This window comes from Flavobacterium sp. KH_035, from assembly GCF_057839565.1.
Map to the genome: position 1 here is coordinate 3,689,761 of NZ_CM174492.1, position 57,671 is coordinate 3,747,431.

At 36.0% G+C, this 57,671-nt stretch carries 43 protein-coding genes (2 of these 43 only partly in view); 24 read left to right on the forward strand and 19 right to left on the reverse strand.

The features are described 5' to 3' along the window. The 6 genes from AC3IS6_RS15195 to AC3IS6_RS15220 all read right to left on the reverse strand — a co-directional run. Positions 1-406 carry the start of an Atu2307/SP_0267 family LLM class monooxygenase gene (locus tag AC3IS6_RS15195; RefSeq protein WP_489160558.1) on the reverse strand. The gene continues 617 nt to the left of window position 1, outside the view, so 406 of the gene's 1,023 nt are visible here — the first part of the coding sequence; the start codon lies at positions 404-406; its stop codon lies off the left edge, out of view. 238 nt (positions 407-644) lie between these two features. Further along, a complete protein-coding gene (locus AC3IS6_RS15200) occupies positions 645-1,034 on the reverse strand; it encodes a DUF1634 domain-containing protein (protein WP_246253146.1) in 390 nt (129 codons plus the stop codon). A 4-nt stretch (positions 1,035-1,038) separates the two neighbouring features. After that, complete coding sequence (locus AC3IS6_RS15205; protein WP_489160560.1) at positions 1,039-1,875, reverse strand: sulfite exporter TauE/SafE family protein; 837 nt, start codon at positions 1,873-1,875, stop codon at positions 1,039-1,041. 189 nt (positions 1,876-2,064) lie between these two features. Beyond that, a complete protein-coding gene (locus tag AC3IS6_RS15210; protein ID WP_489160562.1) occupies positions 2,065-2,307 on the reverse strand; it encodes a hypothetical protein in 243 nt (80 codons plus the stop codon). Between the two features lie 304 nt (positions 2,308-2,611). Then, positions 2,612-3,049, reverse strand: coding sequence for a DoxX family protein (locus tag AC3IS6_RS15215; protein ID WP_489160564.1), 438 nt, complete (start codon positions 3,047-3,049; stop codon positions 2,612-2,614). Between the two features lie 71 nt (positions 3,050-3,120). Beyond that, the gene (locus AC3IS6_RS15220) at positions 3,121-3,489 is read right to left on the reverse strand and encodes a winged helix-turn-helix transcriptional regulator (RefSeq protein ID WP_489160566.1); all 369 of its coding nucleotides are present in this window, start codon (positions 3,487-3,489) and stop codon (positions 3,121-3,123) included. A gap of 81 nt (positions 3,490-3,570) precedes the next feature. Here AC3IS6_RS15220 and AC3IS6_RS15225 point away from each other — a divergent pair, with 81 nt between their 5' ends. Beyond that, the gene (locus AC3IS6_RS15225) at positions 3,571-4,449 is read left to right on the forward strand and encodes an NmrA family NAD(P)-binding protein (RefSeq protein ID WP_489160568.1); all 879 of its coding nucleotides are present in this window, start codon (positions 3,571-3,573) and stop codon (positions 4,447-4,449) included. Between the two features lie 170 nt (positions 4,450-4,619). Then, entirely contained in the window at positions 4,620-5,633 is a 1,014-nt protein-coding gene (locus AC3IS6_RS15230) for a zinc-binding alcohol dehydrogenase family protein (RefSeq protein ID WP_489160570.1), read from the forward strand. A gap of 21 nt (positions 5,634-5,654) precedes the next feature. Here the strand turns inward: AC3IS6_RS15230 and AC3IS6_RS15235 are convergent, their stop codons facing one another. Beyond that, the gene (locus tag AC3IS6_RS15235; RefSeq protein ID WP_489160571.1) at positions 5,655-6,359 is read right to left on the reverse strand and encodes a LytR/AlgR family response regulator transcription factor; all 705 of its coding nucleotides are present in this window, start codon (positions 6,357-6,359) and stop codon (positions 5,655-5,657) included. A 10-nt stretch (positions 6,360-6,369) separates the two neighbouring features. Next, a complete protein-coding gene (locus AC3IS6_RS15240; protein ID WP_489160573.1) occupies positions 6,370-7,455 on the reverse strand; it encodes a sensor histidine kinase in 1,086 nt (361 codons plus the stop codon). Between the two features lie 210 nt (positions 7,456-7,665). Here AC3IS6_RS15240 and AC3IS6_RS15245 point away from each other — a divergent pair, with 210 nt between their 5' ends. The 17 genes from AC3IS6_RS15245 to AC3IS6_RS15325 all read left to right on the forward strand — a co-directional run bounded on the left by AC3IS6_RS15245 (position 7,666) and on the right by AC3IS6_RS15325 (position 34,179). Continuing rightward, complete coding sequence (locus AC3IS6_RS15245) at positions 7,666-10,017, forward strand: TonB-dependent receptor (RefSeq protein ID WP_489160575.1); 2,352 nt, start codon at positions 7,666-7,668, stop codon at positions 10,015-10,017. 478 nt (positions 10,018-10,495) lie between these two features. Continuing rightward, positions 10,496-12,160, forward strand: coding sequence for a T9SS type A sorting domain-containing protein (locus AC3IS6_RS15250; protein ID WP_489160577.1), 1,665 nt, complete (start codon positions 10,496-10,498; stop codon positions 12,158-12,160). A 9-nt stretch (positions 12,161-12,169) separates the two neighbouring features. Further along, positions 12,170-17,335 carry a DUF5977 domain-containing protein gene (locus tag AC3IS6_RS15255; RefSeq protein ID WP_489160579.1) on the forward strand — a complete coding sequence of 1,722 codons (5,166 nt, stop codon included), beginning with the start codon at positions 12,170-12,172 and terminating at the stop codon, positions 17,333-17,335. A gap of 46 nt (positions 17,336-17,381) precedes the next feature. Next, a complete protein-coding gene (locus AC3IS6_RS15260) occupies positions 17,382-20,990 on the forward strand; it encodes a DUF6443 domain-containing protein (RefSeq protein WP_489160580.1) in 3,609 nt (1,202 codons plus the stop codon). Positions 20,991-20,993: 3 nt separating this feature from the next. Next, positions 20,994-21,494, forward strand: a complete 501-nt coding sequence (locus AC3IS6_RS15265) for a hypothetical protein (protein ID WP_489160582.1) — start codon at positions 20,994-20,996, stop codon at positions 21,492-21,494. Positions 21,495-21,599: 105 nt separating this feature from the next. Then, positions 21,600-22,394, forward strand: coding sequence for an RHS repeat-associated core domain-containing protein (locus AC3IS6_RS15270; RefSeq protein ID WP_489160583.1), 795 nt, complete (start codon positions 21,600-21,602; stop codon positions 22,392-22,394). A gap of 180 nt (positions 22,395-22,574) precedes the next feature. After that, positions 22,575-24,326, forward strand: coding sequence for an RHS repeat-associated core domain-containing protein (locus AC3IS6_RS15275; RefSeq protein WP_489160585.1), 1,752 nt, complete (start codon positions 22,575-22,577; stop codon positions 24,324-24,326). Then, positions 24,304-24,885 carry a hypothetical protein gene (locus AC3IS6_RS15280; RefSeq protein ID WP_489160587.1) on the forward strand — a complete coding sequence of 194 codons (582 nt, stop codon included), beginning with the start codon at positions 24,304-24,306 and terminating at the stop codon, positions 24,883-24,885. Before AC3IS6_RS15275 ends, AC3IS6_RS15280 begins: the two co-directional genes overlap by 23 nt. A gap of 203 nt (positions 24,886-25,088) precedes the next feature. Next, the gene (locus AC3IS6_RS15285; RefSeq protein WP_489160588.1) at positions 25,089-26,903 is read left to right on the forward strand and encodes an RHS repeat domain-containing protein; all 1,815 of its coding nucleotides are present in this window, start codon (positions 25,089-25,091) and stop codon (positions 26,901-26,903) included. 2 nt (positions 26,904-26,905) lie between these two features. Beyond that, on the forward strand, positions 26,906-27,247 hold the full coding sequence (locus tag AC3IS6_RS15290; RefSeq protein WP_489160590.1) for a hypothetical protein: 342 nt from the start codon (positions 26,906-26,908) through the stop codon (positions 27,245-27,247). Positions 27,248-27,416: 169 nt separating this feature from the next. After that, complete coding sequence (locus tag AC3IS6_RS15295) at positions 27,417-28,115, forward strand: IS1 family transposase (RefSeq protein ID WP_489160592.1); 699 nt, start codon at positions 27,417-27,419, stop codon at positions 28,113-28,115. A 356-nt stretch (positions 28,116-28,471) separates the two neighbouring features. Continuing rightward, entirely contained in the window at positions 28,472-28,849 is a 378-nt protein-coding gene (locus AC3IS6_RS15300; RefSeq protein ID WP_489160593.1) for a hypothetical protein, read from the forward strand. 615 nt (positions 28,850-29,464) lie between these two features. Then, positions 29,465-30,082, forward strand: coding sequence for a hypothetical protein (locus AC3IS6_RS15305; RefSeq protein WP_489160595.1), 618 nt, complete (start codon positions 29,465-29,467; stop codon positions 30,080-30,082). A gap of 303 nt (positions 30,083-30,385) precedes the next feature. Beyond that, positions 30,386-30,775: a hypothetical protein gene (locus AC3IS6_RS15310; RefSeq protein WP_489160596.1), complete on the forward strand. Its 390-nt coding sequence runs from the start codon at positions 30,386-30,388 to the stop codon at positions 30,773-30,775. Between the two features lie 311 nt (positions 30,776-31,086). Further along, a complete protein-coding gene (locus AC3IS6_RS15315; RefSeq protein WP_489160598.1) occupies positions 31,087-31,623 on the forward strand; it encodes a hypothetical protein in 537 nt (178 codons plus the stop codon). Between the two features lie 521 nt (positions 31,624-32,144). Continuing rightward, entirely contained in the window at positions 32,145-33,119 is a 975-nt protein-coding gene (lhpI, locus tag AC3IS6_RS15320; protein WP_489160599.1) for a bifunctional Delta(1)-pyrroline-2-carboxylate/Delta(1)-piperideine-2-carboxylate reductase, read from the forward strand. After that, complete coding sequence (locus AC3IS6_RS15325) at positions 33,112-34,179, forward strand: proline racemase family protein (RefSeq protein ID WP_489160600.1); 1,068 nt, start codon at positions 33,112-33,114, stop codon at positions 34,177-34,179. The genes lhpI and AC3IS6_RS15325 overlap by 8 nt, the downstream gene beginning before the upstream one ends. 135 nt (positions 34,180-34,314) lie before the next feature. Here AC3IS6_RS15325 and AC3IS6_RS15330 read toward each other — a convergent pair whose 3' ends face one another. Further along, positions 34,315-34,869, reverse strand: a complete 555-nt coding sequence (locus AC3IS6_RS15330) for a GNAT family N-acetyltransferase (protein WP_489160602.1) — start codon at positions 34,867-34,869, stop codon at positions 34,315-34,317. A gap of 602 nt (positions 34,870-35,471) precedes the next feature. On the opposite strand from AC3IS6_RS15330, the gene AC3IS6_RS15335 reads away from it, so the two are divergent. After that, entirely contained in the window at positions 35,472-36,446 is a 975-nt protein-coding gene (locus AC3IS6_RS15335; protein WP_173964204.1) for a ribonucleotide-diphosphate reductase subunit beta, read from the forward strand. Positions 36,447-36,462: 16 nt separating this feature from the next. Further along, complete coding sequence (locus tag AC3IS6_RS15340) at positions 36,463-38,160, forward strand: ribonucleoside-diphosphate reductase subunit alpha (protein ID WP_489160604.1); 1,698 nt, start codon at positions 36,463-36,465, stop codon at positions 38,158-38,160. Positions 38,161-38,586: 426 nt separating this feature from the next. On the opposite strand, the gene AC3IS6_RS15345 is transcribed toward AC3IS6_RS15340, so the two are convergent. The 9 genes from AC3IS6_RS15345 to ribB all read right to left on the reverse strand — a co-directional run bounded on the left by AC3IS6_RS15345 (position 38,587) and on the right by ribB (position 47,177). Further along, positions 38,587-39,801 (reverse strand): hypothetical protein, encoded by a 1,215-nt coding sequence (locus AC3IS6_RS15345; protein WP_489160606.1) that lies wholly within the window; start codon positions 39,799-39,801, stop codon positions 38,587-38,589. A 25-nt stretch (positions 39,802-39,826) separates the two neighbouring features. Next, a complete protein-coding gene (locus AC3IS6_RS15350; protein WP_489160608.1) occupies positions 39,827-40,729 on the reverse strand; it encodes a DUF4625 domain-containing protein in 903 nt (300 codons plus the stop codon). Positions 40,730-40,766: 37 nt separating this feature from the next. Next, positions 40,767-43,199, reverse strand: a complete 2,433-nt coding sequence (locus AC3IS6_RS15355) for a TonB-dependent receptor (protein WP_489160609.1) — start codon at positions 43,197-43,199, stop codon at positions 40,767-40,769. A 10-nt stretch (positions 43,200-43,209) separates the two neighbouring features. Then, entirely contained in the window at positions 43,210-43,683 is a 474-nt protein-coding gene (locus tag AC3IS6_RS15360; RefSeq protein ID WP_281925490.1) for a DUF4625 domain-containing protein, read from the reverse strand. Positions 43,684-44,148: 465 nt separating this feature from the next. Further along, a complete protein-coding gene (locus AC3IS6_RS15365; protein ID WP_489160611.1) occupies positions 44,149-44,496 on the reverse strand; it encodes a hypothetical protein in 348 nt (115 codons plus the stop codon). 252 nt (positions 44,497-44,748) lie between these two features. Further along, positions 44,749-45,075, reverse strand: a complete 327-nt coding sequence (locus tag AC3IS6_RS15370) for a DMT family transporter (protein ID WP_264523778.1) — start codon at positions 45,073-45,075, stop codon at positions 44,749-44,751. 74 nt (positions 45,076-45,149) lie between these two features. Then, positions 45,150-45,713: a Crp/Fnr family transcriptional regulator gene (locus tag AC3IS6_RS15375; protein ID WP_489160613.1), complete on the reverse strand. Its 564-nt coding sequence runs from the start codon at positions 45,711-45,713 to the stop codon at positions 45,150-45,152. A 51-nt stretch (positions 45,714-45,764) separates the two neighbouring features. Further along, positions 45,765-46,343, reverse strand: coding sequence for a Crp/Fnr family transcriptional regulator (locus tag AC3IS6_RS15380; RefSeq protein WP_489160615.1), 579 nt, complete (start codon positions 46,341-46,343; stop codon positions 45,765-45,767). A 171-nt stretch (positions 46,344-46,514) separates the two neighbouring features. After that, complete coding sequence (ribB, locus tag AC3IS6_RS15385; RefSeq protein WP_489160617.1) at positions 46,515-47,177, reverse strand: 3,4-dihydroxy-2-butanone-4-phosphate synthase; 663 nt, start codon at positions 47,175-47,177, stop codon at positions 46,515-46,517. 560 nt (positions 47,178-47,737) lie between these two features. Here ribB and AC3IS6_RS15390 point away from each other — a divergent pair. Together AC3IS6_RS15390 and AC3IS6_RS15395 are read left to right on the forward strand one after the other, a co-directional pair. Next, a complete protein-coding gene (locus AC3IS6_RS15390; protein ID WP_489160618.1) occupies positions 47,738-54,682 on the forward strand; it encodes an Ig-like domain-containing protein in 6,945 nt (2,314 codons plus the stop codon). A gap of 834 nt (positions 54,683-55,516) precedes the next feature. Beyond that, on the forward strand, positions 55,517-56,287 hold the full coding sequence (locus tag AC3IS6_RS15395) for a methyltransferase domain-containing protein (protein ID WP_489160620.1): 771 nt from the start codon (positions 55,517-55,519) through the stop codon (positions 56,285-56,287). 53 nt (positions 56,288-56,340) lie between these two features. Here the strand turns inward: AC3IS6_RS15395 and AC3IS6_RS15400 are convergent, their stop codons facing one another. Further along, the gene (locus tag AC3IS6_RS15400; protein ID WP_489160621.1) at positions 56,341-56,934 is read right to left on the reverse strand and encodes a hypothetical protein; all 594 of its coding nucleotides are present in this window, start codon (positions 56,932-56,934) and stop codon (positions 56,341-56,343) included. Positions 56,935-57,399: 465 nt separating this feature from the next. Between AC3IS6_RS15400 and AC3IS6_RS15405 the strand changes: the two genes are divergently transcribed. Next, a protein-coding gene (locus AC3IS6_RS15405; RefSeq protein WP_489160623.1) for an OsmC family protein crosses the window boundary here: on the forward strand, positions 57,400-57,671 show its 5' portion. The gene runs 148 nt beyond the window's last position; the window shows 272 of its 420 coding nt (coding positions 1-272); the start codon lies at positions 57,400-57,402; the stop codon falls past the right edge of the window.

Below are 57,671 nucleotides of genomic sequence, written 5' to 3' on the forward strand. Positions count from 1 at the left end.
CTAATTTTTCTTTAAAAAGCTCGTCGTAGTCATTCAGATTAAATCCGAAAAGAGGGTAAGCTTCGATTGAAGAGCCACGACCTACTACAATTTCGGCTCTTCCTTTTGAAATTAAGTCAAGGGTTGCAAAACTTTGATAGACTCTTACCGGGTCGGAAGCACTTAAAACCGAAACAGCACTTGACAATCGAATGCGTTTTGTTCGCGCCGCGGCAGCACTTAAGATTACTGCGGTAGCCGAATCTAAAAACTCTTTTTTATGATGTTCACCAATTCCAAAAACGTCAAGTCCAGCCTGATCTGCCAGCTCGATTCTTTGGAGTAATTGTTCCATTGCATCAACACTGCTTAAGGTATTCTGGTCTCCGTACATCGCCGAAGCGAAACTGTCAATTCCTATTTCCATTTTTTTTAGCATTAGGCTTTAAGCCTTAAGCAATATGCTTTTTCAGAAAGCCTACAGCCTAATACTTATCGCAGTTATTTTTTTAGCCATAGGCTTTAGGCTTTAGGTAATATGCTTTTTCGGTAGGCCTGCAGCCCTAAACCCGACAGGTTTTTAAATCTGTGAGGCTTGGTTGTTATTAAGTAATATGTTTTTTCAAAAAGCCCAAAGCCTATAGCTTTAAGCTTACAGCCCACAATCAATGAGAAAAACCAAAGGAAACACTGATCAGAATAATCACAATAACAATTAAGGTGATCCCTACATACAAATAATCCTTTTCCAGTAAAAAAGAAAATAGTGACAATAAAACGCGTAAAACCGGGGTTAGAAAAAGCAGGATGATCCCAAAAAAGATCAACGATTCGCCATTTCCCTGAATTACGCCCTGATATATTGCCGAAATTACTTCAAAAATATTGCGATCATTTTCATGAAAGACCGAGTAATCTTCAATATCTGTGCTGTGCGCCATCAAATAAACAATTCCGCCAATAAAAGCGACCGATAGGGAAATCCAAACGCCATAACGCAATAAATTCCCAATAATGGTTTGAAAATCTTTTTCTCCAAATTTTTCGTGTTGCATAATCTTAGATTTTTCCATTAATTCCGTTATAGATCATATTTACCGCAAGTACAAATATCAGACAGGCAAAGAATATACGTAGTTTTTTAGGATTTGTTTTAACCAAAACTTTAGCGCCTGCCATAGCACCAAACAGTACACCAATTACTACGGGCATACAAATTCCGGGTTCGATGTATCCTTTTTGAATATAAATAACAGAACTCGCCATTGCCGTAACGCCCATCATAAAATTACTGGTTGTAGTAGAAACTTTAAACGGAATTCTCATAATATTGTCCATGGCAATGACTTTAAAAGCACCGGAACCTATTCCTAATAAACCCGACATCATTCCGGCAATTCCCATCATACCAAAACCGCCCACGACGTTTTTGGTTCCGTAACGAATTATTTCTCCATGATGCGACGGATAAGTCCCCTCTAATCTCAGTTTTTTAGCCAAAGGACTGGATTCTAAAACGATATGTTCTTCTTTTTTTCGAAGAGAATTGATAGCTGAGAAGATTAAAGTAAGTCCGAATAAAATGGCAATAAAGGAAGTAGGAGCGATGGTTGAAAGTAGGGCTCCGCAAACGGCCCCAATTGTGGTAGCAATTTCGAGAAAGATCCCCAGTCGCATGTTGGTGATTCCCTCTCTGACATAAGCGGCAGCAGAACCCGAGGAAGTGGCAATTACCGAAACCAGTGCCGCACCAATTGCATAATGAATGTCAACGCCAAGAATGACTGTTAAAAGCGGAATTATGATAATCCCGCCACCTAAACCTGATAATGAACCAATAAAACCTGCTAAAAAAGCACCAAGAATCATAATCAGGGTAAACGTAAGTACTGTCATTCGAATCAATTTTGTTACCGCTAATTTACGAATTGATATCGGGCAGAGAAATGTTTTATTTCATAATTAAAAACTAAAACAGCTTAATTTTAATATTTAAATGGTGAAAAAAAACACAAAAAAGGACTTAACTGGTTGATTATAGGGTAAAAACCAGAGTTTAAGAATGAAACGTTAAAAAAGAGGAACTTACAGGTTGTCGTCTATTATTTTTTGTACACTGCTGATAAAAGTCTCCGTATTTTTGACATCTTGCTTGATGTACAAATCGTATTCGTTTAATTTATACTGATCAATCATGTCTTTTTTTAAATACTTTATGATGGATTCAAGAGTCCGTGTATCCTCCTCATTCAGTTTTTTTAATTCCCGCTGTTTGCTTTTGAGATAATCTAAACTCTTTTTTAATCTCTGAACCGTTAATTTTTCCAATCTCTTCCTTCGTTTAAAAATTATTAAAACAAACGATAATCCGGAAGATTTTAAGCTCAATATGCCCCAAAAACCATTTCCATTTGAACTTAATTCCTCCAGAGTATCGTATTCCCTTACATACGTTCAAATTGGGAATTTAGATTTAAGAAATGTTATAAAATTTTCAAAGCGAATTATAAAATTTGCACGCTAAGCAGTCAGGTATTTGAAAACCTGTTATTTAGGTGTTTTGTAGGTTGAAGAATACAAAAAAGCAGTAGATGATTCTGCGGATTTTTAGGGTGTAAGGATTTTAAAAATCTTATTTTGACTGATTGTCTAAAGCAAGATAAGTTCTGTCTATGGTCGAAAGCAGTAAAGCAGCTGCAGCACTTGTTAGAACCGAGTAATCAAAAGGAGCTTTTACCGAAACTGAAACCGCCATTGAAAGGGCAAAAAGTAGCATTAATGCGGAAGTTCCCAAAGCAACTTGACGGGTTTTAAATCCTAGGATTAAAAATAAGCCAAAGACAATTTCGAAAAAAGTAGCCAAAGCTCCCAATACTTCTGCTAAGGATTTACTGGCAAAGGAGTTTAAGGTTTGGGTGTAAAGAATAAAATTGTCCCAGTTTCCCCACGCAACTCCGGGAGCGCCGGGTGCACCCCAAAGACCAAAACGGTCGGCAACGGCAGAGAGCATCGTAATTCCTAAAACAATTCTTAAAAGGAAACCTGCTTGTGTTGTACCTATTTTTCTCATTTGGGTCTTTTTATGTAAAGGTAACAAGATGTTGGGCTACTTTGGATGATTATTTTTGAGACCGTATTATTTTAAGAATTCTTAAATCCATCTTCTTTATCCTTGAAGGCCCATGTCGCCATAGCTTCGATAACAGGCATTAAACCTTTTCCCGAAGGACTTAAGCTATAGGTCACAAAAGGAGGTACAACCGGTTTAGCTTCTCTAATGATAAGATGGTCGGCTTCGAGCTGTTTTAAATGTTGTATCAGCATCTTTTCGGTAACTGCAGGGATAGCCCTTTTTAGTTCGCTGTAACGTTTGCTTCCGCCTGAAAGATGGTAAATGATAATGGGTTTCCAATAGCCTCCAATTTTTTCCATAACATAAGTTACGGGACATTTGTCTAAAGCGTATTGTTTGTTTTCCTGAATAGTCGATGATTCTTTGATTGCGGTCATAGTGCATACTTTAGGGTAAGTACTTGTATAAAAGTAAGTGCAAATATACCTTTGTTGCACAACATAAAAAAATAAACAGAGATGAAAATTACAATTTCAGGATCATTAGGAAACATAGGTAAACCATTGACACAAAAACTTATTGCCTCAGGACATGAGGTAACAGTAATCAGTAGCAGTACAGACCGGGTAAAAGAGATTGAAGCAGCAGGAGCCAAAGCAGCGATAGGTTCTGTAAGTGATGCCGCTTTTTTGCAAAGCGCATTTGAAGGAGCTGATGCTGTATTTGCAATGACTCCGCCTAATATGGGAGGAGTTAATATCATTACCAATACTACGGACGCCGGTAAAGCACTTGCAAAAGCCATAGCAGCTGCCGGAGTAAAACGTGTTGTAATGCTGAGTAGTATTGGTGCAGATTTACCGGGAGGAAATGGTCCAATTGCCGGACTTCATAATATCGAGAAATTGTATGAGTCATTAGAGAACGTATCGGTTACGTATCTTCGTGCGGGTTTTTTCTACACGAATTTGTACCATGATGTTCCAATGATTAAGGGAGCGGGAATTATTGGAGCAAATTATCCTTCTAATACTACGATTCCTTTTGTACATCCTGAAGATATTGCAACAGCAGTTTCTGAAGAATTACTAAAGATCATAGCGGGAAAGAACATTCGTTATATTGTAAGTGATGTGCGAACTCCAAATGAAGTAGCCAAAACTTTAGGCTTAGTCATTGGAAAACCGGATTTACCATGGGTAGAATTTACCGATGTACAATCTCTTGATGGAATGAAACAAGCGGGACTGCCGGAAGAAATTGCTGAATTGTATACTGAAATGGGATCAGGTATTAGAAGTGGTAAAATCGCAACACATTTTTTAAGCGATTATAGTTCTGTTGAGGGACAAATTAAACTGGAAGATTTTGCAAAAGAATTTGCAGCTAAATTTTAAATAGTAAAAGTAAGAAGCTGGTTTTAGGATCAGCTTTTTTTGTATTTGTGAATTCGAAAGTGCTATTGACTTTTGATAAGAATATACTGATTTAGTATAAAATTATACCGTTTGTAAGATTCGGACTGTATTTATCTTTGTAGTACTAATACAACTTAAAAAGTATAAAGATGAAAGCCATAGGATTTAAAACATCGTTACCAATTGCTGAAGAAGAGAGTTTTATAGCATTTGAAACTCCAAAGCCAGTTCCCGGAGAACGTGATTTAGTAGTAAAAATAAGTGCAGTATCCGTTAATCCGGTTGATTTTAAAATTCGTCAGGGCAGTGCGAAAGATACGGTTTTAGAAATACCAAAAATTATAGGCTGGGATGCTGTGGGTATTGTGGAAGCAGTAGGAGAGAAGGTGACTTTGTTTAAGGTAGGCGATGAAGTGTTTTATGCCGGAGATATTACCAAACCAGGCAGTAATGCCGAATACCAAAGTATTGATGAACGAATTGTAGGCAGAAAACCGAAGTCCTTAAGCCTTGAAGAATCGGCTGTGATACCGCTGACTGGTTTAACCGCCTGGGAAATTCTTTTTGATCGCATTCGAATCAATCCTGAAAAAGACAAAGGCAAATCAATTTTGATTATTGGAGGTGCAGGAGGAGTAGGTTCGATCGCCATTCAACTGGCTAAGAAAATTGCGGATTTAACCGTTATTGCAACAGCATCGCGTCCCGAAACTATCGCTTGGTGCAAAAAGCAGGGCGCAGACTTCGTGGTCGATCACAAAAACCTGATTGCTTCGGTTCGGGAAGCAGGGTTTCAACAGGTCGATTTTATTTTAGATTTTGTCGACACTAATTCTTATTGGGATATTATGGCAGAATTAATTAAACCCCAAGGTCATATTGCGTCTATCACCGGAAACAGTGATCCGGTTGCGTTGAACAAACTCAAAAATAAAAGTGCTTCCTTCTCCTGGGAACTGATGTACACACGATCTATGTTTGAAACCGATGATATGCAGGAGCAACACGTTATTCTGAATCAATTAGCTGATCTTTTGGATAAAGGAATCCTAAAATCGACACTCAATGTAACGCTTGATGGTTTAACGGCAGGGAACTTTAAAAAAGCACATGAGCTTTTAGAGTCAGGTAAGACTATTGGTAAGATTGCTATCAAATTTTAAAGCTAAAAAGAGAGTAAGCCACTAAGAGTTTTTCAATATTTTAAAAACATATTCTTTATAACTTGCTCCAATAGGGATTTCGATAGCTCCAATTTCAACATCATAGGCGGTAAAGGCAGTAATGTTTTTTAAGTTAATAATATAAGAGCGGTGTACCCGAAGGAAATCTTTTCCCTGAAGTTCCATTTCGATATCACCGATCTTGTATTTTGCGGTAAGTTTTACCCCTTCTTTTTGATGAACCACAATGTAATCTTTCACGCTTTCTATAAATAAAACACTATCAGTATTTATTTTATGAAACTTAGATCCGTTTCTTATGTAAATAAAATTCTCCAGAGGCGGAGTTATAATCTTATTGTTAGTAGGGCCACTGATGCGTAAATAACGATCGGTGGCTTTAAAAAAACGATCAAAAGTAATAGGTTTGAGTAAATAATCTATAATATCAAGTTCATAACTCTCCAGCGCATATTCGCGATAGGCCGTTGTAAAAATTATGGAAGGAGGATTTTTTAGTGTTTTTAAGAAATCAATTCCGGTTATCTGCGGCATTTTAATGTCTAAAAACATAAGATCAACAGTCGTTGTTCTTAATACTTCAGCGGCTTTTAAAGCGTTTGGACATGTGCCTACAATCTCAAAATAATCCAACTTACTGATGTGGTTTTGCAGGAGGTTTATGGCCAAAGGCTCATCATCGACTAATAAACATCGTATCTTCATCTTTCTTCGCTTAGTGTTGATCGTTTTGCAGGTTGACTTCTAAATGAGCCGTAAAATGGGTATCACTCTTTATTACCTTAAAAGTATAATTTTTCGGATAAATTTTGTCCAGTTGCTGAACGATATTGTTCAGACCAATCTTGTCGTTTTCAGACTCAGTTTCACTTTTTCCAATTGTGTTTTTCACCGTAAAGATAAAACGATTGTTTACTACTTTTAGGTCTATAGCAATGATAGGTGAGTTTCCAGTGTCTTCGCCAGCGCCATGTTTAAAGGCATTTTCGACTAACGAAAGTAAAATTAAAGGGGCTATAACACCATTATGGTCTATATCGGTGGTAAAAATCACGCTAAGCCTTTCATCATATCTCAATTTTTCGAGTGCAATATAATTGTTAAGCAGTGTGACCTCTTGTGAAATGGGTACGTACGTACTGCTGCAGCGATACAAAATGCAATCTAATATCTCGGATAAAACAGCAATGGATTGCGAGGTAATAGGAGAATTACTCAGCGAAAGCGAATAGATATTGTTTAGCGTATTAAATAAAAAATGAGGATTTAACTGGGCTTTCAGAATCTTTAACTCCGTTTCGGCTTTTTGCTTTTCCAGCAGTAACGCTTTTTTCTGAACGACATACTGATCTTTTATCAGTTTTACAAAGACAAAAAACAAAGAGAGAAAAATGGATTGGATAAAATACGATCGAAACAGTTTCGAAAGATCAGTGAAAATTTCAAAAAGTGGCTCCTGATCAAAAGGAGGAGTACGAACAATAGGCTCCAGGACATAAATTACCATTGTACGGTTAATGGCCGCGATAAAATAACTGCAGACAATAAACTCAATCCACACTATAGTCTGTTTTTTGGCTGTCATTAAGCGTGGCAGAATGCGATAAGAAATAAAATAAGCGATGAGAAGCGCAAAGAACAGGTCGAATGCGATTGCCAGCATATCATTTCGAAAATTAAAAGTAGGATCATCAAAATTATTCTTGCCAAGAAACATAATATATAAACAAGTCCAGAAAAGGACATGAGCTGTGACCCGATGGGCTGAAGTATAGTTGATGAGTTTCTCGAATGTTGACATAGTGGATCAAAGTTAGTATTTATTTGGAAAGAGAAATTGCCTGTCGACAAATAGGCCCCAAAAAGACATTAACGGGCAAAAAACGGCGATAAACAAGGTCTGTAGTGTCAATTAAATTGTTTGTAGGTCTGAAAGAACTGTATATCATGCGCACCATTTTTGCAAGTGATTAATGAGGAGTTTTGGTGAAAATTATAAACGCAACCAAAAATGAAACAGCTCTTCTTACTCATCATCCTCTTTCTAGGCTTTGAAGGAATGACACAGACCAATGAATTTACGCTTAAAGGAAAAGTAGTGGATTCAAAAACCAAACAATCCCTGCCTTACGTTACCGTAATACTGCAATCGGCTAATCAGGATAAGAGAACCGTCTCTTCTGATGAGAATGGGATGTATGTTTTTAAAAGTCCTCCTGGAAATTACCAGTTACGAATTGAATTCATGTCTTACAAACCATCAGTAATAAATACATTTTCACTTCAGAAAGATCTTGTCTTAAAAGACGTTTTGCTGGAAGAGGAGATCAATCAGCTTAACGAAGTGAATGTTGTTGCTGAAAAATCGGCCGTAGAATTAAAACTGGATAAAAAAGTATTCAATGTGGGAAAAGACATTCTTTCAAAAGGCGGATCGGCTAATGATATCCTGAATAATGTTCCTTCTGTAAATGTTGATATTGCTGGTGTCGTAAGTCTTAGAGGCAATAATGGCGTTACGGTTTTGATTAATGGAAAACCCTCTATGCTAACGGCAAATAATGGATTGTCTCAAATTTCGGCCGCGAATATTGAAAAGGTCGAAGTCATCACAAATCCGTCAGCAGCTTATGAAGCTCAGGGGAGTGCGGGGATCATCAACATTGTACTGAAGAAAAACAGTATGCAGGGTTTTAACGGCTCGCTACAGGCTGGGGTAGGGAATCCGGCGAATCATAATCTGAATGCTAATGTGAGCTACAAAACGGAAAAGGTAAATCTGTTTTCGAATATTGGATACCGCTATTTTGATGTTTATGCTTCAAACAGACAATTTCAGCAGAATACAAACAACAATGTGGTAACCACGCTGCATCAATACGACGATAACAAGCGCAATAACAGTATTTACAATATTTATATAGGCGGTGATTATTATATTAATGCTAAAAATACACTGACGGGAAGTTATTACCACGATAGAAACAATAACAATTACAAAACGGCTTATACGTATCGTTATTCCAATGCAGCCCAGACAACAGACAGTATCATTAACAGATTTGAAAATTATAAGGAACCTAAAAATTACAATGCTCTGGAATTAAATTATGTAAAAACATTCGACAAAAAGGATAAAAAATGGACAACCAGTCTGCAGTATGATTTTTGGAATGATGATGAAAACCAATACATCGATCAGCAGAAAACATTGCCTTACGAACCGGAGGTTTCTAATTTATACACAAGAGATATTGAAAGCAGTAATGATATTTTTATAAAATCGGACTTTGTAAACCCGATAGGTGAAAATTCTAAAATTGAAATGGGAATCAGAAGTGATTTGCGGGCATTAAGAAGCGATTATTATACGATTCTTGATGAGGTGCTGCAGGATCAGTTTACCAATAAATTAAAGTATGATGAAAATCTGTATAGTGCTTATATTCAGTTTGGAAGTAAAATTAAAAAGTTCAATTATCTGGTAGGCCTACGAACAGAGCTATCGGATATAAAAATTGCCGACACTAAAAACACATTCAGCAACACCAAAAACTACATTAACTTATTTCCAACCATACATTTGGTGTACAATTTAACCGAAAAAACAGATTTGCAGCTTAGCTACAGTAAACGTATTAACCGTCCGAGATTCTGGCAGTTGAATCCATTTTCGGGACTTTCAGACTTGCGTAACCTCACAGTCGGAAACCCCGATTTAAATCCAATGTTTACAAATTCTTTTGAACTGACGCTATTGGCCAAGCCCGGAAAATTCAGTATTAATCCGTCGGTATATTATCAGCATACCACCAATTTCTTTGAATATATTCTGCAACGTACGGCTGAGAACTATTTTGTGAGAACACCTGTAAATCTGGATACAGAGGATCGTTACGGAGTTGAGGTTTCGTCTACGTACAGTCCGGTAAACTGGCTACGACTGTCTTTGGATTTTAACTATTACAAATTTAAGCAGCAGGGCACTTACGAAACAGTAGTGTATGATGTGGAAGATCAGACCTGGTTGTCTAATTTTCGTTCGGTTGTTAAGTTTCCTAAAATTATTTCGGGTGAATTTAGTTTTAAATACCGAGGAAAAAATCAGGGAGTGCAGTCGCTGACAGAGGCACAGTACACTGCCAATATTGGTTTGAATAGGGACTTTCTTAACGATAAAATGTCGGTAACATTAAACGTAAACAACCTTTTTAATTCGCAAATAACAAAACAGGTAGTCAGTGCACCGCTTTATTACTTAGAATCGGAATTCAGAGCACAGGGAAGATACATCAGACTGACCGTGATTTATCGTTTCAACCGCAAAAAGAATGAGGCCGACAGACTACCGGACTCCATGTAATCCTTCTATTTTGCAGGCTCGATTGATTTTAAAGAAAAGAGCCGGATCGGGTTTATCGATGAGGTCTTTGAAGCCGTTGTTGTACAAATAACTGCTTGCGGAATTGATGTAGATGAATTAAAAAAAAAATAGAATGATGCGAAATGTTATCGTTCTTATAATGCGCAGCGATCTAAGATTGCTGTGCATTTTTTTGTTGTTAAAACTGCTCTTTAAGAATTTTTCATTTCTCCCTTTTCTCAGAATTTCAGTTTTAGTAAGGACAGTTTTTCTTTTTTCTTTCCAGATATGTCACATTAAGAGCCATTTATTACATCAATCCTGCCACTTATTGAATTTACAGTTGGTGGTTCGTTTTGTCGGCGTAATTTTTAACTAAAATTTAACGGATTGTGGAAAGCCGTAAGTAACTTACAAAATAGTGTGTTAGATTTGGCGCCACAATTAAATTGCCCAAAAGACTAAACCAGAATAGATTATGAGAAAATGTTACTTATTACCCTTATTTATGCTGTCCTTTTTTTCCTACTCCCAGGACATTCTCTGGGAAAGATCTTATGGTGGACAGCACGCCGATTATTTGTTTGACGCCCAACCCACGGCCGATTACGGTTTTATTTTGGCGGGGAGCTCCCTATCTAATAAAACCGGAAATAAAGACGATGATAATCATGGAGATTTGGATTACTGGATCTGGAAAATGAACGAAAAAGGAGATTTAGTCTGGCAAAAAAGCATAGGCGGAAGCGGATTTGATTTGCTTCAGAGTATTAAAAACACCAGAGACGGCGGCTTTATTCTGGCAGGAACTTCAAGTTCAGGAAGAGGTTTTCAAAAGAATGAAAAATGCAAAGGCCTTACTGATTTTTGGGTGATCAAATTAGATGCTTCGGGCAGTGAACAATGGCAGCGAACTATTGGAGGTGCGGGGAAGGACGAACTCTTATGTGCTTTTCAAACCAAAGACGGAGGTTATATGTTAGGAGGCTCATCAAGTTCAGATCCTTTGGGTAATATACTTGTTGTACCGAACGGAATTTCCAAACCAACCACAAAAGCAGATTCGTTTAACAAATCAGAAAAAAGCCGTGGTAACATGGACTATTGGATTGTTAAACTGGACAAACAAGGTGATGTCGAATGGCAAAAAACCTATGGAGGAAGTTATGCAGATGTACTAAGAAGCATGGAACAAACCTCAGACAACGGCTATATTCTGGCGGGTTATTCCAACTCTCCTGTTTCAGGTGATAAAACAGAGAGTAATAAAGGAGTGGGAGATTTCTGGATCCTTAAAATAAACGATACCGGTGAAATTCAATGGCAAAATACCTATGGCGCCGAAGGAGACGATCAGCCTTATGTCATTCATCAAACAGCGGATGGCGGTTATATCGCGGGAGGAAATTCCAACAGTAAAAATGCTCTGACTACTATGGGTGGGATTGTAGGCAATGGAACCGACTACTGGATTTTGAAACTCGATAAAGAGGGAGGTGTTTTATGGAGTAAAACCTATGATTTTGGAAAAACGGATATCTTAACCTCACTGGTAGAAAACAAAGACCAAAGTTATCTCATTGGCGGTTATGCACAAAGTGAAAACAGGCGCCCGCGTGAAGGGATCGTTGCTAAAGCACTTAACTCCATCAGCAAAGAAAAAGAAGGCATCAACGACTATATCGCTATGAAAATAGACGATAAAGGAGAAGAAATCTGGAATAAAACCGTAGGCAGTGCCGGAGAAGATATCCTCAGAAAGTTAATTGAGACCAGAGACGGAGGTTATCTAATGGCAGGAACTTCCAACTCGGCTGCATCAAGAGACAGAAATGGCAGCATTGGAGGCAATGATTTTTGGGTGGTGAAACTAAAAGACAAAACAAAGGTTGAAAAAGTAAAATCCAGTATCGAGGTCATTCCTAATCCTGCGTCAACTTATACCAATGTTATTATAGGCTATGATTTTAAAGAAGGTACCGCAACGTTGATCGATATTGCGGGACGTACCTTACTAGAGTTTGACATCAACGGCAGGACTGTACCGGTTAATATAAGCGGATACCCCGAGGGAATCTATATCATAAAAGTCAGAACAGATGTTAAAACGGAGTCTGTTAAAGTGATTAAATCTGTTAAATAAATTAAGAAGATGAAAAGTAAATTTTTGATAGTATGCTTGTTGAATTGTGTATGGTTACTGTCTCAAAATGCTAAGGACAATTTTTTCCCGGCAGCACCTGAGGCAAATTCACTAATTAAATATGTAGATGTCCCGGTTAATTATTCAACTGGAGTTACCAATTATTCCATCCCGGTGCACACTATAAAACTAAAAAATCTGACAATTCCTATAACTTTAACCTATCAGTCTTCGGGATTAAAACCTTCAGAAATAGCGGGAAATACCGGTTTGGGCTGGGAACTGAATGCCGGAGGAAAGATCACACAAAATGTGGTGGGCCAAAATGACATCGATGTTCCGGGACCGGCAAATCCTGCATGGAATTTACCGAATAACAGAGATTTCAAACTCCCGCGAATGGTTAATAGTTATGGCCCGGGTCCGGGTCCCTATAATCCAATTCAATTAGACAGTATACATGGAGAGACAACGGACTACGCACTGTTTCGTAATATAGACGAATACAATCTAGAAACACAACCCGATATATTTTACTATTCAATACCCAATAAGTCTGGTAAATTTTTCTTTGGGAACAATTTCGAAACCAAACAGATTCCTTTTGGGAAAGAAAAAATAGCCTTTAACAGCAGTACCAATAATTTTGAAATTACCGATACAGATGGTGTGAGGTACATTTACAATACAAGAACAGAAAACTTAAATCTCGTAAGCAGTATTTGTTACGCATTTCAGGCCTTAGCCGGAACTTCCAGAAGTAATTCGTATACCTATTATTTAGTTCAGATTATTACGCCCAATAACGAAACAGTCGATTTTATTTATGATACAGTCAAATACAATCTGGAGAACGATAAGGACTACACTAGGTATTATCATTGGATTTTTGGAGGAGGAGAAAAGATTACTTCCTATTATTCAGAAATCACCACTAAAGTTTTAACCAAAATCAAAGTTAATCAGGATTACGAAATCAATTTTTTGTACAGTAAATACCGAAAAGATATAAAAGGTAAAGTTTTGGCTACCGCTCCTAAAACACTTGATAAAATTACAATTAATTATAAAAACGAAGTAGAAACCTATAAGTTTGACTATGGCTATTTTGGTATTACTGAGGATCAGTACAATCCAGATCTTTTTGAATCCATCATTTCAAATGAAAACACAACGTACCGACTGAAACTAAAAAGTTTTCAAAAAACAGGCGAAAATCCATATGTTTTTTCTTATAACAACGAGTATGCTTTAGAAAGAAATTCACCATGCATGGATCATTGGGGATATTTTAGTGGTAACTGCTCAAGGTATACCATGAATGCCCTTTTTAATGACGTTGGAGGTTCAAAGGCTCCAAGTTTAGGGTATACCCAGACCAATATTTTAAAAAATATCGTTCTTCCAACAAAAGGTGAAGTAGATTTCGGTTACGAACTTAATACCTGTTCTGACAGCGATCTTTCTTATACAACCTATAATTGGGAACCTGTTTTAAAAGCGTATGCTAACTCTGAGAAAGTACCTACAGGCGAATGGATTACAGTGCGCGATACAGTCACAATTTCCGAGAGAATGCCGGGTATACCTTATGTTCAGTTTGATTTAATTAGTCCGGGGGAAGCTACAACTTCAAATTATGCAATAGCTGAATTGCATGAATTGGTTGATGGGCGAGAGCGTCTTATGAATTTTGAAGCCATAGGTAAAGAAGGAATAAATTTTAAACCCTATGTTGGAGAGCCTTTGCAAAGGGGGAAAACGTATATACTTAGTTTAAAGTGTTATGATACCATGGAGAATTCAAACAAGTTTATAATGATTAGTTATTTAATGGGTACCACAGTTCAGGAACCCGTCACTTCAGTGGGAGGGTTGCGTATCGCAAGCATAGAGACGAAAGAGTCGGGGAATGTAGCCACTCGTCGTTTTTTTGATTACAGCATCGATGGCAAGTCCTCCGGTGTATTGTATGAAGTCCCCTATTATTACGGAAACTACTCTTATTTTGCAGAAATTACGAACCCGGAAGATAATAATATCAATAAAGGTTTGCAGGAATTTGCCGTTCAGTATTCGAGAATTCCTTCCGATATATTTGGATTCAATGGCTATCATATTTTCTATAAGAAAGTAACCGAAAAAAATACGGACAATAAAGACATTTCCAAATCTATTAAAGTAGAAAAATACTTTACTTTTTATGACGATGTGAGGTATGGGGAAGATTCGCATTTTTCTAAAATATCGTACAATTGGAAACGTGGTTTGCCTTTGCTGATTAATGAATTTAATAAAAACGATATCACCAGAAAAACAACTTTTTCGTATTATTTTAACGAAACAGCTCCCGGGAATAAAATCTCCATGAATGATCCTGGTTTTCCTTTAGTAAATGCGACAGCTCCAAATGAATTTTATAAAAGGAGTATCGCTTTGAGTACCTACAGACGCAGTTTAAATTTCTATAACATCTACCAGTACACTAACTTCAGATTGATATCAGCCTGGTATTATATGGACAAAAAAACGACCGAAGAGTATTTTAACGGAAAGGTTTTAAAAACAGAAGAGGAATTTAAGTATGATAATCCGGGAAGTGCACAACTGACATCTCAGATCACTAAAAACTCTAATGAAGAAACCATAGAAACAAAATATTTTTATCCTGATGATTTGTTAAACGAACCCTTTATGGCTGAATTAAAAGCAGCCAACAGAATCAGCACCCCAGTAATTACGGAGAAATACAAATCAGGAACGCTTATTTCAAAAGATAAAACAGTATTTGCGAAGGATGTCTTAACGGGTAATTTGCTGCTACCTAGAGAAATTTATGGGGCAAAATTTCCCAATTCTTTACCTTCATTGAGCAATATAGGGAATCTCGAAAAGAAAATTACCTATAACCAATACGATGAAAAAGGTAATGTTTTACAATATACGGTCGAAAGCGGAATCCCCGTTTCGATCATCTGGGGGTACAATAAAACACTGCCTATTGCTAAAATTGAAAATGTTGCTTACAACGCAATTCCGACAGGAACGATTGCAAATTTGCAGAGTCTTTCAAATACCGACAATGATAACTGTATGTCAGGAAATTGTTCGGAACAATTACTTAGAAATGATCTAAATGCATTTCGGGCTGCATTTCCAAACGCTTTTATTACCACTTATACCTATAATCCATTGGTTGGAGTTACCAGCATAACAGATCCTAAAGGAGTCCCTTCTTATTATGAATATGATGCCGCAGGCAGATTAAAATTTGTAAAGGACTATGAATTAAATGTACTTCAAAAGTATTGTTACAACTACAAAGGTCAGCAAACGGATTGCAGTGATAATAGTTCTACAAGTACAGCTTTATATAAAAGTAGTGCAAGAAGCGGTTCATTTACCAAAAACAACTGTGTTTCGGGCGGAATAGGGGGAACTGTAGTTTACAGTCAGATTGAAGGTGCATCTACCTCGACTATTTCTCAAGAGGATGCTGATTCAAAAGGTTTCGATAAGTTGGTTATGGACGGACAAAACTATGCTAATACAGACCCTTCAATAAAGTGCACTTTTAAAAATACAGCTCAAAGCCGATTGATCACGCGAAACAACTGTGCCGTTGGTGGTACTCCGGCCAGTGTTTGGTACACTGTTGCAGCGGGAATTTACAGTTCGACTATTTCACAGTCGGATGCTGATGCTTTGGCTCAAAAACAAATTGATAACAATGGACAGGCATTTGCCAACAATGATAATAATGCGAAATGTACTTTTAAAAATACAGTTCAAAGCCGATTGATCGCGCGAAATAACTGTGCTGTTGGCGGTACTCCGGCCAGCGTTTGGTACACTGTCGCGGCGGGAACTTACAGCTCGACTATTTCTCAGGCGGATGCTGATGCTTTGGCTCAAAAACAAATTGATAACAATGGACAGGCATTTGCCAACAATGATAATAATGCGAAATGTACTTTTAAAAATACAGTTCAAAGCCGATTGATCGCGCGAAATAACTGTGCTGTTGGCGGTACTCCGGCCAGCGTTTGGTACACTGTCGCGGCGGGAACTTACAGTTCGACTATTTCTCAGGCGGATGCTGATGCTTTGGCTCAAAGAGAAATTGATAACAATGGACAGGCATTTGCCAACAATGATAATAATGCGAAATGTACTTTTAAAAATACAGCTCAAAGCCGATTGATCGCGCGAAACAACTGTGCAGTTGGCGGTACTCCGGCCAGCGTTTGGTACACTGTTGCAGCGGGAATTTACAGTTCGACTATTTCACAGTCGGATGCTGATGCTTTGGCTCAAAGAGAAATTGATAACAATGGACTGGCATATGCCAATATCAACGCTACCTGTACCTTTTACAGTGCTGCCAAACAGCGGGCGTTTGCAAAAAATGATTGCCCGGGTCAGGGAGTTCCTCAAATTGTAACCTATTATGTTACAGCAGGAAAACACATTTCTACGAGTTCTCAGGCTGCTGCAGATGCATTGGCTCAAGGAGAAGCAGATAACTTAGGTCAGGCTAATGCTAATGCAAAAGGGGATTGTACTTTTAACAGTGTCGCCCTAAGTGGTTCATTCGCAAAAGACAATTGTCCATCTGGAGGTTATCCTTCCAGTGTAAATTTTAGTATAAATGCAGGGACTTTTATTTCAAAGGAATCTCAGGAGATCGCAGACCGTGAAGCTCTTAGATATTTTAATGCGGAAGGTCTGGCTAATGCAAATGAAAAAGGTATCTGTACTTTTTATAACGTAGCTAAAAGCGGCACTTTTACCAGAAATAATTGTACGGAAGGCGGAATTGGCTCAACAGTAAGCTATACTGTAGGAGCAGGAAATTATTCATCAACATCATCACAGGCTGCTGCTGATGGGCTGGCACAATCTGCATTAGAAACTTATGGAAGGATTTATGCTAATTCAGCAGGAACATGTATTTATTATAGCCCTATGATAAACGAAAAAGTGTATAAGAATGATTGTCCGGGAGGAACAACTAATCCGTATGTGTATTATTATATTCCTGCAGGAAAATACTGGTCGTATGAATCTCAAAATGATGCCTTTGGAAAAGCTATGGCTGAGTTTAGTGCAAACAGTCAGGCTTACGCCAATGAAATAGGAGTTTGTTTAGGTTCCGGTGAAGTTGAAGAATAGTAAACAACATTAGACATTCAATCATTAAGAAAAACATTTAAAACAGATGAAAAGATATTCACTAATTCTAATACTGTTATTATGGTCCGGTGCAGGTTTATTGGCTCAAACCTTTAGCGATGATAACTTTGTGTACACGCTTAGCCCTAAAAAACCGGTTAAAGCAGCAAATCTGAATACGCTGACCAAAGACGAAATGAGTCGGAACGTAACTTATTTTGACGGATTGGGTCGGCCGATACAAACCATTGCCATTGGTCAGGGAGCAGCAGGACAAGACATTATAACCCCTATGGAATACGATGGCTTTGGCCGACAAGCCAAAGAATACCTGCCTTATCCGGCTGTCAATGGAAGCAACAGCTATCCCAGAATTGACTCCAATACGGCTATAGGTATCGCAAAAGGCATTTATGGCGCTGCAAAATACGACAATACCCCAAATCCTTTCTCCGAGAAAGCATTTGAACAATCGCCTTTGAATCGCGTTCTCAAACAAGCCGCTCCGGGGGCTTCCTGGGAAATGGGTAAGGGTAATGAAATCAAAATCGATTATCAGACCAATACCACTGCCGATGCGGTAATACTGTACAAAGCCAATACCAGTTGGCAGGCAGGTTTGGGGCTGTATGAAATTAGTTTTGCGGTGCCGGAAACTTACGCCGAAGGAAAGCTCTATAAAACGGTGACTTATGATGAAAATACGAGTGGAAGTCCAACAGAATCATCGGGTTCCACAGTAGAGTTTAAAAATACTGAAGGACAAGTCATCCTCAAAAGAACTTACGATTCTGGCAACCGACATGACACTTATTACGTTTATGATTTATACGGCAATTTAACCTATGTATTGCCTCCAAAAGTGACGGGTGTGGTTAATGATGAGGTTTTAAACGGTTTGTGTTACCAGTACAAATACGACCACCGCAATCGTTTGGTCGAGAAAAAACTGCCCGGAAAACAATGGGAGTTTATTGTCTATGACAATCTTGATCGTCCCGTAGCTACCGGACCTGCTTTCTCGCCTTTTAAAGACGAAACCACCGAAGGTTGGCTCATTACCAAATACGATGCTTTTGGCAGACCCATTTATACGGGTTGGAGCAGTCAGTCTTCGGGTTCGATCATTAGAAAGGCATTGCAGGATGCACAGAATGCCACTAGAGTTTTATTTGAAACTAAACAAAGCTCAGGAACCATAGACGATATCCCTGTCTACTATAGTAATAACATTGCTCCAATAAATTTTAAACTTTTAACGGTTACCTATTATGACGATTACAACTATCCTGGTGCGCAAGGTACGCCAACAAGTATTGAAGGACAGACCGTTTTAGACAATGCGAAAGGTTTGGTTACCGGAAGCTGGACAAGAGCTGTGACCACTACCTCTGAAATACTAGGAGAAACCACGACTACTTTTTACGATACCAGATCCCGTGCTGTGAGCACCCGAACTCAAAATCACCTCGGCGGATATACCAATACTGATAGTATTTTAGATTTCACTGGAAAATCGCTCTATACCGATACCAAACACAAACGTACCTCGGGTGATACAGAACTAACGGTAACAGAAGATTACCTCTATTCAGCACAAGACCGTTTGTTGACCCATATCCACCGAGTTAATGGTGGTGCAGCAGAGATTTTAACCGATAATACTTACGATGATTTGGGGCAATTGAGTGCAAAAAGTGTTGGAAATAGTGCAGGAGCTCCCTTGCAAAAAATACAATATAGCTACAACATCAGAGGTTGGTTAACGGGAATCAACAATATTGAAAATCTACAGCAAAATTCAGACCCTGTGGATCTGTTTGCTTTTAAAATTAATTATGACAAACAGCCGGGCAACTCACAGGTTCAAGCCTTGTACAATGGAAATATTTCAGAAACCTATTGGAAGACCAATACAGATCTTACCAAGCGTTCTTATGGGTATCAGTACGACAAGTTGAATCGTTTAACGAATGCGATTTACAGCAAACCCAATGATGCCATTCCGGTATCAGGAGCCTATAATGAAAGTTTGAGTTACGATAAAAACGGAAATATTAAATTCTTACAACGATACGGGGCCAGCGATGCGCCGTCTATTACTTTTCAAACGGATGATTTGAGTTATGGGTATTTAAATGATAACTCAAATCAGTTGACCAAAGTAACCGACAGCCCTGCTGGAAATGACAACGAAGGGTTTAAAGACGGTAATAAAACAGGTGATGATTTTACCTATGATGCCAATGGTAACATGATTGCCGATAAGAACAAAAACATTACCCAAATAGAATACAATCATCTGAATTTACCCAAGAAAATTACATTTGGAACAAATGGCACGATTGAGTATATTTACAACGCAACGGGTCAAAAATTGGAGAAAATTGTAAAAGAGGTAAGCGGTACAACTCATACTGATTATTTGGGGGGATTTCAATACAATTATGCTGTTAATGATGGTCACGTGCCAGATGATCCGGGAGATACGGATCCTCCTGTTGATCATGATATAGACCCTGATCCAAAAGATCCACCGGTGGAAGCAAATCGTTTTAGTGCAATGGCAAGTCAGGCTGTTCCATCGCGACCAACATTAGAGTTTTTTCCAACGGCAGAAGGGTACTATGATTATGTAGGTAAAAAATATGTGTACCAATACAAGGATCATTTAGGTAACGTGCGATTGAGTTATGCTAAGAATCCTGCTACCCAAGTTCTTGAAATTATTGAAGAGAATAGTTATTATCCTTTTGGATTGAAACACAAGGGGTATAATGATTATACAGCTAGTAATCATAAATATAAGTACAACGGAAAAGAGCTTCAAGACGAGCTGGGACTTAACATGTACGACTATGGATTTAGAAATTACGCTCCTGATTTAGGACGCTGGATGAACATTGACCCATTAGTAGAAAAATATAACAGTTGGAGTGGTTACAATTATGCGCTCAACAATCCAGTTTTATTTATTGATCCTGATGGTAGAGAAATTGATATTTCTGAATTGATGAAAAGTAAAGATCACGCACAAGCATTCATATTATTTGCCAAAACAAAAGAAGGAAAAGTATTTTTAAGTAATTATGCTTCAAAAGGTCAAAAATTATCTTATGGAGGTAAAGTATTTTTCGAAGCGAAAAATGCAGGTAAATATGATAAAAAAGGTATTGATTTAGCTTACAAAGTTGGTACTGATAAGGAAGGTAGTTCAACTCATTCTGATTTTGATTCAACTAAAGGAAAGGAAAGTGCGGATATAACTGTAAGTGTTGCTAAAGAAGGTTTTGGGAGTGATAATAAAACTTTTAATTTAGTAGATGCTATCGCTCATGAGTCTTTTTTGCATGTCGATAATAATACGCAGGATTTTACTGATGATTTTTTAAAAAATAAATCAAACTTACCTTCTGAATATAGAGGTTATGGATCACATGCTGACCATTACTTTTCTAGTAGAGAATATTATGCCGATCCAAATAATCAAAAAGCAGCTGCATTTCCAGAAAGAGAGTTTAGTGTTTTAAAGCAAGTCTCAAAACAATTAAATTATAATAGGACCGATACTCAAATAAAAACACAGATTTGGAATTTTAGTGGTTCTTTAATTCAAGTTAACCCTAGAACGGGAGTTCTTAATTACAAAAAATAAACTATGAAAAAACTTTTTATATTTCTTGTTTTAATCATTATTAGCTGTCATATGAAGAATAATGAAGAAAAAATTATATTGACTTCGGGGATTTCAATGAACCCAGATCAACCTAGATTTGGAATAGAAATTAACAATGAAGGTACTCTTTACTATTGTGAAGAAATTATTTCAAATAAAAGACATTATAAATTTTACAAGTCTAAAATTAATTCCGAAACTTTTTTAAGTTTAAAAAAAGAAATTCAAAATAATTTTAAATCAGAATTTAAAGATGAAGAAATAGTTGATTCAACTCCTTATGAATTAGATATCAAATTTGATAACAATAATGCTGTGTTTAGTTTTTATTTGGACAATCTAAATAATATGCAAGTGCAGATAATCAATAAAATTATTAAGTCAAAAGATTTAAAATTAGAGGAGATTAAACATCATAATTTTCCAAAAAGACTATTAATTGAAAAATTACCTTCGCCACCTCCACCGCCAGTTAAAAAATAATAATAAATACCTGCTCCATCGCGACCAACATTAGAGTTTTTTCCAACGGCAGAAGGGTACTATGATTATGTAGGTAAAAAATATGTGTACCAATATAAGGATCATTTGGGTAATATCAGATTGAGTTATGCCAAAAATCCGGTGACTCAAGTTCTTGAAATTATTGAAGAGAATAATTATTATCCTTTTGGATTGAAACATAAGGGATATAATGATTATACAGAGAGTAATAATAAATATAAGTACAACGGAAAAGAACTGCAGGACGAGCTGGGACTGAACATGTACGATTATGGTGCACGTAATTATGACCCTGCTTTAGGTCGCTGGATGAACATTGACCCGTTAGCTGAGAAATATTTCCACGCTTCTACTTATGCTTATGTTTGCAATGACCCTGTAAATTTTATTGACCCAGATGGTATGGATAGATATTATATGAACGGTGAAGGAAAAACTGTTTTAGCATTAAAAGAGGATAAAGAAGATATGCTGTTCATTGGAGATAAAAATAATGAAAATATAGTTGATGTAAACAAAGATGGGAAACAGGACAGTAAGGATGGTCTTAAAGTTAAGTCTAAAGGTTTATTAAGCCAATTAACTAATTATCGTTCAGGTTCTGAAAAAAGTGGAACAAAATATGTATCATCGATAGGAGAACAGAGCAAGCAACATGAGGAAGATTATTTAAATATTTTTAAATTTGCATCAGACAATACTAATGGAGCAGAGTTTTCTCTCACATTTTATCAAGATAGAGGCAAAGAATGGATAGAATTTGCAACATACAATGATGAGAAGCGTTCTCCATCTCCAGACGGTTTAGGTACAGGTATTGATTATTCAAAAGTTAGGTGGCATGCACATAATCATCCTTCTGGCTATACAACTGGGTAGTGTTTCAGAGTTAGTGATATAATGTTTTTTATTTTTAACATATTGAAATAGAGTAAATATTAACCGTGAATAATTTAAAGATGAGCAGTACTGCTCATCTTTTTTGTTTTAATATTGTCTTAAAAGAACTAAAATGAGTAAAAATGCTACTTCGTGTTCCAGAGTTAGTGATGGTATAAATTGATAGACCCTGTGGATCTGTTTGCTTTTAAAATCAATTACGACAAACAACCGGCTAATTCACAAGTTCAGGCGCTTTACAACGGAAATATTTCAGAAACCTATTGGAAAACAGGTACCGATCTTACCAAGCGTTCTTATGGGTATCAATACGACAAGCTGAATCGCTTAACCAACGCTATTTACAACAAACCCAGTGACGCGATTCCGGTATCTGGGGCGTATAACGAAAGCTTGAGTTACGATAAAAACGGAAACATTAAATTCCTACAGCGATACGGAGCCAGTGACGCGCCGTCTATTGTCTTTCAGACCGATGATTTGACTTATGGGTATTTAAATGAAGATTCGAACCAGTTGGCCAAAGTAAACGACAGTCCTGCCGGAAATGACAACGAAGGGTTTATAGACGCCAATAAAACAGGTGACGATTTTACCTATGATGCCAATGGCAACATGATTACCGATAAAAACAAAAATATCACCAAAATACAATACAATCACTTGAATTTACCCACACAAATTATCTTTGGGACCACTGGAAATATTGTGTACATTTATGATGCAAATGGAGTAAAACTTAGTAAGACGGTTAATAAAGGCACTTGTATTACTACAACTACAGAATATCTGGGAGGATTTCAATATGAAAGTATGGCAAATAAATGCTCAAGACCAGGTAGGGGCTATAACGGAGTACTGAAGTTTTTTCCAACTGCCGAAGGTTATGTAGAGCCTTCCGCCGGTTTTTATAAATATGTTTACAAGTATAAAGATCATTTAGGTAATATTAGATTGAGCTATGCCAAAAATCCGGTTACGCAAGTTCTTGAAATTATTGAAGAGAATAATTATTATCCTTTTGGATTGAAACACAAGGGGTATAATGATTATGTAGCTAGTAATAACAAATATAAGTATAATGGGAAAGAACTGCAGGACGAGTTACAGCTTAACATGTATGATATGGACATGCGTCAGTATGATCCTGCAATTGCGAGATGGGTAGTTCAAGACCCAATTGTTCATTATAGCCAATCTCCTTATAGCGCATTTAATGGAAACCCCATTTATTGGTCTGACCCAAGTGGAATGGCAGGGGAACATTATGATTGGAATACAGGGAAATATGTAAATGATAAAGGAAAGGAAATATCTTTTGCAACAGCATTAGCAAGTGTAACTGGAAATGGTGGTGATAAATCAAGTAATGAAGACTCATCAGAGACTGAAAGTACTACCGATATAAAAAGGCCTTATACAATTAAATTGCCAGATGAATACAAAAAGAAATATCCTAGATTAACACAAGTAGTAAGTCAGCTACATGATTATGTTAAGAACAATAAAGATATTTTAGATTATCTTGCAGAATATTCGGGCTATTCAACTATGGAAGTATTGAATCAATTGAAGTATGGCGAGGGAGTTACCATGTTAACAGAAATTATCACTGCAAAGTATGGGACAACTCCTGATGATGGTAGTTCCATAAAAGTCAATCTAAAATGGGTAAATGGTCTTGAAACTGCTAAATTAAACGCAACTATACAAGCGACTTCTTTTTTAGTAGCATATACCATATTACACGAATTTGTTCATTATGGAAGAATTAAAAACGGTTTGAGTGAAGGCGGATATGATTATGGTTTTGGTTTAGAACGGGATGTGTTTAAAGGTGAATATATAGGTAAAGAAAATGCACATGAATTATTAAATAAATATGGACATGGTTGGAATTTTAAAAAGTAAGAATATATTAATTATTATATTAATTAGTAGTTTGATTTCATGTCAGATGGAAAAAAATGTAGAGCAAAAGATAATTGTAGATAATTTTTTAGAAATCGTAGATACATTAGCATATGCATCTGGGTCTTTTAGACCAGCTCCTCCATTAAAGGACGATATTAATAAAGAATATTCTAAATTAAATATCAAAGTAGTTGATAGTATCAAATACGATAAAATAATTCAAAAAGATATAGATTATTTTTTTAAAAATGAAACTGTTTTGAAATCAGAGTTTAATGACGTTATAAATAAGGGAACATATTCAGAATTGTCATTTAATTCAGAATTTCCAAAAAAAATCGGAAAATATTATCTGTTCTTTGATAAGAATTATAAAAACGTCGGTACTAAATATGCTGGAGAAATAGAGATTGCTAATTTAAAGGTTTATAATAATAAATCATATTTAGTAGTCTTAAAATCAGAAAGAACATCCATAATTGCTTATATTGTTTTTTTAATAAAGGAGGATAATCATTGGAAAGTAATAAAGCGAAGGCAGTTATTTGTATCATAACCTCCGCTCCGCAAAGTGGGTAGTGTTTCAGAGTTAGTGATATAATGTTTTTTATTTCTAACATATTGAAATATAGTAAGTATTAGCTATAAATAATTTAAAGATGAGCAGTACTGCTCATCTTTTTTGTTTTAATATTGTCTTAAAAGAACTAAAATGAGTAAAAATGCTACTTCGTGTTCCAGAGTTAGTGATGGTATAAATTGATAGACCCGGTGGATCTGTTTGCTTTTAAAATCAATTACGACAAACAACCGGCTAATTCACAAGTTCAGGCGCTTTACAACGGAAATATTTCAGAAACCTATTGGAAAACAGGTACCGATCTTACCAAGCGTTCTTATGGGTATCAATACGACAAGCTGAATCGCTTAACCAACGCTATTTACAGCAAACCCAGTGACGCGATTCCGGTATCTGGGGCGTATAACGAAAGCTTGAGTTACGATAAAAACGGAAACATTAAATTCCTACAGCGATACGGAGCCAGTGACACGCCGTCTATTGTCTTTCAGACCGATGATTTGACTTATGGGTATTTAAATGAAAATTCGAACCAGTTGGCCAAAGTAAACGACAGTCCTGCCGGAAATGACAACGAAGGGTTTATAGACGCCAATAAAACAGGTGACGATTTTACCTATGATGCCAATGGCAACATGATTACCGATAAAAACAAAAATATCACCAAAATACAATACAATCACTTGAATTTACCCACACAAATTATCTTTGGGACCACTGGAAATATTGTGTACATTTACGATGCAAATGGAGTAAAACTTAGTAAGACGGTTAATAAAGGCACTTGTATTACTACAACTACAGAATATGTGGGAGGATTTCAATATGAAAGTATGGCAAATAAATGCTCAAGACCAGGTAGAGGTTATAACGGAGTACTGAAGTTTTTTCCAACTGCCGAAGGTTATGTAGAGCCTTCCGCCGGTTTTTATAAATATGTTTACCAGTATAAAGATCATTTAGGTAATATTAGATTGAGCTATGCCAAAAATCCGGTTACGCAAGTTCTTGAAATTATTGAAGAGAATAATTATTATCCTTTTGGATTGAAACACAAGGGGTATAATGATTATGTAGCTAGTAATAACAAATATAAGTATAATGGAAAAGAGCTTCAAGACGAGTTGGGGCTTAACATGTACGACTATGGATGGAGGAATTATGATGCTGCAATTGGTAGATGGATGAACATTGATAATATGGCAGAGAAATTTATTTCATTGTCTCCATATCATTATGCTGGGAATAATCCCGTATTGTATTTAGATGTTGATGGAAATGAGTTTACAGAAAGTGCTTGGAAATGGGTTAATAAATTAATTAAAGATATAAATTCTAGGCAAGAAAAAAATAACAATAGTATTGCTGATTATAAAGCTAAAATAGCATCGGGGGGAAGCGACAGACAACTAGCTAGATGGAATAAAAGTATTAATTCACTAACAGCCAATAATGCAGAATTAGAAACAACGAGAGGAGAAACTGCAACTTTGGCGGCTTCTTCACAAGTTTATGATGTTGTTACAAATAGTGGGGGTACACAACAAGACGGATTAGGTAATTCTACAACAGTTAATCAAACAACATTTAATAGTGATAACAACAGAGTTCAACTAACTGTTTCCTCAGGCACAGATTTAGGGCTTTTTTCCCATGAATTAAAGCATATGTATCAATTTGAGACAGGAGAAACTGCATTAGGATTGACTAAAAATAATGGAGGTATAAGTTTAAAAGGGAATAATCTTTTATTTTATGACTTGTCAGATGAAGTTCAAGCCTATCAAAGAGGAGCATTATTTGGACAGAGAGAAAATGTTAATTCTGTATCTGATATTTTATCAAAAGGAGTATATAGTGATAAAATTCCATCAGGTCCTATTAATGCCGTTAATTATCCTAATGCAGCAGGAATAAAGCAAAACCCACAATCATTTGCTAATAAATATAATGCTGCTTTTAGAATTGGAACGACAACATATAAACCACAATAATTATGAAAAAAATAATTCTGTTTACAGGATTTTTGACAATATTCACATCTTGCAGTAAAAATATCCTTGGAAAGTATAACACTGGTTATTCAAAAGATAAAAGTGCATTTTTTCAAATAATTTTGAATTCCGACAATACTGTTGAAAAGACAGAAATTCATACAATAAGTAATTCTGCGAATGGTAAATTTGTATTAAAGGATAATAAGGTAATCTGCTATTTAGATTCGACAAAATTTGGATATCCAGCTGATACTTTAATGTTTAAAGTTAGAGGAAATAGACTTTATCCCATAAAGAAGGGAATTATTAATACAAAATTTTATCTAAAAAAGGATAATTGATATTTTAGTATTGTATAACTCCTCTGGCGCGGGTAGTGTTTCAGAGTTAGTGATATAAGATTTTTTATTACTAACATATTGAAATAGAGTAAATATTAACCGTGAATAATTTAAAGATGAGCAGTACTGCTCATCTTTTTTGTTTTAATATTGTCTTAAAAGAACTAAAATGAGTAAAAATGCTACTTCGTGTTCCAGAGTTAGTGATGATATAGATTGTCCGAGATGTAAAGAGAAAAAAGTTATTAAAAATGGGAGAACAAAAAACAATAAACAGCAGTATTATTGCAAAATTTGTCTTTACCGTTTTATTGAAAATTATACATATCAAGCCTATAAGTCAGATGTTAATCAAAATATCATTCAATTGACAAAAGAAGGATTAGGAATAAGAAGTACTGCCAGGATATTAAGAATATCAACGACGACAGTATTAAAGAGAATTTTAACAATTACAGAGAAGATTCAAAAACCCATTATTAGTAAAGGAAAAATGTATGAAGTCGATGAACTGTGTACTTACATTAGGCACAAGAAGAATTATATCTGGCTGGTTTACGCTCTGGAAAAGAATTCTAAAAATGTAGTGAGTTTTAATGTGGGCAAACGTACTAATAAAACATTAAGCCGTGTTTTGGAAACTTTAAAATTGTCTGAAGCTAAAAAGATATATACTGACCGATTAAAAAATTACCGATATCTGATTGATGAGAAACTGCATTCCGTTAAACGTTTTGGCACCAATCATATCGAAAGGCAGAATTTAACGTTGAGAACTCATCTTAAAAGATTAAATCGGAGAACAATTTGTTTTAGTAAAAGTTTGGTAGTTATGATTGCTGTTTTAAAGATTTACTTTTGGATTTGAGTAATAAGAAAAAATATTTAATTGCTAATAATTAGGAAAATAACAATTGAACTCTATATAAAGTATAAAAACAGAGGTAAAGAACTTTAACTCATGAATTTGGACATCTATTTGGGTTAGAACATGTAGTGGTGGCTTGATGCAAGGTGGTGAAGATGGAACAAATTTATCACCCACACATTTGGTACAATCATTAAAAATTATAAAGAGGGCAAGCTTAATTATAGCACTAATTCAACAATTTTTGAGCTTCCAAATACGGGAATTATTGGTTCGGATAATGTTATATTGACAAATACCAATGGCAGAGCAAAGAAGAAAGGTTAATCATTAATTGTTTTTGATATTTAATTAAAATGAGAAAAAAAATTAAAATTATTTTATATTGTTTTATTATTCTAGGTCTATTTTACGAAGGCTATTATTACATTAGTTTTAAATCAAATTCTTATTTAGGTATTCGAGGAAGTGAGTTAAATAGTTATAAAGATGATTTTGTATTAATAGTTAACGACAAAAGAATAGATACTTTAAACATTAATATTCCTTTATCTTATTCAAAAGGACAGGCATTATGTTTTGGTAAAAATATCATACAGCTAAAAGGTTTAAATTCTGCTAAAAGCTTCGAAACGAATATTTACTTTTATGGCTTATTTACTTGGAATATTTTAGAAGTTACCTCTAAAGGTTTTATTTTCGATTCATACTATTCTGTATCTCCAATGGAATAGAAGTATTTATGCAAAAACAAAAAATTGGGTAGTGTTTCAGAGTTAGTAATATAAGATTTTTTATTTCTAACATATTGAAATAGATTGAATATTCACTATGAATGATTTAAAGATGAGCAGTATTGTGCTAATGTTTTAGATTAGGCGTTTTTATAAAATTTAAATAGCAGAGAGGCGGTCAATTGGTTGTCTTTTCCCCACTCTCCGAAGTGTTCAAATTTCAATTGAAAAGCTACTCAAAAGTCTCTTTTTTAATAGACTTATTCATGGGATTAAATTTAGCTTATTTTTAAATTATTTTAAAGTCGGAGATATTTGTGCAAGGCATTTAATTAAAGAACACTTTGTAGAGATTGGGTGTCAGTATTTAATAAGGGAGGACGAGGCGAAGCTATAATGTCTGATATAGAAAAGTCATCTGCGAATCTAGGTGGTTATAAAGACCATCGTGCTGTAAAAGAAGAGACACAAGGTAGAGCAAAAGAATATTTTGAATATATTTCCCAACTGAAAACAGTGCTTAATCCAACTGAAGTTTAGAAGTTGGTTAATATAAGGTATTGAGAAAACGTATCAGGTAAGAGTTAATGAAACACAAAAAAAGGAAAAAATAGAATGAGTAAAATAGGCTTTAAATTTAGTATTGCGATTATTTTTCTAATTTCATTATTATTTGTCAATTGTAAAAAAGTAGATAATAAAGATAATATTTTAGAAAAAGAAATATATTATAAATTGTATTCACAAAACGATAGCTTACTTGGATATTCTATGCGGAAATATGAATTTAAGAATGATACAATTATTGAAAAATATCTATCAATTAGCTTAAGTGGAAAAAAGAAAAATGCTTATTTGCGTGATTTTTATAGAAATGGAGCAGATTTATACATTTTTTCTAATATTCAAAATGACAAAAACAAGTATTTGTTTTTTTCTCCAACAAGTAAAGACACTTGCTATTTTATTGATAGAAAACTAGATAATTTTTACTTATGCAATATTGGTGTAGTTAATTACGGGAATCACAAGAATGCTTTTAAAGTTTATTATGATGAAAGAGGATATGACTCACGAAAGGAAACTTTAATACTTGATAAAGATTATACAATATTAGCCCGATTCGAATATTGTTATGATTATCAAAAAGAAATTATTGTTGATAATCATAAAACAATTGAAGATTTAGGTGTTAAATTTAGAAAAGAACAAAAGAATTTTTTATGGTGGTAGAGTGTGACGCATTAGATTTGGGTAGTGTTTCAGAGTTAGTGATATAAGATTTTTTATTGCTAACATACTGAAATAGGGTAAATATTAACTATGAATAATTTAAAGATGAGGAGTATCCCCGCTATGTAAAGTGTAACTGCTGTGCGAAGGTTCCCTACAGCAGAAGGGTATAATGATTATGCAGATAATAGTAATAAGTATAAATATAACGGAAAAGAGTTGGAAGATGAGCTGGGAAAAGTTCCTTAAGTGTAGGCGGAATGGTTAGTGAGACAAAAACATCGATCTTTAAATATAATTAAAATGAAAAACGAAGGCTTTGAATTTTCAAAAAAGCAATTAAAAATACTTTTGACCATTTGTGTTTTTTTAGTTTTAATCTATATAATATATGTTGAGATTTTTAGAACGACTACAATGGATAGTAAAGAAGATTCTTTAAATTATGTTACTAATGAACAATATATGGGAACTGTTTATTATAAAGATTATGATAAAAGCAACCATAATAATCCAACATTGTATTTTAAAGATAAAACAGAAATTATAATTAATAGTGAGTTTTGGTCTAAAATAGAAATTGGAGATTCTATCGTAAAGAAAAAAGGAGAAACAATTATTACAGTTTACAGAAATAATGAAAAATTTATTTTAGATAATCAAGAAATTATTAATGGTTTAAAAAAGAAATAATTTCTGCACTTACCTGCTCTCCGAAGTGTTCAAATTTCAATTGAAAAGCTGCGCAAAAGTCTCTGACCTTGCGCATTTTTTTTACTTATAATCATAGACGTTTCAAAAGTCTCTGACTATTTTTAATAGACTTATTGATGGGATTAAATTTAGCTTATTTTTACATTATTTTAAAGTCACAGACATTTACACAGCACATTTAATTAAAGAATACTTTGCAGAGCTGAGATTTTTGTGCAATGCATTTAATTAAAGAACGCTTTGCAGAACTGGAGGGATTTTAAGTAAGATCATCAATAGCAACAAATAAAATGAAAAAGTCAATATTTGCTTTAGTATTTTTTTCAACAATTTTAATAGGATGTAGTAATAAGAACTATCAAAATATTAGTAATATGGAAAAGAATTATAATATTAGAAATGGAGATACTGGTATTATACTGTCTCATAAAAAATTTAATCCTACTAAGAAAGTTTTTGCAGAATTAAATAATAATTTGACTAATGATTTCATATACATATATTCTTGGGTTAATCGTCTTTCTATCTCAGGAACAAATCATTTCAAAGCTTTAATTTATGATAGAAAATCAAACAAACGGTTTTATATTTCTAATACATTAGAAGATATAAATTCAATTAATTTAAGAGATGATATGGCTAATTATAAAGAAGAACAATTAATTTTGGGATATTATATAGACAATAAGATAGATACTTTAATCTCATTATCTCCCCCTTTTAGTTCTTCAGAAATAGGTTCTGAATTTTTTTTATTTGATTCTGTATCAAAAAATACATATATCATAAAAAATCTGGTTTTAAATAATAATGGTAAAATTTGGTAATGTTTCAGAGTTAGTGATATAAGATTTTTTATTTCTAACATATTGAAATAGATTGAATATTCACTATGAATGATTTAAAGATGAGCAGTACTGCGATAATGTTTTAGATTAGTTTTTTTTACAAAATTTCAATGTAACTAGCTGAAAAAGAATGTGTAATTTGAATATCAGAGAGACGGCCAATTGGTCGTCTTTTCTATTTTTATAAAGCTTTAGAATACTTTTGCTGTATTCTCGCATTTCAAATTTGGTGTTGAAAGTAAAGTGCAATTCAAATAATAGGAGCATTAGGAAACAATTCTTTCCGTTTGAGTAAAACTGGTGCAGAATGTTAAGGAAATAGACATTAGCAAAATGTGTTTTTTAATTTTTTATTACTTTTCAAATTGGTTAAAAAGGATCTTAGAATTTAATCAATTGGTACTATATTAACCCTGAATTGACGTATGTTATCTGCTTATAGATGAAATAGTATTATGATGGAATAAACTTCTATTTTTAATGAAATTTCAACGCAATACATGGAACCAATACAACTTATTTCAGATCATTTTATTGAAGAAAAATGTAATTTTAAAGAACTCATAGAAAGACTTCGAGCCGGGTTTTCGACTTTGGCAATTGAGGTGCCTATGCGCCACCATCACGATTATCCTAATCCCGAAGAAGGTAAAGACTCGACACTGCTGCTAATGCCGGCGTTTCAGGCAGGTAAAGATTTAGGAGTAAAAATAGTTACAGTAAGTCCTAATAATGGTAAATACGATTTGCCTTCAATTCAGGGAACTTATATTTATCTCGATGGGCACAAAGGAAATATAAAGGCAATTCTTGATGCAAAATCACTAACAGGCAAACGTACTGCGGCAACATCAGCTTTAGCAAGCAGCTATCTTTCGCGAAAAAATGCCTCGTCTATGCTGATGATTGGTACTGGAGCATTAGCCATCAATCTAATTGAGGCACATGCCAGTGTAAGACCTATAAAAGAGGTTTATGTTTGGGGAAGAACGATTGAAAAAGCACAATTGGTTTGCGATGCACTCAAAAACGCTCCGTTTACCTGCAAACCTGTTTCAACTATAGAAGAAGTTATTTCTCAGGTTGATATTATTTCGGCAGCAACTTTATCACCTGTTCCGCTTGTTTTTGGGAAATGGCTGAAAGAAGGTCAGCATTTAGATCTTGTTGGGGCTTACAAAAAAGATATGCGCGAGGCAGATGATGAAGCGGTTTTAAAATCAAGTCTATTTCTGGATACTTATCAAGGCGGACTAAAGGAAAGCGGCGATATTTTGATTCCGCTTACCAATGGAATTATTACGAAAGAAACAATCAAAGCAGATTTGTTTGAACTGTGCAGTAATACAAAAATGGGCAGAACATCTGATACTGAAATTACCTATTTTAAATCCGTTGGACATGCTTTAGAGGATCTTGTTGCAGCGGGATATTTTTATGAAGAGTATAATTTAAAAACACAAAAAAATGCCTAATACATACCAAAATATTTGTAATAATACGGATTATAAAGCAGACGCTTCTATACTGCAGATAAAAACAATTGATATGCATACAGGCGGTGAGCCCTTGCGAGTGATTGTTTCCGGTTTTCCAAAACTTAAAGGCAGTACTGTTCTGGAATACCGAAGAGATATAAAAGAAAACTACGATTATTTAAGAACGGCATTGATGTTTGAGCCTCGTGGTCATGCTGATATGTACGGTTGTATTTTGCTTCCGGCAAATGATGAAAATGCAGATTTTGGTATTCTTTTCATGCATAATGAAGGATATAGCAGTATGTGTGGTCATGCTATTATTGCCATAAGCACTCTGGCGGCAAAAATGAATTGGATAACGGTAAAAGAAGGGGAGAACGAATTAAAAATTGATGCTCCATGTGGTCGAATTTTTTCGTTTGTCACTGTATTAGATGGCGAAGTAACAGGAGTGAGGTTTCATTGTGTGCCAAGTTTTGCTATAGGTTTGGATCGTATTGTAAATGTTGAGGGCATTGGCGATGTTGTTTATGATCTGGCTTATGGCGGTGCTTTTTATGCTTATGTTGATTTGAGAAAAAATCCGCATTTGAATTTTGGATTAACCGAAGAAAATTACCGTGCCATTATTCAAAATGGCGTAGCTATAAAACATGCAGTAATGAATCATGATAGCGAAATTCAGCATCCGTTTGAGAAGGATTTGAGTTTTCTATACGGAACTATTTTCATCGATGAGCCTTTGGATCCTTCTAATCACAGCCGAAATGTTTGTGTTTTTGCCGATGGAGAAGTCGATCGTTCTCCAACAGGTTCTGGTGTTTCGGGAAGAATTGCCATTGAAAAGGCCAGAAACGCCATAAATAAGAGCGAATTTATTACGATAGAAAGTATAACTGGAAGTACTTTTACAGGCTCTCTTGTCAGAGAAGAAAAATTTGGACCTTTCAAGGCTGTAATTCCGCAAGTTGAAGGAACAGCTTTTGTAACAGGAGTAAATACGTTTTTGATAGATCCAAAAGATCCTATGAAAAATGGTTTTATACTGAGATAGTTGATTTACAAATTAAAATTTAACCGCAAAGCTCTATGGAAACTTTGCAAGCCATGCGAAAATCTTTACGGACTTTGCGGTTAAATCATATAGTAATGCTACCCACATTTCAAACCTGAAACCTGAAACAAAAAACTACGAAATCTGTAAATGCTCCATCGTTTTTCCTACCAAAGTTTTAGTACCAACGATCTTGAATCCTAATTTTAAGTACAGTTTTTTGGCATTAGGATTGGCCTCTTCTACCAATAGACCTAAAGTCCGGTGGTTTTGTGTTACATATTCATCAATTAAAAATTGCAGGAGTTTTGAGCCAATTCCTTTTCCCTGATGATTTGGACTTACCCCAACCGAATCAATATAAAATTCACCGCTTTGTGTTTCGTCTTCCGGATTAAAATCAGAATTGAAATTAAGACGAACATAATCGACAATTGGTTTTCGTAACGGATGCAATTGAGCTCCATCGTAAACAGAAACTGCTCCTATGATTTTGTTTTCCTCCTCTGCTACAAAACAGTTTTGATAGGAGTACTGGTTACTTTCGGTTTCAACAAAATGAAGTAAGAAATAATAGGCCGTTTTAGGATTCTTTTCACCAATAAATTTATAGATAATGTCCTCCATTGCCAGCAATAAAAGTGCTGCAATATTTTCTGAATCTTCAATTGTTGCTTTTCTTATAATCATGATAAATGCGTTTAGTCTGCAAAATTACGCCAACTTTCACAGATCAATCATTTTTGCTCAAAATTTTTGCTGAATAATTGTTTTTTTCTTAATTTTTAAGAGAATAATCAACAATGTGATACGTGACTTGTAAGTATTAAGTGTCTTGTTTTTAAGTGTTTACATGTGTTTCTGAGTGTGCTTTTTCGCATGTTTATCCAAGTGCTAACATTTGAAAAATTGCAACAGCCAGCGTTTTGATTTTATATGATAATGGGTATTATTGTAGTATAAAGACTAAAATTTTGAAAGTAATTGTTGATAACTGTTTGCAAGTAGAGCTGGTTTTTTGTCCCCTTTCCTGTTGATAACTCTATTTAGATTTAGTATAAATAACTGATGTGTCGTCTCTTACAGTTTATTTTCCGGCTGTTGATAAAACGTAAAAAGGGAGGAGGATTTCATAGGATCAACCTGTTGATAATTGCGTTGTTTTTTAACATCAAAAAAGGGGTGAAAGAAGATCTCCGGGTTAAATTTGTAATTATAGAAATGTCGTCAAAACCTCCCCAAGAACGAAGCATTTTTATTCGAACTCAGTCAAACATTTAATACTTACATATATGTCTATATTTGATAAAAGAATCAATTATAAACCTTTCGAGTACCCGGAGGTTTTGCAGTTTACAGAAGCCATAAATAAAGCGTATTGGGTTCATACAGAGGTTGATTTTACAGCTGATACACAGGATTTTCATTCGCATTTAAATTCCGCAGAGAAAACGGCTATTAAAAATAGTTTACTGGCGATTGCTCAGATAGAAGTAGCTGTAAAAAGTTTTTGGGGAAATATCTACGAACATTTTCCAAAGCCGGAATTCAACGGACTGGGGAGTACCTTTGCCGAATGTGAATTCAGACACTCTGAGGCCTATTCACGTCTTCTGGAAGTTTTAGGATACAACGATGAATTCGAAAAACTCATGGATATCCCTGTAATCCGCAAACGTGTCGATTACCTCTCAGATGTACTTAAGGATACCAAATCTCAGGATAACAAAAAATATGTTATTTCCTTGATTTTGTTTAGTATTTTGATCGAAAACGTATCGCTTTTCAGTCAATTTGCAATTTTATTGTCTTTTACAAGATTTAAAGGATACATGAAAAATGTGAGCAATATCATCGCATGGACTTCTATCGACGAGCAAATTCATGCCAATGGCGGAATTTATATCGTAAACAAAATCCGTGAAGAATTTCCGGATTATTTCGATGAAGAGACGTTAAACCTTGTTCGCGAAACCGTTAAAAATTCGATTGAAGTAGAGGCCGATATTTTAGACTGGATTTTTGAAGAAGGAGAGATCGAAACGATTAATAAAACGGATTTGGTTAATTTCATGAAGTTCAGAATAGACGAGAGCCTCATTCAAATTAACATTCCAACAATTTTTAATGTCGCAGCACACGATTATAAAGCGATGGCCTGGTTTGAAGAAGAAGTTTTTGCGAACAGTCTTGACGATTTCTTTGCAAAAAGACCGGTAGAATATACCAAACACGACAAAAGCATTACCGCAAACGACCTGTTCTAAAAAGCAAATTACAATTATGAATACAATAGATACAACTTCAGCAAATAGCCTTCCGTTAAGTGAGGCCGATAATAAAATGTGGTGGAAAAACTCTGAAAGTGAGCAAATTTTAAATCGTGGTTATCTTTTAAAAGGAGAAACTGTAGAAGGTGCAATTGACAGAATTTGCACGGCTGCTGCCAAAAGATTATACAAACCCGAACTGAAAGAATCTTTTGTAGAAATGATCGAACGAGGCTGGATGAGTATCAGTTCTCCGGTTTGGGCCAATATGGGAACCGAACGTGGTTTGCCAATTTCATGCTTCAATGTACACGTTCCGGATGAAATAGAAGGAATTACACATAAATTGGGTGAAGTGATCATGCAAACCAAAATTGGTGGAGGAACATCAGGATATTTTGGGGAGTTACGCGAAAGAGGAAGTGCTGTTACAGACAATGGTAAGAGTAGTGGAGCCGTAAGTTTTATGAAGCTTTTTGATACGACTATGGACACGATTTCTCAAGGAGGAGTACGTCGTGGTGCATTTGCTGCTTATTTAGACGTAGATCATCCGGATATTGAAGAATTTTTGAAGATCAAGAGTATTGGAAACCCAATTCAGAACTTGTTTACCGGAATCTGTGTACCGGATTATTGGATGCAGGAAATGATTGATGGAGATTCTGATAAAAGACAAATCTGGGCTAAGGTGTTAGAAAGCCGTCAGCAAAAGGGATTGCCTTATATCTTTTTCAGTGACAACGTAAATAAAAACAAACCACAAGTTTATAAAGACAAGAATCTGCGTATTAATGCCAGTAATTTGTGCAGCGAAATTATGTTGCCTTCAAGCATTGACGAATCGTTTATTTGCTGTCTTTCGTCAATGAACCTGGAGCTTTATGAAGAATGGAAAGATACAGAAGCGGTAAAATTAGCAATCTTTTTTCTGGATGCTGTATTGCAGGAATTTATAGAAAAAACAGAGGGTAATTATTACCTTTCAGCAGCCAATCGATTTGCCAAAAGACACCGTGCGCTTGGACTTGGCGTTTTGGGATGGCATTCGTATCTGCAAAAAAATATGATTCCGTTTGAAGGAATGGAAGCTAAGATGAAAACCACGGAAATTTTTAAACATATTAGTGATAAAGCCGATAAAGCTACTCAGGATCTGGCCCGAATTTATGGTGAACCAGAATTGCTAAAAGGATACGGAAGACGTAATACGACCACTATGGCTATTGCTCCAACAACCTCATCTTCGGCTATTTTAGGACAGACTTCACCTGGAATTGAACCTTTCAGCAGCAATTATTACAAAGCAGGTTTGAGCAAAGGAAATTTTATGCGTAAAAACAAATACCTTAAAATTTTACTGGAGAAAAAAGGATTGGACAATGAAGAGGTATGGAGAGAGATTATGTTAAATGGCGGAAGCGTACAACACATGACCCAGCTGACAAAAGAGGAGAAAGATGTTTTTAAAACCTTTAAAGAAATCAGTCAGTTAGAAATTGTACAGCAGGCTGCAATACGTCAGAAGTTTGTAGATCAGGGGCAAAGCATCAATTTGAATATCCCTGCTGATTTACCCATTAAAGAAGTAAACCGATTACTTATCGAAGCCTGGCAACTTGGAATCAAGAGCTTGTATTACCAACGCAGTCAAAGTGTATCTAAAGAACTTGTGACAAGTTTGGTAAGCTGCAGTAGCTGCGAATCATAAACAAAAAGGCTGGATGTATCATCCGGCTTTTCTGTTTTTATAAGGGAATTTTGGTCTTAGCGAATTAAAATCCGTTGCTACACAATAGATTGTTCCTACGGTTGCTATAGATATGTCGTTCCTACGGAACTTTCCTGTGTTGTGTTTTTTTTTCAACGGATTAAAATCCGTTGCTACAAAATAGAGCGTTCCTACGGAACTGCTTTTGCGGGCGTCTTGATCGACAAGATATTCTACGAATGAATTTTAATCTTTGATCCAAATAGTAATAGTTGTCATAACGCCAAAAAATAAAAAAGCTTTGTAACTTTGTGACTTTGCGAGATTTATTCCTTCTCCGGATTTACAATTTCAGATTGAAGTATATTAAAGAAGGCCGGATAAATGATCCGGCCTTCCTGATAAAATAAATATTAGAATTACTATTTAGTGACCTTTGCTGTTTTCAAAGCCAAGAATTGTAATCATATAAGGAGTATTCGAAACTTTTATTTTCTTTGCAATTGTCATAGTAGACAAATTCAGTTGCAGTAACTCTCCTGTAGTAGGAGAAGTAAGGTAAGCAAAGTTTTCTGTTAATTGAATTTGTGGTTTTAAAGCTGCATCTGCGGCAGTTTCAGCAATAACCTTTCCTTCCTTTTCAAGTTGCAGGCTGGTAAGGTTGTATAGTTTGAATTCACCGTTATGTAACAGAATCCCAAGTTTAGTAGCATTGAAGCTTACTTTACATTGCATGATAGTAGTATTTTGTAAAATAGGTTTAATCGTTTCACTTGCCACATCAATAAGAAAAGCCCCTTTTGCAGCGGTATATCCAACAAATTTTCCTTTAGCTTTGGTTTCTAAAATAGTTCCAAACCAGGCAGTTCCAAAATCGGCAGGAAGTGCGATAAGTTTTTGTTTTCCGGTACTTTCAACTACAAGAACACCGCTTGCTGATCCAAAAACGGCATAGGTTCCGTCTGAAGCATTTCCGTGAATTCCTTTGGTTATAACAGTAGCTGGAAAAAGAGTTTTACCCGAATTATCGATGATTTTTACTTTCTCAGGAAGAGTTCCTGCTACCGAATTGTCTTTTTCGGTAATGGCATAACTACCGTTAGAAAAAGTAGCCATGGCACCGTGATGGGCTAACAATCCTGCATTTATAATTTTAAATTTAGATCCCGCAGTATTGATTTCAGATTCTTTGGCTACAGCCAATGTTCCGTCTCCATCATTAAAAGTCATCAGTTCTCCGCTTTTGCTTTTAAAATGCGTAGGCATAGGAGCCTGGCCAATTAAAGCACCAAATTTCGGAATTCCGTCTACATCCACATGATCGCCATGACCTTCAAAACCGCTATCGAAAGTTTCAACTGTATTGCTTGCTCTGTGAATAATTCCTGCGTATCGTTTAGATTCTGTGGTATAAAGCGTAGATTTTGCAAATTTGGCATTAAAAGAGCTTGCCGTAGCATCGACCGGATTAACCAGCGTAATCTCGGTTGTTTTCTCATCAGAAAGTAAAATTCTTAAGAATTTATATTCTGTTAAGGCCTCTTTAGGTGTTTCAGGAGTATTGTCGTCGTCATTGCTACAGGAAAGTACGGCGGTAGATAAGGCGAATAGGAAAATTAGTTTGTAATACTTGTTTTTCATGGTAAAGGTATATTAAAGTTGATATTTAAAAATTAATTGTAATAGGCATTGATTTGTAGACACTCATATTGTAAGTTGTATTTTTATAAAGCACGACCCAGTTGTATGTTCCGGATTGCCATGCTTTGTCTGCGGTTATTGGAGTTCCTTCGAAATCTGTATCTGCACCAATAGTGATGCTTTGACCGCCAAAAACACCATTTATCTTTTGAAGTGTAGTAATTTTTGAAGCAGCCCCCAGACCTTTATGTTCGACTTTTGAAATGACGATTACTTTTTTGAAATCGAGCTTGTCGATACTTTCAGGATAGTAATTGGCACCTTTTTTAATCAAAACAGAATATAAGATTCCATCTCCCATAATTTGACTTACCTGCGCATGCGCAGTCAGAAGATCATTTTTTTTGAAAATAAGTTCCGGTTCAACCCAGGTATTCATATAGTAAATCAGATTATCGTTTCGGGATAGATTATCGCGGCCAATTATAGGATCGACAGGCATATTCGCAGGATCGGTAATGGTTACCACTTCTTTAATTTCGAGTTTCGATCCGTTTTCATCCAGAACAATAAAAAGTAAATCAAACTTGCCTTCCGGAGCATCGGCTGGAATATTGAAGTGCTTGTGTACGTTGGTATTTTTTGTGCCTTTGTATTCTGCCCAGGACAATTCGAACTTCCAGTCTTTGGTATAGGTTTCCCCTTTTATTGGAAGTATTTTTAACTGTACATCGGCAATTTTATCTCCGGCAAGTACATCGGCATTAAAGTGAAAATCGCGGCCAATCAAAGCCTTTTTATTATTGGCAGTTCCAATTTCAATATTTTCGGCTTTGGGTTTTGTAACTTCTTTGTCGTCGTCGTTATTACAGGCTGTAAAAGCTGTACTTACGGCTACAAAGAGCAGTATTAATTTTAGTTTTTTCATAAGGAAATTGGGTTGATTAATTGAATTCATATTGTATTTATTTGTGTATTAGAAATGGAATTTTCAGCGATAGAATTATGTTTCTGCCAGCCTCAGGAAGTTCTATTAACCTGTAAAAGCTGGTGTGATTAAGATATCTTGTATTAAACAGGTTTTGAACCTGAAGGCTTACAATGAAATCCTGCTGTCCGGCTTTTAGTTGAGTTCCCATAGCAAGATTAAAGACGTTGCTGCTTGCCGTTTTCTTTTCCGGCGGAACGATCTGATTCTGTTCGGCGGTAAAACGATAATCAAGGGAGAAATAGGTTCCTTTTAAGTTTTTTATTTCCGGATTGTACGTAACACCAAACAAAACAGAAGGGGGAGGAGAGAAAGGCAATGTATATCCTTTTTTATCCCCCGACATTTGCTCGCTATGTAGGTATTCCGCCAGGATTTCACCGCTTAAATTTTTTAGAAACTGGTATCGCACTTGTAATTCACCACCATAACGCAGGACTTTACTTTGCTCGTATTCAAAAACCTGATTGCCAGCACCGTAATAAATATCATGTTGTGAAGTTGGATTGAGATAAATGTAATTAGAGAAATAATTTAAGAACGGACTCAACTGCACGGACCATTTATTCTCCTGCCATTCCATACCAAGATCTAACTGGTAAGAACGTTCGGGAGACAAATTAGGATTGCCTTTTTCAAATCTGAAATAATGATAATTAACACCATTTGAAGCCAGTTCTTTTGCAATTGGCATTCTAAAACTCGTTCCAAGATTGGCTTTTAAAGACCACTGTCCCGGAGTATAATTAACACCCGCAGACCAGTTGAAACTCTGAAAAGTTCGGGTCAGCTCTTGCGAACGCTTTAAATATTCGGAAGTAGTTTGTCCATTTTCAGTAACTTGACTTGGAAACCAGTCGGTGTATTGTTTCATTTTGATTCTGCCGTAGTCTAATCGTATGGCAGCATGAAGCAGCCATAATTCGCTAAGCTGAATCTTATCATACACAAATGCTCCTGCATTGAATTGTTTGAAAGCGGGAATTAAAAAACTCCATCCGTTAATACTATTTTGTTGTTGTTCGGCATTAATTCCTGCAGTGAATTGATGATTTTGGATGGTAAACTCATCTTTAAGCGCAGCCGAAAACACTTCTTTGTCGTATTGTCTTTCTAGATCTTTCTGAGCATACATATCAACAGGATATAGTGGTGGCATATACCCATGATTGACATAATGACTCCATTCACGACGGAAATTTTTTTGAAATCCCAATTGCGTTTCCAGATGATGTGAACCCAGGGTAAAGGAAGTTGTATTACTGATTTTCGTATGAGTAACTTCCTGAAAAGGCATGAGGATATCTCTGCTCGAGCGATCATGAAGTTCCATATCTACATTTCGGGGTTCGAGTCCGTGTGCGTTGGCAAAAAAGCCACTTTTGGTATAAATGTTACTGAAGTATAAAACCGATTTGAATTTATCAGAGACATAGCCGGTACTGGCGTGTACATCGAGTTCGCGCCCGGCTGTGTTGCGTAAGTGATTTTTGTATAATGGAACGGCATAATTATAAACATGCACAGTATCGGTCGGAACGCGATAATCTCCGTATTCCATAGCGGTAATTCGGGTGTCAAAGAACCAGTTTTCATTCCGTCCGTAGAGGTTCATCGATCCTCCAAATTGCGCATTATTGCTTTTGCCTGTAAAATCAGCACTTCCGCCTAGAACATGCTGGGCAGGAAAGGGGACTGGCTGTATGTTTATGGCACCTCCAATCGCATCAGAACCGTACATAAACGATGAAGGACCTTTGATAATTGCCAGACGGTTTACCGCATACTGATCAATTTCTAAACCATGATCGGCGCCCCATTGCTGGCCTTCATGTTTGATGCCGTTTTCGACCACAATAACCTGATTAAAACTGAGTCCGCGAATCAGTGGTTTTGAACCTCCTGAACCTATAGAAATGGTTTTAACTCCCGGAAGTCTTTGTAAAGACTGCATCAGACTTCCGCCAAGATTCCGTTGGATAAAACTGCTGTTTACAATTTCAAGATTCAGTGATTCCTGTTTTTTGCGTTTTGTTTCGTAACCTTCACTAATCACAACTTCCAGTAATTCATTTACTTCCGGTTTTAAGAAAAAGTCAGGAAGCGCAATAGTGTTTTGGTCTATAGAAAGAGGCATTTCATAAGAAGAATACCCGGAATAAGTAACCGTTAACCTTTTTGTGTTTTTAGGAACCTGATTCAGAAAGAATTGCCCTTTTTTGTTGGTAACAGTGCTTATATGAGCCGGATAAAGAGTAACGACAGCACCTTCTAAAGGCTTTTGATCTTTAGAAAATACACTGCCGGAAACACGAACAGATTGCGCTGCAGCTTTTGTAACCACAACCAAAGCAAAACAAAAGAGCAGCACAAAATACGTTCGCAAGGGACTGGAATTATAATTGTTCATTAAAATCAACTTATAAAATTTTAATGCTTAAGCCTTTAATCGTCTGCCAACCTTCCTTATCCGTTAAACGAATCATGAAATGATAATCTCCCGGGTCGATGTCTGCAGGAATGCTGATTTCCTGAAGAGCCTCATAACTTTTTTGTCCGGAAGGAATCGTAACCGAATTGATGTAAAGCATTGGATTTACCGGTTTTTTGACAGGATCGGCAGTACAGTTCATTACTTCAGTGCTGTGCGTGTGATGGTCAAAATTGTGGTGAATGTCCAGACTGTAAGAACCTAATTGAGCGTTGTCTGTGAACTTTGCCCTGAAAGTAATTTTTTGTCCGCGGGAAACTGTACTGCATTGTATCGGAAATGCATTTGCAGCCGAAATATCAATTACAGGATATTCCGTATCAATTTCGTCTTTGTCACTGTTACAGGCTGTGAAAATAAAGCCAATCGCCAAAAAGGCCAGAAGAATTTTAGGCGTTTTCATTCGGTTTAATTTGAGTTTAACGGTATTCATATGTAAAAAAATGTGGGTTACGGAAGCCTTATTTCGCATAGGAAATAGTAAAAGAATAGCAGTTTTACGGCACAGCATTATGTCGCAAAAAGCATTGCTTTCATCGGTATGGAGTTCGATAAATTAAAAAGTAAAAGGGTGCACGATCTGGCTCAGACAATACCTGATTACAGCTATTGAATTGCGTAGTAGTTGATAATCAAATTAACAGCAGTGTGGGTTTTGAATTGATATTTTCAAACAAAAGGTCTCATCCGTAAAGGAATGAACCAGCAGTCGGTATCAGTCAAATAGGTTTTTCTAAAGCCGGTAGCGCATAGAAAAGATATAAAATAACAGCTATCCTGAAAAAGTGGTACTTTTTCGGTATTTGAAATATCTAAAACGTATAGAGACACGCCATTTCAGAATTGAAATGATTTACTTTTTATCGTTTTAGAAAATAGGAGGTGCCCTAAGGGCAAATAAAGAACCTTTGAAAAAAGGAGTATTGGATTGAGAATAAAAATGTACATAAGGGATTAGCGTACTATTTTTATAAAACTGAAAAGTTACAAAGTTGAAAGTACCAACAGGACTAAATTTAAAATGACAAATGGCACACTCTTCATTGGAGTGATCGTGTACTTTAAATTCGCTTTTATCTGTTTGATAATGTGCGGCTGTTTTAGCAGCAGAATTATGACTTTGAATGTGTTCATACGAATGTATCGCCGGAAATAGTATTGCAAATACTACCACCAACGGCATCAAAAGATTTATAAATTTAAATTCCTTTTTCATTCTAATGAATCCATAGCTTACAGGACAATGGAATACAAATATAGAATTCTTATTTGTAAATGCAACATTGTTTCATTAAAAAAAATAAAGAAAAAATTAGAAGGATAAATCTGAAATAAAGAATAAGTCTGATTTTTTGTATCAGCTCAGGGAACGAGTAACCACATTAACTACATTGTTATTGTTTGTGATTTCCCGTCCCTTGAATTGACAAATGAATTTGAAGTAACTATTGTAAATGGTATAGTCTGATTAGTGTGATACCGCTTTAAGTCCTATAATAGAACTTACCAGGGTAAAAAGAAAAAACAATCTCCAGAAGGCAGCCGGTTCTTTAAAAACAAAAATTCCCATCAGCACCGTTCCAACAGCGCCAATTCCGGTCCAGACCGCATAAGCTGTTCCAATAGGAAGGGTTTCGGTAGCTTTAATCAAAAGCAGCATGCTTACAGTTAGTGATATAAAAAAGCCTGTGTACCATAAGTAAACATCGGTACCAGTTGCCTCTTTGGCTTTTCCGAGACAGGTTGCAAAAGCGACTTCAAAAAGTCCCGCAATAATTAGAATAATCCAGTTCATAATTGTTAAAATTTTATAGGGCAAAGTTCCTTTAACTCCCGCAATAAAAATTTAACATATGATAAAAAATGAATTTATTTTAACTCGGCTCTTATTCTGCTTAGGCTTACTTGTGTAATGCCAAGATAGGAAGCAATATGGCCTAGTTGAATTCTTTGAATCAGTTCAGGATGGTATTTCATCAGTTCCAGATAACGGTCAGTTGCGTTTCGGAATTGTCTTGAAATTAAGCGTTCTTCGGTTTTAATAAGTTCCTGTTCGGCAAATTTTCTGCCCCAGTTAGCAATATTGATATCGGTTTCAAACAACTGCTGAAGGTGTTCTTTCTTTAATTCGTAGAGCTCACAGTCTTCCAGAAGCTCTATCGTTTCATAACCTTTTTGCTCTTCGACATAACTTTTCATCGAAAGAGCAGTTTGTCCTTCTTTTCCGAACCAAAAAGTAATTTCACTATCATTCTCATTAACATAGGCCCGTACGATTCCTTTTTTTATAAAATAGAGTGCGGACTCAACTTTTCCCGCATTTAACAGAATATGTCCTTTGGGATATTTTATCTCATTAATGCCTAGTTTTAATGCATTTTTGGACTCCTCCGGAAGCTGAAATATGTCGTCAAGAATTGTATCGATGTCCATTGTTGTGAGTTGTAAAATGTGAGATGTGAGATGTGAAATGTAAAATGTAAACTAAATCGAAACCTTAGATTTCAGCCTGCTTAGTGTTTCCTGTGAAATATTAATGTACGAAGCTACAATTTTATTGGGAAGCCGTTTTACAATTGCCGGATTGATTTTAAGCAACTGACTGTATCTTTCTAAGGCATCCATAGTAGTAAAGGACATCAGTCTGTTGGTATTATTTACATAGGCTTTTTCTAAATAAGAACAATAAAACTCCCGCCATTGCGGAATAATGGCCATCAAATGATTAAAATCGTCATGGCTGATGTATAATAATTCCGACTTCTCAATAACCTGAATGTATTCAGTTGAAGGCATCTTGGTGATAAAACTGACCAAAGCCGTAGCAATTTGGTTTTCGAATGCAATATAACGAGTAACATCTTTTCCTTCTTCATTGATAAAGTAGATTCTCAAACAGCCTTTACTTACAAAATAAGTATGCTGACTCGTCTGTCCCGCCGAAAGCAACAATTCATTTTTGCCTTGTTTTAAAGGTTTAAAATAAGATAAAATAGTATCGAGATTTTCATCAGAAACAGCAATACGATTTTTTATATAAGCACCAAGTTGTTCGTACGGCATTTGGACTTTTAGATTGTTGGATTATTAGATTTCTAGACTATTAGATAATTAGATAATGTGATAATTAGGTATTAGGTAATTGTATTTTTAGCGACTTGTGTTAAATGGTAAGCCATTAACAATCGGTAATTAATAACCGATAATAAACAATCAACCATTAACCATCAACAATTAAAAATAGTCTTTTACAAATTTTCGGTAGTAAATGATATCTTCTATCGATAATACTACCAAATCGTGTTGTACTGCAAAGCTAATGATTTTGTCCAGTTTGGCCATGGTTCCGTCCTCGTTCATTAGTTCGCATAAAACGGCTTCGGGTTGTAAGCCGGCTAATTTCATTAAATCGACACTGCCTTCAGTGTGCCCGTTTCGTTCGAGAACACCATTGTTTTTGGCTCGTAATGGAAAAATATGTCCGGGTCTTGCCAAATCCGAAGCCTTAGCATTTACCGCACATGCTGTTTTAATGGTAGTAATTCGATCGGTAGCCGAGACTCCGGTGGTTACACCTTTTTTTGCTTCGATAGTGATCGTAAAAGGAGTCTGGAAACTACTGGTATTTTCTTTTACCATATAAGGCAATTCGAGCTGATCTGCTTTTTCATTGGGCAGGCACAGACAAACAATTCCACTGCATTCGCGTATCATCATGGCCATGTTTTGTACGCTGATATGTTGTGCCGAAAAAATCAAATCGCCTTCGTTTTCCCGGTTTTCGTCGTCTGTTAATAAAATCCCTTTTCCGTTTCGCAGCTGTCGTAAGGCATTTTCGACACGTTCGATGCTGGTTAAACCAAATTTTTCTAAAGGATAAGATAGTGTACTGATCATTTTTAGTTGAGTTTTTTGAATTAAAGAGCAGCAAAGCTAGACTTGTTTCAAACGCAAAAGTTTGATATAGGTCAATAAAATCAGCAACTATGCAATAAGTAGAAAAGGTTTTAAAAACCTATGTTTTTTTGTTTTAAACTTTTTAAATTTTCTGTTCTTTCATCATAGCCCGCAGTTTTAACTGTGGGGTGCATTGTTAGGGTATTTTGTATTGCGTTCCTGCGGTTGAAACCGCAGGCAATGGTTAAATTATCTAAGGGGTTAATTGCATAATTTGATGATTGGTAACATTTCAAGCTCCAAATTAAAAAAAAGACAACCACTTATGTCGCTAAAACGGCCACTTATTACATCGATATACCACTTATTACAATAACAAAGTAGAAGTAGGTCTAATGCCTTACTATTGCACAAAATTTCCAGGGAACAATATCACTTTCATAGCACTCAGCTTATGGAGAATTTGTAGATATACCTCTCTTTGGTATACCTTGTAACAATTTCATACAGCTTGGTCTTGCCAGTGATTTTAACCTGGATGTAATACAAAACCAAGCAAGATGAAATTATTTAGACTATTTTTAGCAATTCTTTTTTTATGCCATTTTACCGGACATGCCCAACAGGTAACGATTTCGGCTAGTCAGACTGCAGCTAGTTGTGCGGCAGATGGAAAAATTCAGGTGACAGTTACGAATGTTCCCACTACAGTTTACTATGCTATAGAAAAAACAGCTGCTAACTTAAAAGGTATTCAAACCAGTAATACTAATAATGGTCTTTTTACAGATTTGGAACCGGGTGACTATTACTATGGCTATTTTGATGGCAATACCTTTATTAAAGCGCCTCAAACCATAACGGTAATAAGTACTAATTCTGGAATTTCGCCTACTATCGTCAGTCTTACCGCTTCTAGATTTACCTATTGCGGCAACGGAGCTGATCCTGGTGGAGAAGTGGTCGTAACCATGAGAGGAGGAACATGGCCTTATGTTGTAAGTTTATTAAAAACTTCAGACGGCAGTGTAGTACAAACCAAAGCAAACAGTAGTTATTATAATTTTACCAATGTTCCTGCGGGAACTTATACGGCAAGAGCGGTAGATAAATGTGGTGTAACTTTTACTACCGGACAAACGATTACTGTGACTGCAAATACCGCATTTACAGCTAGTAATATATCAGTTCCATCATTTTTGAATAATAGTAAAGTAGATTTGGTGTATAATACTCCTGGTGATTGGTGTTCCGGTATAAAGAAAGCTTCCATTGATGTGGCTCAGGCGTTTGGTTATTTTGACGTTGTAGCCAGTCCGAGATATATAGGAGTCAACGAAGATTTTGTTTATAAGCTGGAGATTCAAAATGCTACAGGAGGTTGGACTGTGTATGATAATTTAAAATATAATACTGACTTAACTAATACCGATCGCTTTGAGCTACCCACTGACCGTTCTAAATGGGGATTGGCTCGTTTAACTGGGACAATTTGTGGGCTTTCAAAAACGGTATCTCTAGATTTTAGCACATCTTCGGTTGGTATAACCTTGGCGTTAACTAAGGGAGATATTATTTTTTCTGATGATCCGGCATATATAACAAACTGTCCCTTTACTGGAAAAATTTTGGTAAAGACCTCCGCTAGTGGTGGATGTTCGCCGTATAGTTTAGAAGTAACCAGCAACGTTACAGGCGTAAAAAAAACGTACACGTCTACTGTGGGAAGTTCTGAAATTAGTTATTTACAAGACATAGACGATAAGTCCTATTCTTTTAAATTAATGGATAAGTCAGGGGCAGAAGTTCCTACTTATAGTTTTCGCAATACTACAACGAATCCAAATGCATTAAGATTTAACAATGTTGGAAAATCGGTAGTTTTCGAGTCAGGATATTTTACTCCGGGTACTGTCGATTTTAGAAGTCAGGTAAGATTTTATAGAGGTGCAAGTGGAGAAAATTTTAATAAATCAGAATTAGTAGTTGATATACCTGTTCCAAGTAATAGTACCATAGGACTAATAGGACCAGTAACTTTTAGTCTTGAAAGTGGGCCTTCAGTACTGACCGTGGTTCCGCTTAGAATGAATATTCTTCAGATTCCGAATAGATTTGGATTAGGAAATGATTTAACACCTGGTAACTATAAGATCAGAATTAAGGATTCAGGTTGTTTTAATGAAGTATTCGATGTAGTGTTGGACAGTTATTTCACCAAGATCGAATTAACGTCGGTTAGTAGTTCACCTTCTCCCACTGTCTGTGATCGCCACGTAAAAATAGCTAAAGTGACCGTTTCTGGTACAGCTAACGCAGAAAGCACTACTTTTTATGAGAATAGGATCATTGTAGGAATTGTTTCAGGACCTTCTATTGGATTTGCAAATTTTGATTTTAAAAACAATAGTTATCCTTGGACGTCCTCTTACCTAAGAGTAGGAACTTTTGATTTTGTTTTTGGTGCACAACCTGCTGGAACCTATGAAATAGGGATAGCAAAAGATAATAAAGTTAGTCCAAGCTTTTTTTCTAATGATGATCTGTGGCCTGGTACGACAACAGCATCTGTAATTTCAAGAAGTATTTTTCCTTTTTTTGATATGAATAATAGTGGAGGAGCTATTTGTTCTGGTAATACAACCGGTACACTTTCTGTAAAAGTGGATAATGTAGATAGTGCGGCCATGTATTTTCTTAAAAAAGATACAGATGTCACTTATCCTGCTACGGGACAAACGAGTTCTGTATTTACGGGACTTTCGACTGGAAGGTATTGGGTAAAAGTTAAAAGTACTTGTTTTGAGCTAGAGGAGAAATTTGATATAAACCTATCTTCTTCAGGTTTAATATCTGGTAGTACAACCTATTGTGTAGGAGAAAATCTCTCACTTAATATAAGTGATATAGGTCCTGTTTCATCTATAAAATGGACTCTGCCGGACGGAACATTTTTGAATACGAACCTAATACAAATTAATAATGTTGCTGCAGTAAATAGCGGTTTATATAGAGTTGAAGTTACCACGTTACACGGTTGTACTTTTACAGATACGGCCAATATTACGGTAGCTGCTTCACAAACTCCAACAGGTGCCGTAGCGCAGGTTTTCTGTAAAGGAAGTAATCCTACAGTCGCAATTTTAAGTGTCAACGAGTCTGGGGTTGTGTGGTATGATACTGCAGGAGCAGTAGATGCATTAGAAGATACTACAGCTTTAGTTAATGGAAAAACCTATTATGGAACATTCCGGTCAGGAGGTTGCGGTCTTGCAGCTTTTTTAGCTGTAACGGTAACGATAAACGATCCACAAACGCCAACGGGAAATGCAACACAGGAATTCTGTAAAGTTGATAACAAAAAAGTTTCTGATTTGGTAACGACTGAAAGTGGGGTGACTTGGTACGATACAGCTACAGCGGGCAACGTTATTGCCTCAACAACTGTTTTAGAAAACAATAAGGTGTATTACGGTTCCTTAAAAGTGGGTACTTGTGAGAGTCCAACACGTTTTGCTGTAACAGTTACTTTGAGCGATCCTCAAACACCGACAGGAGCAACAACGCAAGAATTCTGTAAAGCAAATAATGCAACTATTGCCGATTTAGTGACTACTGAAACAGGAGTAATTTGGTACGACGCGGCTACAGCAGGAAATGTAATTACTTCAGCAACTGCTTTAGAGAACAATAATATTTATTACGGTTCTTTAAAAACAGGAACTTGTGAGAGTCCAACACGATTGGCTGTGACGGTTACTTTGAGTGATCCTCAAACACCAACAGGAGCGACAGCACAGGAGTTCTGTAAAGTAAATAATGCAACTGTTGCCGATTTAGTGACTACTGAAACAGGAGGAATTTGGTACGACGCAGCTACTGGAGGAAATGTAATTACTTCAACAACCGCTTTAGAAAACAATAAGGTGTATTACGGTTCTTCAAAAGTGGGTACTTGCGAAACTGCTACACGCTTTGCTGTAACGGTTACTTTGAGTGACCCTCAAACACCAACAGGAACTGCAACACAGGAGTTCTGTAAAGTAAATAATGCAACTGTTGCCGATTTAGTGACTACTGAAATAGGAGTAATTTGGTACGACGCGGCTACAGCAGGAAATGTAATTACTTCAACAATCGCTTTAGAAAACAATAAGGTGTATTACGGTTCTTTAAAAACAGGAACTTGTGAGAGTCCAACACGATTGGCTGTGACGGTTACTTTAATTGATCCTCAAACGCCAACAGGAACTGCAACACAGGAGTTTTGTAAAATAGATAATAAAAAAGTTGCTGATTTGGTAACGACTGAAAGTGGAGTGACTTGGTACGACGCGGCTACAGCTGGAAATGTAATTACTTCAACAACTGCTTTAGAAAATAGCAAAATCTATTACGGTTCCTTAAAAGCTGGCACTTGTGAGAGTCCAACACGTTTTGCCGTAACCATAACTTTAAGTGATCCTCAAACGCCAACAGGAACTGCAACACAGGAGTTTTGTAAAGCAAATAATGCAACTGTTGCCGATTTAGTGACTACTGAAACAGGAGTAATTTGGTATGACGCGGCTACTGGAGGAAATGTAATTATTTCAACAACTGCTTTAGAAAACAATAAGGTGTATTACGGTTCTTTAAAAACAGGAACTTGTGAGAGTCCAACACGATTGGCTGTGACGGTAACTTTAAGTGATCCTCAAACGCCAACAGGAAATGCAACACAAGAATTCTGTAAAGTAAATAATGCAACTGTTGCCGATTTAGTGACTACTGAAACAGGAGTAATTTGGTACGACGCGGCTACAGCAGGAAATGTAATTACTTCAACAACTGCTTTAGAGAGTAATAATATTTATTACGGTTCTTTAAAAATAGGAACTTGTGAGAGTCCAACACGATTGGCTGTGACGGTAACTTTAATTGATCCTCAAACGCCAACAGGAACTGCAACACAGGAGTTTTGTAAAATAGATAATAAAAAAGTTACTGATTTGGTAACGACTGAAAGTGGAGTGACTTGGTACGACGCGGCTACAGCAGGAAATGTAATTACTTCAACAACTGCTTTAGAGAGCAATAATATTTATTACGGTTCTTTAAAAACAGGAACTTGTGAAAGCCCGACAAGATTAGCCGTAACAGTAACTTTAAGTGATCCAAAAACACCAACAACTGCCAATACCACACAGGAATTCTGTAAAGTGGATAATAAGAAAGTTTCTGATTTGGTTACCACTGAATCAGGAGTGACTTGGTACGATGCGGCTATTGGAGGAAATGTAATTACTTCAACAACCGCTTTAGAAAACAATAAAATCTATTACGGTTCACTGAAAGCAGGAACTTGTGAGAGCCCAACCAGATTGGCGGTAACGGTTACGTTGAGCGATCCTCAAACACCAACGACAACTAAAACCACGCAGGAATTCTGTAAAGTGGATAATAAGAAAGTTGCTGATTTAGCAGTAAACGAATCAGGAGTGACTTGGTACGATGCAGCAACAGGCGGAAATGCAGTTGCTTCAACAACAATTTTAGAAAACAATAAAGTCTATTACGGTTCTTTAAAAGCAGGAACTTGTGAGAGCCCAACTAGATTGGAGGTAACCGTTACTTTGGGTGATCCTCAAACACCAACGACCAGCAAAACCATACAAGAGTTCTGTAAAACAGACAACAAAATCGTGGCTGATTTAGCAGTAAATGAATCAGGAGTGACTTGGTACGATGCAGCTACGGCAGGAAATGCAGTTGCTTCAACAACAACTTTAGAAAACAGCAAAGTGTACTATGGTTCTCTAAAAGCTGGAACTTGCGAGAGCCCAACCAGATTGGCGGTAACCGTTACTTTGAGCGACCCTCAAACACCAACGACCAGCAAAACCAAACAAGATTTCTGTAAAACAGACAATAAAAAGGTATCTGATTTGGCTACGACTGAATCAGGAGTGACTTGGTACGATACAGCGACAGGTGGAAATGCAATTGCTTCAACTGTAATTTTAGAAAACAATAAAGTGTATTATGGTTCTCTAAAAGCAGGAATTTGTGAGAGCCCAACCAGATTGGCAGTAACCGTTACTTTGAGTGATCCTCAAACGCCAACAGGAACTGCAACACAGGAATTCTGTAAAACAGACAACAAAACCGTGGCTGATTTAGCAGTAAATGAATCAGGAGTGACTTGGTACTATACAGCGACAGGTGGAAATGCAATTGCTTCAACCGTAATTTTAGAAAACAATAAAGTGTATTATGGTTCCTTAAAAGTTGGGACTTGTGAGGGTCCAACACGATTGGCTGTTACAGTCACTTTGAGTGATCCTCAAACACCAACAGGAGCAGCAACGCAGGAATTCTGCAAAGCAAACAATGCAACTGTTGCCGATTTAGTGACTACTGAAACAGGAGTAATTTGGTACGATGCTGCAATAGCAGGAAATGTAATCGCCTCAACAACAGTTTTAGAAAACAATAAAATGTATTATGGCTCACTAAAAGTTGGAATTTGTGAAAATATTACACGTTTTGCAGTAAAAGTAATTGTAAAAAGTGATTTAGCAGAATCTGCTCCTAATTGGAACTCTACGGCTTGTATTTCTGAAAAAAGAACCTATAGTATGTCTAGCGGAATGTCGGATTATAATTGGTTGGTTTCCAAAGAAGGTACTATAGTTGCAGGTGGACATTCAACAGATAATTATATAACTGTTGAATGGAATCGTGAGGGGAAAGCAATAATAAAAGCTGATTATATTGATGTATCGAAATGTGATCCTCTGGTATCTGTGGATTTCCTTGTGACAATCAATTCTTGTTCGCAAACAGTTATACCAGAGAATACTTCATCGGATATTGGTTTAAAAAAGACGGTAGACAACGCTACACCAGATGTAGGGCAACAGGTATTCTTTACTATTACGGCAGAGAATCTGGGAGCAAATGAGGTTAAAGACATAATTATTAGCGAAAAACTTCCCTCAGGATATGAGTATATTACATCAAAAGTTTCTTCAGGAAATTATAATGCTAGCAATGGTACTTGGACATTGCCAATACTACAAATGCAGGAATATCAAACTCTTACAATTACTGCAAAAGTGAAAGGATCAGGCGATTATCTGAATATAGCGTATTTAAAAGCTTCAGATCCCTTAGATAGTAATGAGGCAAATAATAGAGCTGAAGCTTCAGTTACCACTCAGGGCGTGATTGTCTACAATGCAATTTCACGGGATGGAGATGGTTTGAACGATTATTTTAAAATCGATGGTTTGGATAAGTACCCAAATAATACAGTAGAAATTTTCAATAGAGGTGGTGTTCAGATCTTCAATACTAGTAAATATGGAAGCAATGACAATGTTTTCAGAGGAATTTCAGAAGGTAGGTTTACAATCGATAAACAACGTGGAGTACCAACCGGAACTTATTTTTATATTCTTCGCTATGAAGCGCATGGTACAATGAACGAAAAAAGCGGATATCTCTATGTTAAAAATTAAGAGAGAAATTATCTTTTTTTTCTAAACCGGACAGGTCTTAAAACCTGTCCGGTTTGTTTTTTTTAGACCTTTTGTATTTTCTGTTATTTCAGCATAACCCGCAGTTTCAACTTCGGGGTGCATTAGTTAGGGTGTTTTGTATTGTGTTCCTGCGGTTGAAACCGCAGGCAATATTTGGATATTCAATAGTATAAAATCGCTGCTTTTAGGTGCTTAGATCAATCGCGTCGAATGGGGATAATTAGATAATTTGAAAACGATGCTTTTAAATTGAGGTGTTGCTTCTAAACCTTTTGTATGTTCTGTTCATTCAGCATAGCCCGCAGTTTCAACTGCGGGGTGCATTGTTAGGGGGGTGTATTGTGTTTCTGAGGTTGAAACCGCAGGCAATGTTTGGATATTCGATAGTATAAAATCTCTATTTTTTATTTGTTTAGATCAATCGCGTCGAATGGGACAATTAGATAATTTGAAGATGGCGTTTTAGATTAAAGAAAGTCATGAAAAATAAAAAACGTACTCGTTTGTAAAGAAGAGCGTATTAATACTATTTAAAATTAGTTCCGCATTGAAAAGCAATATTTATTATCCGTAGTCTTCTAAGAAACTGTATAGCTTTTTAAAACCTGTTCGGTTTGTATCTTTTTTAATTAAAGACAAACTACTACAGAACAGTATGCTTTTACCAAAATCCGTATAAGTACGCATTGTCAAGTCTTTTTTTATTGTTATATCTTTCCTTTGAGAATTTTGTATCTTAGTCTTTATTAACGTGATTTTATTTTGATCGCAGTTTCTTTTCGGGATCAAAACAAATTATAAAATAAGAAAGCAATGCCTTGGAATCCAGAAATCTATAATAAATTCAAAAACATTCGATATCAGCCTTTTTATGATTTGGCCAATTTTATTCAGCCTGAAAACGGAATGAAAGCCATTGATTTAGGCTGTGGCACGGGAGAGCAAACAGCTATTTTGGCCAATAAATTTACAGAAGCAGACTTTTTGGGAGTTGATTCTTCGGCAGAAATGCTGGAACAGTCAAAGGCCTTGGAGACAGATAATCTGCATTTCAGAAAAGCGACTACAGAGGAAACCTTAGAGTCAGGTGAAAAGTGGGATTTGATTTTTAGCAATGCGGCTTTGCAGTGGTCGGATGATCACGAAGCGTTATTCAGTAAACTACTGAAACAGCTGAATCCAAAAGGACAGTTTGCAGTACAAATGCCTGTTCAGCCGGAAAACAAACTTAACAAAATTCTTTTAGAATTGGTTCAGGAGGAGCCTTTTGTATCTTATCTCAAGGGCTTTAAAAGAGAATCCCCGGTTTTGAGTATCGATGAATATGCCCAGATTCTTTTTGATGGCGGATTAGAAAATTTAGAGATTCAGCAAAAAGTATATCCGATTATTGCAAAAGATCATGAGACGCTTTTTAGTTTTATTTCAGGATCGGCTTTGATTCCGTATACAGAACGTCTGGAAGGAGAGGAGAAAGTCGTTTTTATTGAAACCTATAAAAAAAGAATAGCGGAAGGCTTTCCCAAGCTTCCCGCCATCTATTCTTTTAAAAGACTGTTACTTTATGGCCGTAAAACGGAATGAAATAAGGTTCTTAGTATGTTAGCAGCCTAAGTTTTATAGTTGCAAAGAAAGTTTTATTCTTTGTAAAGGATAATAGTTGCTTTGTAACCTTTACCAACATTCCACTGACTTGCTTCTATAACTTTTCCTTTATCATCATAAACCTGAAATTCGGCTGTATTGGGTGAAGCGGAACCTTCGTTTAAAGCTTCAAAGTCAATCTTATTCATTCCTTTTACCAAAGTAATTTTAAAGCCCTGATAATCTCCATTTAAACTTACTTCAGGTTCTATCACTTTATCATTCAGATATACTCGTATTTTATCACCGTCTACAAAAGCAGCGTCACGGTAACGAATGGTAGATACCGCTGTATTGGTTACAAAACCTCCTAAATATTCATTTCTTCTGTAAAAGATGCCTTCAACATTGGCTTCCGGTTTATAAAGACTATTGTTTTTGTACAAATCCTCGGGATTTATTTTTAAAACGGTTGGTTCTTTTGGAAGCGGAAGATCCGGATTTAGCGGAGTTTCGGTCGGAGGCGGAACGTCTTTTAATTCAACATTTTTAGAATCAATGGGCTTGTATTTGCCATTCACTTCTTTCTGCGCATATCCGTGTAAGGAAGCACCAATTAGTATAAATGTCAATAGTATCTTTTTCATATTGTTTTAAAGTGTTAATTCGGACATCAGATGAATGTATTGATGTCGGGATAGATAACATTCAATGATAGGTATTTATTGCATTTGCTGAAAGTTAATTATTCATTAATATTTCTTAAAACACAGAATATCAGATATAAAGTTATGACTTTTTCAGGTATTCCGGTACGTTTTATTAAGAGTGGATCCTCTTTTTTGCCTTTCAAATGCGATATTTTTTTAAATGCTTGAAAATAATTGTCTAAAAAAGTAACCAATAAGCTGTTATCTCATGGGTATGGATAGTTTCGATTGAGTTCCTATAATCAGTACAGAGTTTGAGAATTTCAGAGCTATATTATAAGTAAAATTTATAATGATGCAAAATTATCAATTTGATTTATAGTAATACCCGCCATAAATTTGTCTCATCAAATCAGAACAACGGTTTGAGAATTAAAATTGATAACATTAAAAACTTTAGTCATGAAATTTACAAGAAACGCAAATGCAAACTGGAAAGGTACGGGAATGGAAGGAAAAGGAACCATTACTACACAAAGTACAACTTTAAACAATGCTCAACTCTCTTTTAAAACCCGTTTTGCCGACGGAGTAGGAACTAACCCTGAAGAATTGATCGCTGCAGCACATGCAGGGTGTTTTACAATGCAGTTAAGCTTTTTATTATCGGAAGCAGGTTTTGTTCCCGAAGATCTTAATACTACTGCCAAAGTAACCTTTGAAGATGGTACAAT

Excerpts from the sequence above, each read along its gene's own strand:
- AC3IS6_RS15200 (WP_246253146.1), bottom strand. The coding sequence starts at position 1,034 with ATGCAACACGAAAAATTTGGAGAAAAAGATTTTCAAACCATTATTGGG.
- AC3IS6_RS15205 (WP_489160560.1), bottom strand. The coding sequence starts at position 1,875 with ATGACAGTACTTACGTTTACCCTGATTATGATTCTTGGTGCTTTTTTA.
- AC3IS6_RS15215 (WP_489160564.1), bottom strand. The coding sequence starts at position 3,049 with ATGAGAAAAATAGGTACAACACAAGCAGGTTTCCTTTTAAGAATTGTT.
- AC3IS6_RS15220 (WP_489160566.1), bottom strand. The coding sequence starts at position 3,489 with ATGACCGCAATCAAAGAATCATCGACTATTCAGGAAAACAAACAATAC.
- AC3IS6_RS15225 (WP_489160568.1), top strand. The coding sequence starts at position 3,571 with ATGAAAATTACAATTTCAGGATCATTAGGAAACATAGGTAAACCATTG.
- AC3IS6_RS15230 (WP_489160570.1), top strand. The coding sequence starts at position 4,620 with ATGAAAGCCATAGGATTTAAAACATCGTTACCAATTGCTGAAGAAGAG.
- AC3IS6_RS15235 (WP_489160571.1), bottom strand. The coding sequence starts at position 6,359 with ATGAAGATACGATGTTTATTAGTCGATGATGAGCCTTTGGCCATAAAC.
- AC3IS6_RS15240 (WP_489160573.1), bottom strand. The coding sequence starts at position 7,455 with ATGTCAACATTCGAGAAACTCATCAACTATACTTCAGCCCATCGGGTC.
- AC3IS6_RS15245 (WP_489160575.1), top strand. The coding sequence starts at position 7,666 with ATGAAACAGCTCTTCTTACTCATCATCCTCTTTCTAGGCTTTGAAGGA.
- AC3IS6_RS15250 (WP_489160577.1), top strand. The coding sequence starts at position 10,496 with ATGAGAAAATGTTACTTATTACCCTTATTTATGCTGTCCTTTTTTTCC.
- AC3IS6_RS15255 (WP_489160579.1), top strand. The coding sequence starts at position 12,170 with ATGAAAAGTAAATTTTTGATAGTATGCTTGTTGAATTGTGTATGGTTA.
- AC3IS6_RS15260 (WP_489160580.1), top strand. The coding sequence starts at position 17,382 with ATGAAAAGATATTCACTAATTCTAATACTGTTATTATGGTCCGGTGCA.
- AC3IS6_RS15265 (WP_489160582.1), top strand. The coding sequence starts at position 20,994 with ATGAAAAAACTTTTTATATTTCTTGTTTTAATCATTATTAGCTGTCAT.
- AC3IS6_RS15280 (WP_489160587.1), top strand. The coding sequence starts at position 24,304 with ATGGTTGGAATTTTAAAAAGTAAGAATATATTAATTATTATATTAATT.
- AC3IS6_RS15290 (WP_489160590.1), top strand. The coding sequence starts at position 26,906 with ATGAAAAAAATAATTCTGTTTACAGGATTTTTGACAATATTCACATCT.
- AC3IS6_RS15295 (WP_489160592.1), top strand. The coding sequence starts at position 27,417 with ATGAGTAAAAATGCTACTTCGTGTTCCAGAGTTAGTGATGATATAGAT.
- AC3IS6_RS15300 (WP_489160593.1), top strand. The coding sequence starts at position 28,472 with ATGAGAAAAAAAATTAAAATTATTTTATATTGTTTTATTATTCTAGGT.
- AC3IS6_RS15305 (WP_489160595.1), top strand. The coding sequence starts at position 29,465 with ATGAGTAAAATAGGCTTTAAATTTAGTATTGCGATTATTTTTCTAATT.
- AC3IS6_RS15310 (WP_489160596.1), top strand. The coding sequence starts at position 30,386 with ATGAAAAACGAAGGCTTTGAATTTTCAAAAAAGCAATTAAAAATACTT.
- AC3IS6_RS15315 (WP_489160598.1), top strand. The coding sequence starts at position 31,087 with ATGAAAAAGTCAATATTTGCTTTAGTATTTTTTTCAACAATTTTAATA.
- lhpI (WP_489160599.1), top strand. The coding sequence starts at position 32,145 with ATGGAACCAATACAACTTATTTCAGATCATTTTATTGAAGAAAAATGT.
- AC3IS6_RS15325 (WP_489160600.1), top strand. The coding sequence starts at position 33,112 with ATGCCTAATACATACCAAAATATTTGTAATAATACGGATTATAAAGCA.
- AC3IS6_RS15330 (WP_489160602.1), bottom strand. The coding sequence starts at position 34,869 with ATGATTATAAGAAAAGCAACAATTGAAGATTCAGAAAATATTGCAGCA.
- AC3IS6_RS15335 (WP_173964204.1), top strand. The coding sequence starts at position 35,472 with ATGTCTATATTTGATAAAAGAATCAATTATAAACCTTTCGAGTACCCG.
- AC3IS6_RS15340 (WP_489160604.1), top strand. The coding sequence starts at position 36,463 with ATGAATACAATAGATACAACTTCAGCAAATAGCCTTCCGTTAAGTGAG.
- AC3IS6_RS15345 (WP_489160606.1), bottom strand. The coding sequence starts at position 39,801 with ATGAAAAACAAGTATTACAAACTAATTTTCCTATTCGCCTTATCTACC.
- AC3IS6_RS15350 (WP_489160608.1), bottom strand. The coding sequence starts at position 40,729 with ATGAAAAAACTAAAATTAATACTGCTCTTTGTAGCCGTAAGTACAGCT.
- AC3IS6_RS15355 (WP_489160609.1), bottom strand. The coding sequence starts at position 43,199 with ATGAACAATTATAATTCCAGTCCCTTGCGAACGTATTTTGTGCTGCTC.
- AC3IS6_RS15360 (WP_281925490.1), bottom strand. The coding sequence starts at position 43,683 with ATGAAAACGCCTAAAATTCTTCTGGCCTTTTTGGCGATTGGCTTTATT.
- AC3IS6_RS15365 (WP_489160611.1), bottom strand. The coding sequence starts at position 44,496 with ATGAAAAAGGAATTTAAATTTATAAATCTTTTGATGCCGTTGGTGGTA.
- AC3IS6_RS15370 (WP_264523778.1), bottom strand. The coding sequence starts at position 45,075 with ATGAACTGGATTATTCTAATTATTGCGGGACTTTTTGAAGTCGCTTTT.
- AC3IS6_RS15375 (WP_489160613.1), bottom strand. The coding sequence starts at position 45,713 with ATGGACATCGATACAATTCTTGACGACATATTTCAGCTTCCGGAGGAG.
- AC3IS6_RS15380 (WP_489160615.1), bottom strand. The coding sequence starts at position 46,343 with ATGCCGTACGAACAACTTGGTGCTTATATAAAAAATCGTATTGCTGTT.
- ribB (WP_489160617.1), bottom strand. The coding sequence starts at position 47,177 with ATGATCAGTACACTATCTTATCCTTTAGAAAAATTTGGTTTAACCAGC.
- AC3IS6_RS15390 (WP_489160618.1), top strand. The coding sequence starts at position 47,738 with ATGAAATTATTTAGACTATTTTTAGCAATTCTTTTTTTATGCCATTTT.
- AC3IS6_RS15395 (WP_489160620.1), top strand. The coding sequence starts at position 55,517 with ATGCCTTGGAATCCAGAAATCTATAATAAATTCAAAAACATTCGATAT.
- AC3IS6_RS15400 (WP_489160621.1), bottom strand. The coding sequence starts at position 56,934 with ATGAAAAAGATACTATTGACATTTATACTAATTGGTGCTTCCTTACAC.